Source organism: Hyphomicrobium sp., assembly GCF_019744875.1.
GTDB lineage: Bacteria > Pseudomonadota > Alphaproteobacteria > Rhizobiales > Hyphomicrobiaceae > Hyphomicrobium_C.
Genome location: NZ_JAIETU010000005.1, coordinates 1,020,864 through 1,077,344 on the forward strand (window position 1 = coordinate 1,020,864; position 56,481 = coordinate 1,077,344).

Annotated in this window: 48 protein-coding genes, 1 tRNA gene, 1 pseudogene and 1 riboswitch (1 of these 51 cut by a window edge); of the genes and pseudogenes, 19 read left to right on the plus strand and 31 right to left on the minus strand. The window is 66.0% G+C overall.

Annotated features, from left to right (window positions below; all coding sequences use genetic code 11):
- Positions 1-477, minus strand: the beginning of a protein-coding gene (gene mtgA / locus K2Y42_RS14790; protein ID WP_291153930.1) for a monofunctional biosynthetic peptidoglycan transglycosylase. The gene continues 1,206 nt to the left of window position 1, outside the view; the window shows 477 of its 1,683 coding nt (coding positions 1-477); it begins with the start codon at positions 475-477; the stop codon falls past the left edge of the window.
- A gap of 36 nt (positions 478-513) precedes the next feature.
- Here mtgA and K2Y42_RS14795 point away from each other — a divergent pair, with 36 nt between their 5' ends.
- Positions 514-1,431 carry a polyprenyl synthetase family protein gene (locus K2Y42_RS14795; protein WP_291153931.1) on the plus strand — a complete coding sequence of 306 codons (918 nt, stop codon included), beginning with the start codon at positions 514-516 and terminating at the stop codon, positions 1,429-1,431.
- A gap of 119 nt (positions 1,432-1,550) precedes the next feature.
- Here K2Y42_RS14795 and K2Y42_RS14800 read toward each other — a convergent pair whose 3' ends face one another.
- The 8 genes from K2Y42_RS14800 to K2Y42_RS14835 all read right to left on the minus strand — a co-directional run bounded on the left by K2Y42_RS14800 (position 1,551) and on the right by K2Y42_RS14835 (position 8,938).
- Positions 1,551-2,723: a biotin/lipoyl-containing protein gene (locus tag K2Y42_RS14800; RefSeq protein WP_291153932.1), complete on the minus strand. Its 1,173-nt coding sequence runs from the start codon at positions 2,721-2,723 to the stop codon at positions 1,551-1,553.
- Positions 2,724-3,752: a transketolase C-terminal domain-containing protein gene (locus tag K2Y42_RS14805; RefSeq protein WP_291153933.1), complete on the minus strand. Its 1,029-nt coding sequence runs from the start codon at positions 3,750-3,752 to the stop codon at positions 2,724-2,726. It lies immediately after the preceding gene.
- A gap of 49 nt (positions 3,753-3,801) precedes the next feature.
- On the minus strand, positions 3,802-4,689 hold the full coding sequence (locus tag K2Y42_RS14810) for a thiamine pyrophosphate-dependent dehydrogenase E1 component subunit alpha (RefSeq protein ID WP_291153934.1): 888 nt from the start codon (positions 4,687-4,689) through the stop codon (positions 3,802-3,804).
- 228 nt (positions 4,690-4,917) lie between these two features.
- Positions 4,918-5,190, minus strand: coding sequence for a hypothetical protein (locus K2Y42_RS14815; RefSeq protein ID WP_291153935.1), 273 nt, complete (start codon positions 5,188-5,190; stop codon positions 4,918-4,920).
- 111 nt (positions 5,191-5,301) lie between these two features.
- Entirely contained in the window at positions 5,302-6,570 is a 1,269-nt protein-coding gene (ispG, locus tag K2Y42_RS14820) for a flavodoxin-dependent (E)-4-hydroxy-3-methylbut-2-enyl-diphosphate synthase (protein WP_291153936.1), read from the minus strand.
- Positions 6,571-6,677: 107 nt separating this feature from the next.
- Entirely contained in the window at positions 6,678-7,481 is an 804-nt protein-coding gene (locus K2Y42_RS14825) for a metal ABC transporter permease (RefSeq protein ID WP_291153937.1), read from the minus strand.
- The gene (locus tag K2Y42_RS14830) at positions 7,478-8,419 is read right to left on the minus strand and encodes a metal ABC transporter ATP-binding protein (protein ID WP_291153938.1); all 942 of its coding nucleotides are present in this window, start codon (positions 8,417-8,419) and stop codon (positions 7,478-7,480) included. The genes K2Y42_RS14825 and K2Y42_RS14830 overlap by 4 nt, the downstream gene beginning before the upstream one ends.
- A gap of 12 nt (positions 8,420-8,431) precedes the next feature.
- Positions 8,432-8,938 (minus strand): transcriptional repressor, encoded by a 507-nt coding sequence (locus tag K2Y42_RS14835; RefSeq protein ID WP_291153939.1) that lies wholly within the window; start codon positions 8,936-8,938, stop codon positions 8,432-8,434.
- A gap of 480 nt (positions 8,939-9,418) precedes the next feature.
- Between K2Y42_RS14835 and K2Y42_RS14840 the strand changes: the two genes are divergently transcribed.
- Together K2Y42_RS14840 and K2Y42_RS14845 are read left to right on the plus strand one after the other, a co-directional pair.
- Entirely contained in the window at positions 9,419-12,733 is a 3,315-nt protein-coding gene (locus K2Y42_RS14840; protein WP_291153940.1) for a hypothetical protein, read from the plus strand.
- A gap of 165 nt (positions 12,734-12,898) precedes the next feature.
- Positions 12,899-14,266: a VWA domain-containing protein gene (locus K2Y42_RS14845; protein ID WP_291153941.1), complete on the plus strand. Its 1,368-nt coding sequence runs from the start codon at positions 12,899-12,901 to the stop codon at positions 14,264-14,266.
- 80 nt (positions 14,267-14,346) lie between these two features.
- Here the strand turns inward: K2Y42_RS14845 and infC are convergent, their stop codons facing one another.
- Positions 14,347-14,874: a translation initiation factor IF-3 gene (gene infC / locus K2Y42_RS14850; RefSeq protein ID WP_291153942.1), complete on the minus strand. Its 528-nt coding sequence runs from the start codon at positions 14,872-14,874 to the stop codon at positions 14,347-14,349.
- Between the two features lie 213 nt (positions 14,875-15,087).
- Entirely contained in the window at positions 15,088-16,281 is a 1,194-nt protein-coding gene (locus tag K2Y42_RS14855) for a glycosyltransferase family 4 protein (RefSeq protein ID WP_291153943.1), read from the minus strand.
- 50 nt (positions 16,282-16,331) lie between these two features.
- Here K2Y42_RS14855 and K2Y42_RS14860 point away from each other — a divergent pair, with 50 nt between their 5' ends.
- Entirely contained in the window at positions 16,332-17,141 is an 810-nt protein-coding gene (locus K2Y42_RS14860) for an alpha/beta fold hydrolase (protein ID WP_291153944.1), read from the plus strand.
- Here the strand turns inward: K2Y42_RS14860 and K2Y42_RS14865 are convergent.
- The 7 genes from K2Y42_RS14865 to K2Y42_RS14895 all read right to left on the minus strand — a co-directional run bounded on the left by K2Y42_RS14865 (position 17,138) and on the right by K2Y42_RS14895 (position 26,012).
- Positions 17,138-18,511, minus strand: a complete 1,374-nt coding sequence (locus tag K2Y42_RS14865; protein WP_291153946.1) for a polysaccharide biosynthesis C-terminal domain-containing protein — start codon at positions 18,509-18,511, stop codon at positions 17,138-17,140. The genes K2Y42_RS14860 and K2Y42_RS14865 overlap by 4 nt on opposite strands.
- Positions 18,501-19,781 (minus strand): O-antigen ligase family protein, encoded by a 1,281-nt coding sequence (locus K2Y42_RS14870; RefSeq protein ID WP_291153948.1) that lies wholly within the window; start codon positions 19,779-19,781, stop codon positions 18,501-18,503. Before K2Y42_RS14870 ends, K2Y42_RS14865 begins: the two co-directional genes overlap by 11 nt.
- Before the next feature lie 2 nt (positions 19,782-19,783).
- Complete coding sequence (locus K2Y42_RS14875) at positions 19,784-21,307, minus strand: undecaprenyl-phosphate glucose phosphotransferase (RefSeq protein ID WP_291153950.1); 1,524 nt, start codon at positions 21,305-21,307, stop codon at positions 19,784-19,786.
- 218 nt (positions 21,308-21,525) lie between these two features.
- On the minus strand, positions 21,526-23,088 hold the full coding sequence (locus K2Y42_RS14880) for a hypothetical protein (protein ID WP_291153952.1): 1,563 nt from the start codon (positions 23,086-23,088) through the stop codon (positions 21,526-21,528).
- 135 nt (positions 23,089-23,223) lie between these two features.
- Positions 23,224-24,096, minus strand: a complete 873-nt coding sequence (locus K2Y42_RS14885) for an SDR family oxidoreductase (protein WP_291153953.1) — start codon at positions 24,094-24,096, stop codon at positions 23,224-23,226.
- A gap of 52 nt (positions 24,097-24,148) precedes the next feature.
- Positions 24,149-25,303, minus strand: a complete 1,155-nt coding sequence (queG, locus tag K2Y42_RS14890; RefSeq protein ID WP_291153954.1) for a tRNA epoxyqueuosine(34) reductase QueG — start codon at positions 25,301-25,303, stop codon at positions 24,149-24,151.
- 13 nt (positions 25,304-25,316) lie between these two features.
- Positions 25,317-26,012: a glutathione S-transferase family protein gene (locus tag K2Y42_RS14895; RefSeq protein WP_291153956.1), complete on the minus strand. Its 696-nt coding sequence runs from the start codon at positions 26,010-26,012 to the stop codon at positions 25,317-25,319.
- 233 nt (positions 26,013-26,245) lie between these two features.
- Here K2Y42_RS14895 and K2Y42_RS14900 point away from each other — a divergent pair, with 233 nt between their 5' ends.
- Entirely contained in the window at positions 26,246-27,043 is a 798-nt protein-coding gene (locus tag K2Y42_RS14900) for an undecaprenyl-diphosphate phosphatase (RefSeq protein WP_291153957.1), read from the plus strand.
- 28 nt (positions 27,044-27,071) lie between these two features.
- On the opposite strand, the gene K2Y42_RS14905 is transcribed toward K2Y42_RS14900, so the two are convergent.
- The 5 genes from K2Y42_RS14905 to K2Y42_RS14925 form a co-directional block, all read right to left on the minus strand.
- Complete coding sequence (locus K2Y42_RS14905) at positions 27,072-27,536, minus strand: PTS sugar transporter subunit IIA (RefSeq protein WP_291153959.1); 465 nt, start codon at positions 27,534-27,536, stop codon at positions 27,072-27,074.
- A gap of 495 nt (positions 27,537-28,031) precedes the next feature.
- Complete coding sequence (gene rpoN / locus K2Y42_RS14910; protein WP_291153961.1) at positions 28,032-29,540, minus strand: RNA polymerase factor sigma-54; 1,509 nt, start codon at positions 29,538-29,540, stop codon at positions 28,032-28,034.
- 338 nt (positions 29,541-29,878) lie between these two features.
- Entirely contained in the window at positions 29,879-30,724 is an 846-nt protein-coding gene (lptB, locus tag K2Y42_RS14915; protein ID WP_291153963.1) for an LPS export ABC transporter ATP-binding protein, read from the minus strand.
- Positions 30,725-30,846: 122 nt separating this feature from the next.
- Positions 30,847-32,877: an LPS export ABC transporter periplasmic protein LptC gene (gene lptC, locus K2Y42_RS14920; protein ID WP_291153964.1), complete on the minus strand. Its 2,031-nt coding sequence runs from the start codon at positions 32,875-32,877 to the stop codon at positions 30,847-30,849.
- 325 nt (positions 32,878-33,202) lie between these two features.
- Complete coding sequence (locus K2Y42_RS14925) at positions 33,203-33,823, minus strand: ribonuclease H-like domain-containing protein (protein WP_291153965.1); 621 nt, start codon at positions 33,821-33,823, stop codon at positions 33,203-33,205.
- A gap of 239 nt (positions 33,824-34,062) precedes the next feature.
- Here K2Y42_RS14925 and K2Y42_RS14930 point away from each other — a divergent pair, with 239 nt between their 5' ends.
- On the plus strand, positions 34,063-35,469 hold the full coding sequence (locus K2Y42_RS14930) for a DUF2793 domain-containing protein (RefSeq protein ID WP_291153966.1): 1,407 nt from the start codon (positions 34,063-34,065) through the stop codon (positions 35,467-35,469).
- Positions 35,470-35,548: 79 nt separating this feature from the next.
- Here the strand turns inward: K2Y42_RS14930 and K2Y42_RS14935 are convergent, their stop codons facing one another.
- The 4 genes from K2Y42_RS14935 to K2Y42_RS14950 all read right to left on the minus strand — a co-directional run bounded on the left by K2Y42_RS14935 (position 35,549) and on the right by K2Y42_RS14950 (position 42,068).
- A complete protein-coding gene (locus K2Y42_RS14935; RefSeq protein ID WP_291153967.1) occupies positions 35,549-36,691 on the minus strand; it encodes a ribonucleotide-diphosphate reductase subunit beta in 1,143 nt (380 codons plus the stop codon).
- A 102-nt stretch (positions 36,692-36,793) separates the two neighbouring features.
- The gene (locus tag K2Y42_RS14940) at positions 36,794-39,667 is read right to left on the minus strand and encodes a ribonucleoside-diphosphate reductase subunit alpha (RefSeq protein WP_291153968.1); all 2,874 of its coding nucleotides are present in this window, start codon (positions 39,665-39,667) and stop codon (positions 36,794-36,796) included.
- 112 nt (positions 39,668-39,779) lie between these two features.
- A riboswitch (cobalamin riboswitch) is annotated at positions 39,780-39,996 on the minus strand.
- A 150-nt stretch (positions 39,997-40,146) separates the two neighbouring features.
- Positions 40,147-40,632 (minus strand): ribonuclease E activity regulator RraA, encoded by a 486-nt coding sequence (gene rraA, locus K2Y42_RS14945; RefSeq protein WP_291153969.1) that lies wholly within the window; start codon positions 40,630-40,632, stop codon positions 40,147-40,149.
- Positions 40,633-40,649: 17 nt separating this feature from the next.
- A complete protein-coding gene (locus tag K2Y42_RS14950; protein ID WP_291153970.1) occupies positions 40,650-42,068 on the minus strand; it encodes a short-chain fatty acyl-CoA regulator family protein in 1,419 nt (472 codons plus the stop codon).
- A 131-nt stretch (positions 42,069-42,199) separates the two neighbouring features.
- Between K2Y42_RS14950 and K2Y42_RS14955 the strand changes: the two genes are divergently transcribed.
- The 7 genes from K2Y42_RS14955 (at position 42,200) to K2Y42_RS14985 (ending at position 46,963) form a co-directional block, all read left to right on the plus strand.
- On the plus strand, positions 42,200-43,477 hold the full coding sequence (locus K2Y42_RS14955; protein ID WP_291153972.1) for an isocitrate lyase: 1,278 nt from the start codon (positions 42,200-42,202) through the stop codon (positions 43,475-43,477).
- 43 nt (positions 43,478-43,520) lie between these two features.
- Positions 43,521-43,769, plus strand: coding sequence for a hypothetical protein (locus tag K2Y42_RS14960; RefSeq protein WP_291153974.1), 249 nt, complete (start codon positions 43,521-43,523; stop codon positions 43,767-43,769).
- Positions 43,766-44,155, plus strand: a complete 390-nt coding sequence (locus tag K2Y42_RS14965) for a hotdog domain-containing protein (protein WP_291153976.1) — start codon at positions 43,766-43,768, stop codon at positions 44,153-44,155. Before K2Y42_RS14960 ends, K2Y42_RS14965 begins: the two co-directional genes overlap by 4 nt.
- 26 nt (positions 44,156-44,181) lie before the next feature.
- Positions 44,182-45,240, plus strand: a complete 1,059-nt coding sequence (locus K2Y42_RS14970) for a hypothetical protein (RefSeq protein WP_291153977.1) — start codon at positions 44,182-44,184, stop codon at positions 45,238-45,240.
- A gap of 145 nt (positions 45,241-45,385) precedes the next feature.
- Complete coding sequence (locus K2Y42_RS14975; RefSeq protein ID WP_291153979.1) at positions 45,386-45,739, plus strand: metalloregulator ArsR/SmtB family transcription factor; 354 nt, start codon at positions 45,386-45,388, stop codon at positions 45,737-45,739.
- The gene (locus tag K2Y42_RS14980; protein ID WP_291153981.1) at positions 45,736-46,263 is read left to right on the plus strand and encodes an arsenate reductase ArsC; all 528 of its coding nucleotides are present in this window, start codon (positions 45,736-45,738) and stop codon (positions 46,261-46,263) included. The genes K2Y42_RS14975 and K2Y42_RS14980 overlap by 4 nt, the downstream gene beginning before the upstream one ends.
- Positions 46,256-46,963, plus strand: coding sequence for an MIP/aquaporin family protein (locus tag K2Y42_RS14985; protein ID WP_291153983.1), 708 nt, complete (start codon positions 46,256-46,258; stop codon positions 46,961-46,963). Before K2Y42_RS14980 ends, K2Y42_RS14985 begins: the two co-directional genes overlap by 8 nt.
- A 182-nt stretch (positions 46,964-47,145) precedes the next feature.
- Here the strand turns inward: K2Y42_RS14985 and K2Y42_RS14990 are convergent, their stop codons facing one another.
- Positions 47,146-47,394 (minus strand): DUF3297 family protein, encoded by a 249-nt coding sequence (locus K2Y42_RS14990; protein ID WP_291153984.1) that lies wholly within the window; start codon positions 47,392-47,394, stop codon positions 47,146-47,148.
- A 48-nt stretch (positions 47,395-47,442) separates the two neighbouring features.
- Positions 47,443-47,527, minus strand: a tRNA-Leu gene (locus tag K2Y42_RS14995).
- 258 nt (positions 47,528-47,785) lie between these two features.
- Between K2Y42_RS14995 and K2Y42_RS15000 the strand changes: the two genes are divergently transcribed.
- Together K2Y42_RS15000 and K2Y42_RS15005 are read left to right on the plus strand one after the other, a co-directional pair.
- Positions 47,786-48,769 carry a complex I NDUFA9 subunit family protein gene (locus K2Y42_RS15000; protein ID WP_291153985.1) on the plus strand — a complete coding sequence of 328 codons (984 nt, stop codon included), beginning with the start codon at positions 47,786-47,788 and terminating at the stop codon, positions 48,767-48,769.
- Positions 48,770-48,879: 110 nt separating this feature from the next.
- Positions 48,880-49,662 carry a DUF2939 domain-containing protein gene (locus tag K2Y42_RS15005; RefSeq protein ID WP_291153986.1) on the plus strand — a complete coding sequence of 261 codons (783 nt, stop codon included), beginning with the start codon at positions 48,880-48,882 and terminating at the stop codon, positions 49,660-49,662.
- A 22-nt stretch (positions 49,663-49,684) separates the two neighbouring features.
- Here K2Y42_RS15005 and K2Y42_RS15010 read toward each other — a convergent pair whose 3' ends face one another.
- Positions 49,685-50,305: a tetratricopeptide repeat protein gene (locus K2Y42_RS15010; RefSeq protein ID WP_291153988.1), complete on the minus strand. Its 621-nt coding sequence runs from the start codon at positions 50,303-50,305 to the stop codon at positions 49,685-49,687.
- A 227-nt stretch (positions 50,306-50,532) separates the two neighbouring features.
- Here K2Y42_RS15010 and coaBC point away from each other — a divergent pair, with 227 nt between their 5' ends.
- From coaBC to K2Y42_RS15030, 4 genes and pseudogenes are all read left to right on the plus strand, one after another.
- Positions 50,533-51,795 (plus strand): bifunctional phosphopantothenoylcysteine decarboxylase/phosphopantothenate--cysteine ligase CoaBC, encoded by a 1,263-nt coding sequence (gene coaBC / locus K2Y42_RS15015; RefSeq protein WP_291153990.1) that lies wholly within the window; start codon positions 50,533-50,535, stop codon positions 51,793-51,795.
- 8 nt (positions 51,796-51,803) lie between these two features.
- A pseudogene (dut, locus tag K2Y42_RS15020) lies at positions 51,804-52,283 on the plus strand (dUTP diphosphatase); the annotation flags it as partial.
- Between the two features lie 284 nt (positions 52,284-52,567).
- The gene (gene cysK / locus K2Y42_RS15025) at positions 52,568-53,569 is read left to right on the plus strand and encodes a cysteine synthase A (protein ID WP_291153993.1); all 1,002 of its coding nucleotides are present in this window, start codon (positions 52,568-52,570) and stop codon (positions 53,567-53,569) included.
- 38 nt (positions 53,570-53,607) lie between these two features.
- Positions 53,608-55,002, plus strand: coding sequence for a PDZ domain-containing protein (locus K2Y42_RS15030; protein ID WP_291153995.1), 1,395 nt, complete (start codon positions 53,608-53,610; stop codon positions 55,000-55,002).
- Between the two features lie 138 nt (positions 55,003-55,140).
- Here the strand turns inward: K2Y42_RS15030 and K2Y42_RS15035 are convergent, their stop codons facing one another.
- Entirely contained in the window at positions 55,141-56,343 is a 1,203-nt protein-coding gene (locus K2Y42_RS15035) for an aminotransferase class V-fold PLP-dependent enzyme (RefSeq protein ID WP_291153997.1), read from the minus strand.
- Positions 56,344-56,481 lie beyond the last annotated feature (138 nt).

The following is a 56,481-nucleotide window of genomic DNA, read 5'->3' on the forward strand; positions in this document are numbered from 1 at the left end:
GGTCTCCGGTTCCGGGGGCGGCGCCGGTTCGAAAAGGGCATCGGCAATTGCCGTGCGCCAGGCCCCGTTGGTGTCGCCGTGGTCGTCGGCGGCCGGCGCCGGGAGCGGGTCTGTCGCCGCTTCCGGCATTGCTGCCGGGACTGCCTCGAGCACCGGGCTCGGCTCGAATGCTTGCTCGGTGGGCTCGGGCAGGTCCGGAGCGTCCTGGGGCTCGGGGCTCGCGGCGGCGAAAGTTTCGGTAGGAGTGAGCGCGTCGGCCCGGAGCGTCAGGCTATGCGGGGCGGGCGGCGCTTCGGATGTCTTGGGTATGCTGGATTCGGCCGTGCTGGCTTCGGGCGTCCGGGATGCGGGCGCAGGATCGCGGGTCACAGGTCCGCCCTCGGAGGGGGGAACATCCGCTACCGGGATCGGGTCGCCGTATGCGCCCAGGTCGTCACGGGTGTCCTTGTCGGCCACGAATGCTATATCCCGCGCCACTCGCCGGTTTCCTCGGACAGTCTAGGTACTTCGTCTATGACCTTCGCGCAAAGACTCGATCAGATCGCAGGGCTAACGGCCGGCCGCATCGGCACGCTTGCTGGTGCATCTCCTCAACACTCCGGTGGGGACGGCGCAGTCCCCGGACGCCTTCTTGACGCCGTTCATCACGCGACGCTCGGCGGAGGAAAAAGGTTCCGGCCATTTCTTGTTCTTGAAAGTGCGGCACTTTTCGGGCTCTCCGACGCCCAGGCTTTGGATACCGCGGTCGCGCTCGAATGCGTCCACTGTTACTCGCTCGTCCATGACGATCTGCCGGCCATGGATAACGACCGGGTGCGGCGCGGACAACCGTCCGTCTGGGCCGCCTTCGACGAGTGGACCGCCATTCTGGCCGGCGACGCGCTTCTGACGCTCGCTTTCGAAATCTTGGCGGCTCCCGAGACGCATTCAGACCCGGCCATCCGGCTGGGTCTGATCACGGGTCTCGCGAAAGCGGCGGGTGCGGCCGGCATGGTGGGCGGGCAGGCGCTCGACCTCGAGGCGGAGCGGCTCCCCGCTGGCATCCCGCAGACCGTGGATGCGATCCTGCACATGCAGAGCCTCAAGACGGGGGCGCTGATCCGTTTCGCGGCCGAAGCCGGCGGCATGCTGGGCGGCGCGAGCCCCGAGCAGCGCGCCGCGCTCAGCGCCTATGGGCATCACATCGGCGTTGCATTCCAGATCGCCGACGACCTGCTCGATGCGGAAGGGGATGCAGCAACCGTCGGCAAGGCCGTGAGCAAGGACGCGGATGCGGGCAAGGCCACGCTTGTGTCGTTGCTCGGGATCGAGAAGGCTCGCGCCGAGCTTGCCCGCACCGAGCAGGCGGCGGTCGATGCGCTGGCGCCGTTCGGCGCGCGCGCGGCGACGCTTATCGAGGCGGCGCGCTTCGTGGCCCGGCGCGACCGGTAGCCCGGCCCTCTTCTCGCAAGAACTGCTGCGGAATCACCCCCTCCTACCCTCCCCCACAAAGGGGGGAGGAATACCGTCGCGCACTTCGCGACGGTCTCTTTGAGGACCGGAGGATGGCGTCAGCGTTGGCGGAATTCGTTGGTCGAGCGCGCCTTGACGATGGTGTTCGCCGGGACGGAGCTCGTCAGCGTTGTGCCCGAGGCGATGATGCAGCGGTCGCCGATCGAGAGATACGGCTCGATGCCGACGTGCATGCCGAAGCGGATGAAGCTGCCGATGGTGACGCGGCCGCAGGCGGTGCAGCGCGGTCCGAAGGCGTTGTGGTCGCCGACCGTGCTGTGATGCTCGATCACGTTGTGGCTGGCGAAGAAGTTGTTGTTGCCGATCTCGGCTCCGGCGGCGATGAAGCCGTTCGACATGATGGTGTTGCCGACACCCATCTTGACGTCTGAGCGGATGGAGACCGACGGGTCGATCACGTTCGTCATGCGCACGCCTTCGGCGATAAGCGCGTTGAACAGCTCGGCGCGGTCGTCGATGTCGTCGGTGAACAGGATGATGGCGCCGTCGAAGCGGCCTTCGTTCCAGAGCGCAGGAATGGACGTGCGGTCGCCAAGAACCGGGACGCCGTGCACGATTTGGCCGTGCGTCTTTGGGTTGGTGTCGATGATGCCCGCCGGGCGCTGATGGGATGTGCGCAGGATCGCCTCGACGGCGATGGCACCTGCGCCGCTCGCGCCGCCGATCAGGAGTACGCGCTCGAAATGCTGGCCGATGCCGAGATAGGCCCGTGGGGCGACCGGCGCGGCTGGGGCTGAAACGGACGGTGCGGTCTGGGCCGAGGATGCGGCAGGCGGGGCTTCGCCCGGTGCGCCGGATTGGGCGGCGAGCACGTCCGCTTCCGTGAGCGTCGTGCCGGGCTTCTGCTTGGCCAGCGCGTCGATATCGATGCCGAGACGGCGGGCGACGATGGCGGCTTTCTTGGTCCAGCGCTTGTCGGCTTCGCCTTTGGCCGGTGAGCCGTCGGCGGCAAGCAGAGCGGAGTGGTCGGCGGCGAGATCGGCCTTGATGACTGCGATGGGCGCGCCGACCTGCTGGCTCACTCCCGGGGGCGCGATGGGCACGAGGTAGCCGTCCGCCTCGGCCTCGACCTCGACCGTGCTCTTGGTGGTCTCGACCTCGCAGACGAACTGGCCTTTTTTGACCGCGGCGCCTTCGTCCACCATCCAGCGCACGAGAATGGCGCTGTCTTCGTTGGCATTGATGCCGGGCATACGCATCACGTGGATCATTTATTCGAGTTCCTCGTAGACGGCGGCCTCGATGTCGTCGGTGCCGATCAGGGCTGCGGTTTCGCCGTCCTTGGACGTCGGGATGATCGCGGGCTGCGAGGTCAGGCGGCGCACGGGACGGTCGAGCTTGCCGAACAGCGTCTCATGCAGGCGCGCCGCGACCTCGGCGCCCCAATCGAAGCCTGCCGTGCCTTCCTCGACGACAATCGCGCGCCGGGCGCGGGCGACCTCGCGGGCGATGGGCGCGATATCGAGCGGCGAGATGACGGCGGGCAGCACGACGGAGATGTTGATCTCCTCGTCCGCAAGCCTCTCGGCCACTTCGAGCATCAGGGGCGCGACACCGCCATAACCGATCAGCACGACATCCGGTTCGCCGCTTTCGAAATTGCGTACGATGCGCGTCGCGTAGGGCTCGGCGCTGGGCTCGACGGTCAGCCTGTCGCTGCCCGTGAACAGCGGCAGCGGGTAGAGCGCCTTGTACTCGATGAAGAGTACGGGCTGGGTTTCGCTCGCAATGGCGTGGCCGAGCAGATCGCCGGGCCCGTGCACGTGCGACGGGGAGATGATCTTGAGACCCGCGATGCCGCAGAAGTGCTTCTCGATGCTCTGGCTGTGCGTCGGGCCATAGCCGCGCCGGCCGCCCATGGGCGTGCGGATCACCATCGGCACGGGCACGTCCTGGCCGTACATGGCGCCGAACTTCACGGCGTGATTGAGGATCTGGTCGAACGTCAGCGTCAGGAAGTCGCCGAACATGATCTCGACGACGGGCTTCAAGCCGCGCAATGCCATGCCGCTGGCGAGGCCGGTGATCGCGCCTTCGGAGATCGGCGTCGTGTGGACGCGCTCGGGGAAGCGTGTCGAGAGACCCGCCGAGACCTTGAACGCGCCGCCGTAGGGATCGAGGATGTCCTCGCCCGCGAAATGAACGCGCGTATCCGCTTCCATCGCCGCGTGCAGGCCGCGGTTGAGGCTCTGCAGATAGGTTGCGGACGGGGCGGCTTGGGCTGGCGTGTGGGCTGTCATGCTGATGTCTCGATCTCGGAGTTCGCCTGAGCCTCTAGCGTCTCGAACCTCACGCGAGGGCTTCGATGATATCGCGGACGTGGGCTGCGACCGACTGGTCGACGGCGTCACAGAACTCGGATGGAAGCTTGTTGCGGGCGCGGACCATCGGCTCGTGCGTCCAGGCGTCGGCGATTTCCTGCTTGTCGCGGATGTCGTCGCCCTTCGAGTGGGGCGCGAGGCGATACGTGGTGCAGTAAAGCGCGCCGGGACCTTCGCCCGAGCGGATGCGTTCGATAAGGGCTTCGGCGGCCTCGTACACGGCTTCGGCGTCGTTGCCGTCGGCTTCGGTCACCGGAATGCCGAACGGCTTCGGGCGGTCCGCTAAGCGGCCGGCCTGCTCGAGGGCTTTCGGCGTGCTCTGGGCGTAGCCGTTGTCTTCGACGACCAGCAGGTAGGGCAGCTTCCAAAGGGCGGCGATGTTGAAGCTCTCGTAGAACGCGCCTTCGGCGAGCGCGCCGTCACCGGCGAACTGGACGACGATGGCGCCGGATTTGGCGGTCTTCTCGGCCATGGCCATGCCGACAGAAACGGGCGCCATGCCGCCGAGGATGCCGTTCGAATAGAAGTTGCGGTTGTGCAGGTGCTGGCTGCCGCCAACGCCGCGGCAGACGCCCTGGGGCAGCCCCATGATTTCCGCGATCAGGCCTTTGGCGTCGCCGCAGTAGGCGAGGTAGTGGCCGTGGCCGCGATGGTTGGAGCAGATCACGTCGCGATCGAGATCGAGGGCGGCGATGACGCCGGCGGCGATGGCCTCTTGGCCAATGCCGGTGTGCACGGTGCCGCGCAGCTTGCCCTTGCCGAACAGGTCCAGGAGACTGGTCTCGACCGCACGGATCAGCGCCATCGTCTCGTACATGGCTCTCAGCGAGCCGCGATTTTCGAGGGTTTTGAGCATGCGCGCGCTTTGTTTGAGCGTGCTTCGGACCGGACGGCCGGGACCGCATGGCGTCGCCATGGCGCTCCACACGTTTCCGGAAGCACTGTGGGTCGATGCAACTCAGACGCAAACGGGCGTTCGTGCTCCGGGAGCACGCGACGCTGCACGGATCTAGCGGTAAGCGGCCAAGCTTTCGGGGAGCTTACGGCGCTCGCTTCGCGTGCGATGGGGGCGCGACGCGCCGGATCAGGCGAGGCGGGCTTCGCCGGTTTTGAGGCCGACGTGGGCGACCTCCGACGGCGACAGACGACGAACCGCCGTCATCGGCGCATCTTCGGCGGCGCCGGCCTTCTTGCGAGCCGCCTCGATCGCCATGTCGCTGGCAGCGACGGCGACGTTGTAGAACTGGAAGGTGGGGGCGTCCGTCAGGGCGGGGCCGCGCCATTGATCGCCTTGGACGGCTTTTCCCGGGATCGAAAGTTGGACGACCCATCCGGCAGCTGAATATTTTTCTGTCATGGGCGGACTATGGGCCCAGCGGGGGGTGGGCGCAACGACGATCGGCGTGAGAGCATGCGACATCCTGTGGTGCGCTGCCTCAAGTGCACCGATCGGGGCGGTGGGCGTGCGTTAGACCGCGGTCTCGGTCGTCTCGCGCTTCGCGCCGACGCCGAAGCGGCGCTCGATGTAGTCTTCCACCAGGGTCTTGAAGTCGGCGGCGATGTTGGGCCCGCGCAGGGTCATGGCCTTCTTGCCGTCGATGAAGACGGGCGCGGCGGGGCTTTCTCCGGTGCCGGGCAGCGAGATGCCGATGTCGGCGTGCTTCGATTCCCCCGGGCCGTTCACGATGCAGCCCATGACGGCGAAGGTCAGCGTCTCGACGCCGGGGTAGCGGACTTTCCAGTCCGGCATGCGGTCGCGGATCATGTCCTCGACGTCGCGGGCGAGCTCCTGGAATACGGTGGACGTGGTGCGGCCGCAGCCCGGGCAGGCGGCGACGACGGGCACGAATGTCCGCAGCCCCATGGTCTGGAGGATTTCCTGGCCGACCTTCACTTCGAGCGTGCGGTCGCCGCCGGGCTCCGGCGTCAGCGAAATGCGGATGGTGTCGCCGATGCCGTCCTGCAGCACGACGCCGAGCGCGGCCGTGGAGGCGACGATGCCCTTCGAGCCCATGCCGGCTTCCGTCAGGCCCAGGTGCAGCGCGTAGCGGCAGCGCGCCGCCAGCATGCGATAGACTGCGATCAGGTCCTGCACCGCCGAGACCTTGGCGGAGAGGATGATCTTGTCGGCGCCCATGCCGAGCTTTTCAGCCAGCTCCGCCGAGAGCAGCGCTGACTGCACGATGGCTTCGTGCATGACCTGGCGCGCATCCTTGGGCGCGGCCGAGTTTGCGTTCTCGTCCATCAGGCGGGTGAGCAGCTCCTGGTCGAGCGAGCCCCAGTTGACGCCGATGCGCACCGGCTTGTCGTGCTTCAGCGCGATGTCGATGATGTCGGCGAACTGGCGGTCCTTCTTGTCCTTGAAGCCGACGTTGCCGGGATTGATGCGGTATTTGTCGAGCGCTTCGGCGCAGGCCGGGTTTTCGGCGAGAAGCTTGTGGCCGATGTAGTGGAAGTCGCCGACGAGCGGCACGCGCACGCCGCGCTTCAGAAGGCCGTCGCGGATGTGGGGCACGGCCTTGGCGGCCTCGTCGCGGTCGACGGTGATGCGGACGAGCTCGCTGCCGGTGCGGGCCAATGCGGCGACCTGGGCGATCGTGCCCTGGATGTCGGCCGTGTCCGTGTTGGTCATCGACTGGACGACGACCGGGCTCGCGCCGCCCACCACGACGCCCGCCACGTCGACCGGTACGGACCAGCGGCGCGGGGCGATTTGGGTGTTCGGCGTGTCGGTCATCGGTTCACGATCCAGGGGCGGGGATAGTCCAGCGTCAGGGATAGGCTGCGGGCAACCGCCAGGCTCTCATTTAATCGAGGATTGTGACCTCTGCCAGCGGCCGGACGTCACGTTCGCCTGCCGAGGGCCGCGGAGGCGACGGAAAGGCCCGCAATCAGGGCCATCACGAGCACGATCGCGGGCCCGCCGGGGACGTCGAAATTGACCGACAGGCCAAGGCCGAGCAGCACGCTGGCGACGGCGACCAGCGCGGCGAGGATGGCCATGCGTTCGGGCGTGGACGACAGCGGGCGGGCGGCCACGGCCGGGACGATCAGGAACGCGATCACGAGCAGTGCGCCGACGATCTTGATGGCGATGGCGATGGTCAGCGACAGCAGCACGATGAAGACCGCCTTGATGACGTTGCGGTTGACGCCTTCGGCGGAGGCCAGTTCCTCGTGCACGGCGAGGCGCAGCATGGGCTGCCAGAGCCGCGACAGCACGGCCAGCACCAGGGCGCCGCCGCCGAACACCCAGTAGAGATCGGATGTCGTGACGGCGAACACGTCGCCGAACAGATAGCCCATGAGATCGACGCCGGGGCCGCTCAGCCGCATGGTGGCGATGACGCCGAGCGCGAGCGCACCGTGGTGCATCAGGCCGAGGATGGCATCGAGCGGCACGACCTTCTGGCGCGACAACAGGATGAGCAGTCCCGCCATCGCGAGCGTGACGGCGATGACGGGGGCGGTGATGTCGATGCCGAGGAACAGGCCGAGGGCGATGCCGATCAGGCTCGCCTGCGAGATCGTCTCGCCGAAATAGGCCATCCGGTTCCAGATGACGAGGGAGCCCAAGGGGGCGGCGACGACGGCGAGCGCCAGCGACGCGGCGAGGGCGCGGAGCAGAAACGGCTCGAGTTCGATCACGTCTTGCCTCCGGCAGGGGGGCTGCCTCCGGCGGGAGTGTTCCGGCCGACAGGCGCGGTGTGTCCTGCAGAGGCAGGCGCCGGGTCGCCGGCCAGATCGTGGCGATGATCGTGGTGGTGCTGGTAGACGGCGAAGTTGCGCGCCTGATCGGGGCCGAAGAGGCGCATGTATTCCGGATGCTGCGCGACCGTCTCGGGCACGCCCGAGCAACACACATGGCGGTTGAGGCAGATGACGCGGTCGCTCTGCGCCATGACGACGTGCAGGTCGTGCGAGATCAGGATGACGCCGAGGCCGCGCGCGTCGCGCAGGCGGCCGATCAGCCCGTACAGCTCCGCTTCGCCCACGTAGTCGACGCCGCGCACGGGCTCGTCGAGCACCAGAAGGTCCGGGTCGTTCAACAGCGCGCGGGCGAGCACGACGCGCTGCAGCTCGCCGCCCGAAAGCTCGGCCAACTGCTGGCCCGCGACGCGCTCGGCGCCCACTTCGGCGAGCACGCCGTCGACGCGCGATTTCCGCGACGTGTCGCCCAGGGTCAGGAAGCGCGCGACCGTCATGGGCAGGGTCTTGTCGACATCGAAGCGCTGGGGAACGTAACCGACACGGAGGTTCTTCCGCCGCAGCAGCGTGCCGCCGTCGGGTGGTTCGAGGCCGAGCAGGGTGCGAACGAGCGTGGTCTTGCCGGCGCCGTTGGGGCCGATCAGGGTCAGGATCTCGCGCGAGTGAATGTCGAGGTCGATGTCGGTCAGGATGGTGCGCCCGCCGCGCACGACCTTGAGGCCGCGGGCGCTGATCAGGGCGTTGGGATCGGGCGGCAGGTTCGCGGCCGGGCCGTGGCCGCCGCAGCAGGCGCCCGTGTGTACATGGGAGTGGGCATGGCTCTGCGATGCGGACGCGCCGCCAGCCCTCGCGGTGTCTCCGAGGCGCTGATCAGTCATACTGGATTTAGCCTATTCCTTTCCGCCCCCCGCTGCGCAGCGGGGACAGAGGCCCTGGACCTCCACGAACTTTACACGGGCCTGGAACTTGGCGCCAACGGCTGCTTCGCCGATCAGGTCGAAGATGTGCTGGCCGTCCACCTCGCCGACGGCGCCGCATTTCTCGCACGAGAGAAACAGCGGACGGCGCCCGGTGCGATGATCCATCCGGCGGCAGGCAAAGAACGCGTTCTTGCTTTCGAGGCGGTGGATGACGCCCGCTTCGAGCAGGGCGTCGATGGCGCGGTAGATCGAGATGGGCGCGACGCGCGTGCCCTTGTCGGCCAGCCGCGCGAGAATTTCGTAGGCGCCGATCGAGGCGTAGGTGGCCGCGATTTCCTCGTAGACCATCTGGCGCAACTTGGTGAAGCGCAGGTTCTTGGCGGCGAATTCCTCACCCGCACGCTCGACCGCCTTTGCCAGGCGTTTGCCGTTCGTCTTGTCCGGTGGAGGAAATGCGATGCGTGCGACGTCAGACATCGGGGCCCGTGACGTTTCTGATGACCTTCCGTTACACGATATCATGACGGTCCCGGCTGCCCAGGAAAATCGCACGGGATGTGCTCGCGGGCAGTGACTACCTCGTGAAGAGCCGTGTATCGCGTGGGCGGCGCGCGGATCACGCCTGTATTGCGGCGGTAGAACGTGGCAGCGGGCAAGTCTACGGCGTCGTTTTATTGCAGTCCGCCCGATGTTTGGCGGCGCGTGTGAATGAGCGTTGCCCGCGTGGGAGCCAATACCGGCGGGGCTTCGCGACGGATTCCCGCGCCCGGGCTCGTCTTCCATTAACGACATTAAATCGCCGTCATGTGCTTCAAACGCCGCAATGCCGCCGCGATGAAGCTGGGGAATAGCTGGAACTGTACATAAGTCGATTGCCGTCGCGGCGAACCGGTCGCCCGCGGCAAGAAAATGCGCGGAGGCTGTCGACGGCCCGCGCGCGAGCGAGGATTTCGACACATGGGCTGGGACGTCAAGGCCACTGCCGACGGGGTTGTTCAGTCGCTGCCCTCACTTCCAAGCCTGCCGCAGGACGTCTCGCTGCCGCAGGCCGCCAACTGGATCATGATGGGCCTCGTGGTGCTCGGGGTGGCGAGCGTTCTCGTCAGGCTCATTCCCAAGGTGTGGGCGGCGATCGAGCACGCCCTGTTCACCAACTGGCGCCTCGCCCTGATCGGCAGCTCCGCGCTCATCCTGTCGCTGGCGGGTGCCTGGACGACGTGGGACGGCATGCGGAACTTCACGGGTGAATCCGTGCTGTCGGCGATGTTCACGTTCGGCATTCATGGCGTGATGCTGATCGTGGCCTGGCTGATCGGCGAAAGCTTCGCCACCGGCATGAACCAGGTGCAGGGCCGGCACGGCCGCAGCGTCAGCCCGCCAATGGTGGCGCTGACGGTGCTCGGCGGGGCGCTGCTGGTGATCGCGGCGGCGGTCGCCATCCTGCACGCAGGCTTCTCGAGCGACCAGTTGCTCTACGGATCGGCGGGCGCGGGCGCGCTGCTGCTGGTCACCGCGGGCGTCATGATGTTCTCCAAGAGCGACGTCATCCAGCCCTACGCGCAGGGTTTGCGCATCGTCGCCAAGAATTCGATGCTGTGGGTGATGTTCCTCGCCTGCATGGCGACGAGCGTGTTCTTCTCGTTCGACAGCCGCTTCAACGTCATCTTCCCGAAGGATCAGCGCGAGCGCGCGGCGGAGATCCGCACCAAGAACCAGGTGGCGGGCGTCGTTGCCGATATCGGCGAGACCATTTCCACGCGGCGGATCACGGAAGCCGAAAAGCTGTTCCAGAGCGAAGGCTGGGCGGCCTACGAAGGCCAGCTCGCCAATCTCTCGCGTGCCTCCGAAGGCGCCGAACAGGAGATCGAGGCGCATTTCACGCGCCAGATGGAATCGCACCGCTCGGCTATCGCCGAGCAGCAGGAGCGCGTGGCCACGGCCACCAGCGGCCAGGCAGGGCTTGCGAACAAGAAGACGGTGCTGACGGATGAGCTGTCGCGGCTCAAAGCCGAGCGGCCGGGGCTCGCCGCCGACTATTCGGGCAAGAAGAGCGAACTCGATGGGCGCGCCAAGGAGATCGACGCCAAGCGTGTCGAGGCGATGGCCGAGGACAAGGGCGTCGAAGGATCCCTGAAGGCCGGCAAGGGGCCGATCTACCGCGAGCGCGTCGCCGAGATGAGCCGGCTGCGCGAGTACTACAAAATCGGCGAGGAGCGCGTGCGCGACGCGCAGAAGCGCCTGGAGACCGTCGATACGCGCGTGACGCAGATCGAGCGCGAGCTGGCGGGTGTCGATGGCGAGCTTGCCAAGCTCAAGGGCGAGGCCGTGACGGCCGAGCAGCGGATCGCGGCTGCGGAATCGTCCCAGCTCGGCCAGGAAGGCCAGAAGGTCGATCCGGCCCGTGTGCGGGCCGCCTTCGAGCAGGCGCGCGCCGGGTTCCGCCAGCAGCCGGACGCCGAGCATCTCAGCACGCTGCATCAGTACTGCACGCAACTCTACGACGCGATGATCTCGACCGCGGCGACCAAGGACCGCGTGCGCAACGTCGATTGCGATCCCAAGCGGGCCGTGGAAGCGGCCGCGGCGATCTTCACGCTCAATGCCGGCCTGCAGGCCTTTGCGGCCAACTGCGCGGGCGGCGACAAGGTACCGACGACGGGCGGCGTCGATCCGCTGCTGTCGTTTGGCCGCAAGTGCCTGCGCGATTCCGGCCTGCCGAGCAGTGACGCCAACGTGATGGGTGAGCGGCTGTCGTTCATCGATCTCAATCGCGACGACAAGGCGCACAACTTCGTCGTGTCGCTCAACGCGTTCCAGGACGGCAACCGGCTCGCCTATCTGGCGCTTGCGATTGCAATCGGCATCGACAGCCTGATCTTCATGACCGGCCTGTTCGGCGCCAACGCCGTGCGCTCGCCGCTGTCGGACGTGCCGAGCCGCAAGGCGCGCAATTCGCAAGAGCTGAACGCGATGATCGAGACGGCGCTGCTGCCGGATACGTTCCGCAAGGCGCGTCTCGTCGGGCAGTCCATGCACCCGATCGAAAACGTGGACGGCTATTCAAACGAGGTGCGGCTGCACGAACTCGATCCGGAGACCGCGGTTCAGGTGCGCGATGTGCTCAACGCGGGCGCGATCATCGGCGCCGTGCGGCGCGGCGAATACCCTGGGCACTTCCTCGTGCGCTCGGAGCTGTTGGAGTTCCTCAACAGCGTCATCAAGCGGGAGCTGGAATCCAACCCCGAGAAGGCCGCGCGCGGCATGACGATGGATCAGCTCGAAGACCAGATCGTCGTCGCGCTGTTGCCGAATGTCGGGGAAACCTGCGCAGCGGTGATGAGCGAGCTGGTGCCGATCGATGACATCAAGGCGACGGGGTTCACGTCGGTGCTGTCGCTCGACGACGTTTTGGACGAGTCGCGCCCCGCGATCCTGAACGTGTTGAACACCGGTGCGACGTTCTCGGTGGTGCAGCGCGACACCAAGAGCGACGACACCTACTTCGTGCACAAGGATCTCTATAAGACGCTGGCCCGCATCCGTGCGCGCGAAGTGGGACGGGGGCAGGCCGTGTCGCTCGATCGGCGCCCCGCGATCGCCGCGCGCCAGGGTGCGCGCGCGGGCGGGTCCATCACGCCGGAGAAAGCACCGCGGCCCGCCATCGTCGACCAGACGCAGCGGCGGCCGGAGGCGAATGAGGCCGTCAATCCGGACGACGAGCGGGCGGCGGCGATTGCGGCGCTGCTGACGCCGCTCGGCATCCGGTCGGAAGACGTCCTCGACATCGGCGAGGATGGCTACATGGCGGCGCTGGCCGCCGCGAAGGTGTTCCAGTCGCTGCGCGGCAACCATCGTGCGCTCGACCGCGCTTTGGCGGAGAAGGAAGAGCATGCGCGCGGCGTCTTCGAGCATGCCCTTGCCAAGGAAGAGGATGCCTTGCAGGGGAACGCGGGATGGAAGCTGCAGACGCTACGCGCCGCTATCGATGAAATCGACCAGTGCTGGCCGGTGGTGATGCTGCTGCCGCACGGGCCTTACGAGGACGCGATCCAATCCGTCGTCGATACGCTCGAGCCGGATGCCGCGTCGGGTACGCTGCGCCGAGAGGATCAGGTGCTGTTCGCGATGGCGCAGGCGCTGGCCAACGATCTCGCGATCAATCCGCGCCGCAGCGCAAACGACTGGATGCTGCTCGAAGTGCTCTTTCACAAGCTGCCGCGCGCGCCCGCCCAGCAGGTCGCAGGCGGCGATGCCAAGCGCACGCTGAACTGAGCCGCAGACGGCACTCTAGGTAAAAGCCCGCGTGGCGCGTTTGCCTCACGCGGGCTTTTCTTATTTTTGCCATCGGCGCTGCGCCGTTCCGACACAGCAACCGCACCATTCCGCCGGTCCCATCAAATATTCTGAGTACTCATTTATTTGATGAGGAGATTTCCAATGTCACCTGTGCGGACGCTTTCTTCTCTCTTTGCCCTGGCCGCCCTCTTTGGCGGCGCATCCTCCGACAACGCGCATGCCGCCGATATCCAGGTCGGCGCAGAACTCAGCCGGTCCACCATCGAGCGCAAGAGCCGTGACCGCGTCTACTTGCGCCTGTCGCTCAAATCTCTTGCGGCAGCGGAGAAGCGGAAACGTCCGCCGATCAACGTCGCGCTCGTGATCGACCGGTCCGGCTCCATGAGCGGCGACCGCCTGGCGGCTGCGAAGAAGGGCGCGCATGTCGCGCTCGAACGACTCGCCAGCGACGATATCGCCGCGCTCGTGTCCTACAATCACGAGGTGTCCGTTGACCGAAAGGCCGACAAGATCGGCTCCAAGCGCGACGCGATCGAGCGGGCCATCGACGAACTCAGTGCCAGCGGAACGACCGCGCTCTATGCCGGCGTCAAGGAGGGCGGCGAGCAGGTGAAGGCTTACCGCTCCGATATGCAGGTCAACCGCGTCGTGCTGCTGTCGGACGGACTGGCTAACGTGGGTCCGAGCACGCCTGGGGATCTGGCTGAACTCGGGCGCGCGCTTGCCGGAAAGGGCATCAGCGTTTCGACCATCGGCCTCGGGCTTGAGTACAACGAAGACCTGATGCAGCGCCTCGCGGCGGCCAGCGACGGCAACCATGTGTTCGTCGAGCGCCCGAGCGATCTTGCCGAGGTGTTCGACCGCGAGTTCGGCGATGCGCTTTCGATTGCGGCGCGCGATATCGTCATCACCATCGAGTGCAAGGCCGGGTTCACGCCGAAGCGCGTGCTGGGCCGGGACGGCGAGATCTCGGGCAACCGCATCACGCTCAAGCTCAACCAGCTTCAGGCCGACAACGAGCGCTACGTCGTAGTCGAACTCGATCCGCCGTCGCGCGGGGTTGACGGCTCGGAAGCGGATATCGCGAGCGTCGAACTCGACTACATGAACATGGACAGCGGTTCGCGCGGCTCGAAGCAGGCCAGCGTCAAGGCGCGCTTCACCGATGACGCGAAGGACGCGGACGGAAGCGTCAACAAGAGCGTCATGAGCCAGGTGACGGAGCAGGTGGCGACGGAGAACACGGAACGAGCCGTGGAGCTGCGGGACCAGGGCGATGTGGCGGGCGCGCGCAAGCTGCTTGAGGAAAACGCGAGCTACCTCTCGACGCAGAAGGGCTCGCTCGGGATGGGTAGCGCGGCCGCGCCTAAGGCTTCGATCTCCAAGCTCGATGCGCTGGAAGCCAAGAGCCGGGAGGCCGCGGAAAACCTCGATGGCGAAAAATGGGACCGGACGCGCAAGGTGATGCGCCAGGACCAGCACAAGTCGAAGGTGCAGCAGGCTTACTGATCGGCCCCCACGAAAAAGGAAAAGGGCGGTCCGCGTGTGCGGCCGCCCTTTTTTCAAATCCGGCGTGCCGGAAATGCCTGCTACTTCGGAGCCAGCACCATCACCATCTGGCGGCCCTCGAAGCGCGGCTCGGACTCGACCTTGGCGATTGGTTCGGTGTCGGTCTTGACGCGGACGAGCACGGCCATGCCGAGCTGCTGATGCGCCATCTCACGGCCGCGGAACCGCAGCGTGACCTTGACCTTGTCGCCTTCCTCGAAGAACCGTTTGATCGCGCGCATCTTCACGTCGTAGTCGTGATCATCGATGCCGGGTCGCATCTTGATCTCTTTGATCTCGACGATCTTCTGATGCTTGCGTGCTTCGGCAGCTTTTTTCTGTTCTTGATATTTGTACTTGCCGAAGTCGAGAATTTTACAAACTGGCGGTTCGGCGTCAGGTGACACCTCGACCAGATCGAGCCCAGCAGCTTCCGCGCGGGCCATCGCATCAACCTTGGATACAACACCGACATTCTGGCCGGTTTCATCAATGAGCCGCACTTCGCGTGCCCGGATCGCATCGTTGATCTTCGGGCCGGTCGGCTCGCGCTCGACGGCGCCTCGCATAGGTTTGCGGATGATCAGTCTCCTTAAATCGTTTCGTCAGTCGGGCCATAGCTAAGTCAGCTTCCGTCGGAATACAACGGATTCATGGCACGGAGGGCCTAGATTGCTGGGAATTCCGGCAGCGGACGGGTGTCTGAAAGTCGGAAAGATGCGGCTGCAAGTCAAGGCGGAGCCGCCTCTTGGATCGCAGAGGCAACAAATCGGCCAAGCAAATCAGCGGTAGCCGGCTTTGAGATTTGTTCCGAGGAGGCGGTCATACACGTCGAGCGTTTCGAGGCGCATGTTGTCCAGGCCGAAGTGGCCGAGGGCGCGAGCGCGGGACCGGCCGCGCAGGGCGGCGCGGGCTTCGGTGCTCATGCCGAGGGCTTGCGACATCGCATCGGCAAGCGCGCGGGCGTCGCCCGGCGGCACCAGCCAGCCGGTGGCCTCGGCGGGGCCGAACCGCGGCGGGGCGGCGACCGTTTCGGGGGGCGCGCCGATGTCTGTCGCAATCACCGGGCAGCCCATGGCCTGGGCCTCGGTCGCGACCCGGCCAAAGGCTTCCGGCTCGATGGAGGCGACGACGGCTAGGTCGGAGAGGGCGAGGGCCGCGGGCACGTCATCGACATGGCCGGGAAGGATGATGTGGTTGTCGAGGCCGGCGGCGCGGATTTCGTCCGCCAGCCGCTGGCGATAGCTGTCGCGACCCTGCGCGTCGCCCGCGAGCACGATCAGCACGTTGCCGAGGCGGCCGTCCGCCTTGAGCAGGCGCGCGGCCTCGATGACGGTGCTCTGCCCCTTCCACGACGTGAGACGCGCCGGCTGCAGCACGATCGATGCGCCCGGGGCTGCGCGCCATTGGGCCAGCAGCGCCGCCTTGCGCTTGTCGGACACGGCGGCGGGGTCGAATTTTTCGCCATCGACGCCGCGGTAGATCACGCGAATGCGCTCGGATGGCGTGCCGTAGCGGTCTTCGATCAGGCGTTTGGTGTACTGCGAGTTGGCGATGACGACGTCGCCCTTGGCCATGATGGCGTTGTAAGCGCGCTTGAGGCGCGTGCGCTCATTGTAGGCGCCGTGATAGGTGGTGACGAAGGGCACGTTGGCGCGTCGGGCGCCCAGCATGGCGCTCCAGGCGGGCGCGCGGCTGCGGGCGTGCACGAGGTCCACGCCCTCTTCGGCGATCATGCGGCGGATCAGGCGCGCGTTCCACAGCAGGCGAGCCGGGTTCTTGGTCGCCGCGGCGAACGGGATGAATTCTCCGCCGGCGGCCGAAATGCGCGGAGCCAGGCGTCCGCCTTCGGACAATACCAGTGCGCGGCCCCCGGCGCGGACGATGGCGCCGGCGATTTCGACGGCCGAAAGCTCGGCGCCGCCCGTGTCGAGCTCGGGAATGATCTGAAGTATGGTGGGGCGCTTATCGGCCAAATCCGGGCTCCGGTCTCAAGGCATATGTTCGACAGCAAAGGTGTCATAGGATGACCGGACGCGAACCGCAATTCATCACGGTGGGCAACGGTGGCAGTGCTCGCCGGATCGCCACCCTGGCCGCGCCCGCGGGCGAGCCGGGAGCGCCGGGCCTGATGTGGCTGATCGGGCTCAAGTCGGACATGGTGTCGACGAAGGCCGAGGCGCTGGCGGACTGGACGGCTAAGCGCGGGCTCGGCTACACGCGCTTCGACTACTCCGGGCATGGCCGGTCGGGCGGGGATTTCGAGGCGGCCACGATCTCCGACTGGCTCGAAGAGAGCGAGGCGGTGTTCCGGCAGTCGACGCGCGGCCCGCAGGTGCTGGTCGGGTCGAGCACGGGCGCACACCTGGCGCTGCTGCTGCTGCGCCGCCTGATGGCGGCCCATCCCGAGGAGGCGCAGCGTGTGCTGGGCCTCGTGCTGGTGGCGCCGGCGTGGGACCTCACGGATCTGATGTGGGACCAACTGCCGGAGGACGCGCGCCGAGCCATTCTGACAGACGGCAAGTGGATGCGCCCCTCTCCGTATGATCCCATCGGCTATCCCATCACCAGGCGCTTCATCGAGGACGGGAAGGCGCACGTGTTCAAGGGCGCGCATTTCGATCCCGGCCGGCCGGTGCTGGTGCTGCAAGGCGCGGAAGATCGCGACGTGCCGATCGCGCATGCGCGCGCTTTGGCGGACGTTCTGGCGGGCGATCATGTTCGCATGACCGAAGTCGCGGACGGTGAGCATCGCCTGTCGCGGCCGCAGGATCTCGACAAGCTCTATGCGCTCATCGAGGACGTGCTCGCTGCGTCTAGGCTCGGCCCGGTTTAGGGTTGGTTGGGCGTCTTGAGGTTGGCCAGGATGAAGAGGTTCAACCCTTCGAGCCTGCGCACGGCATACCAGTTCATGACGGCCATGGCGGCGTAGGACGTCGACGTCGCGATGGCCGCGCCTGTCACGCCCCACAGCGGAATGAGGATCACGTTGAGCGTGACCGCGAGAAGCGCGGACGCGCCGAGCGAGAGCGCGGTCGCGCGCTGGTGGCCCATCATGTTGAGGATGGTGTCTGACGGTCCCATGGCGGCTTTCGTCATGATGCCGGCGGCGAGGATGAACATCAGCGGATAGGCATCCGTGAAGGTTGCGCCGAACTGGGCGAGGACGAAGTAGCCGATGACGAGGATGCCTGCCGTCATGATGGCGGCCGGGATGAAAGTCCAGCGCACGGCCATGCCGACGTACGACTGGACCTCGGCCGTTTTGCCCAGGGTGTGTGCCGCGGCGATGCGGCCGGCATAGGCGGTGGCCACGGCGTACAGCACGAAGAGCGCGAGGCCGGTCGTCTTGGCGGCGGCGAAGTAGTGCCCGATTTCTTCCGACGGACGGAAGAAGTTCAAGACCAGCACGTCCGCATTGAGGATGATGATCTCGCAAATGCCGCCCGCGAGCAGCGGCAGCGAGATCGTGAACCACTTGGCGTAGTTCGAGGCGGCGCTGGCCTGCGGGATCTCACGTTCGACGCGTTTCTCGATCAGGACGGTCTGCAGGAGAGCGGCCAGCACGGTCGCCACGAGCGCGATGGTCATTGCCGTGACCGCGTCGGCCGATAGGCCGACAATGATCACCACGCCGACGAACAGCAGCATCGCGAGCGGGCGAATGATGTAGGCGGGCACGATGGCGTCGAGCGTCCAGCCCTGGCCGCGCCCGAACCCGTCCTGCACGTCCGTCACCGCGTAGGCGGGAAGGGAGATGAGGCCGATCAAAAGCGGCACGGCGAGCGCGGCGCTCTGTTCGAAATGGAAGAACGTGATGACGGCGACGCCGACCGCGGCCATCAGCACCGACGTGATCAGCGCGACCTGGCGTCCGGCCTTCAGCAAGCCGCGAAACGCGGCGTAATCCCGATTGGCGGCGTACTGCGGCGCGAGGCGCATCATGGCGACGTTGAAGCCGAGATGGGCGAGGCCGCCGAGCACCACGACGCACGTCCAGGCTGTGACGTAGAGGCCGTATTCGGATGCGCCCATCCATCGCGCGAACGCGATCTGGGTGAGGAAGAGCAACGCGGCACTTGCGGCGCGCACGCAAAAGACGCCGATCGCGTTCCAGCTATCGGCATGGCTCGTGCGGCTCGCGCGAAGGGCATCGAGCGCGGACCGCAGCACGGAGCGAGGTTCGGAGCGGGTCTCAATCATCATGGCGAAACTCCGAGACGGGCGGCGTCAGGGTCGCGTCAACGAGACCCCAGGTCAGGCCCATCAGAATGAAGAAATGCCGCCAGTGGTCGGTGTCGATAATCGCGCCCTCGAGGACGACGCCCATGAAGGCGGCCGTCGTGACGATGATCGGCCCCTGGAGGGCGGTGCGTTTGCGAATGGCGAAGACGCCGGCGGCGAGCGTGCCGAACACGGAGATCGAGTAGAGCAGGCCGCCGAGCCATCCCGCATTCATGAACTGGCTGAGATAGACGTTGTGCGCCTCTTCCGGGTGATACGTGTCGCGGAAGGTGTACGTGCCGATGCCCAGGGGATGATCGAGGATCAGGCCGACGGCCTTTCTCTGGCCGCCGAACCGTCCGTCCGGGCCTTGGTCGTAGGATTGATCGAGGCTCGCGCGCTCCTCGAAAAGTCCGCCGACGGCTTCGAGGCGCAGGGCAGCGCCGATCGCCAGCACGAGCGTGATGGCGCCGATGACGGCAACGACCGTCAAGCGCTGGATGTCGGCGACGCGCCGCGTGGTGACCAGGCCGAGCCAGGCGACCATGACGAGGGAAAAGGCCGTGCTGGCCCAGGCGCCGCGCGAGAACGACAGCAGCAGCGCGAGGCACAGCGGAACGCAGACGACGGCCGCGACCATCGCGTGCCGGATGGGATGACGCAGCGTGACCCAGGCTGTGTAGACGATAGCCGGCGCAAGCGCTGCGCCGAGCACGTTCGGATCCTTGAAGGTGCCGCGGGCGCGGCCGAAATTCGTGAACAGGTCGTAAGCCGACGGGATCAACTGGAAGTAGCCGGCAAATGCGGCCGCGGTCGCAATGAGGCAACCGACGACGTAGCAGTTCATGACGAGGCGGAAGCGCGGCTCCGGATCGGCCGACACGTAGCCGGCCAGAACGAGCGCGCCGAGCGCCAGAAACAGCGTGACGACCTGATGCGTGATAGCAGTGTCGATGTTGGTCGAGACGGAGCAGGCCGCGAGACCGAGCGCCACGAACGCCAGCCATGCCGCGAAGTTCAACAGCGTCAGGGTGCCGAAGCGCGTGACGCCGAGCAGCGGCAGCCCAACGATTACCGCGGCCATCAGAATGTCGGCGACGGCGGGCTCTGAAAACACGATCGAGCTGGTGGCCATGGCGCCCGCAACGGCGATGGCTGCGAGCGTGCTCGCGGACACGATCCACCCGTTGCCGCGCTCCTGTCTTGAGAGCGCGCCAGCGGCGTGTCGCGATGTCAGCGAGAGAGCGGTCACGATCAGTACGCGTTCTTGCCGGTGAGAAGTGCGAAGGGTGTCGCGGCGATGATGTAGAGATCGAACAGCAGCGACCAGTTGTCGATGTAGTAGAGGTCCGCATCGACGCGGCGCTGGATCTTCTCGTGCGTGTCGGTCTCGCCGCGCCAGCCGTTGATCTGCGCCCAGCCGGTGACGCCGGGCTTCATGCGGTGGCGGGCGAAGTATTCGCCGACGACGGTCTGATAGAGATCGGAGCTGGCCTTGGCCTCGGTCGCGTGCGGACGCGGACCGACGAGCGACATCTCACCCTTGATGACGTTGATGAGCTGGGGCAGCTCGTCGAGGCTTGTTTTGCGGATGAAGCGGCCGATGGGCGTGACGCGCGGATCGCCTTTGGTGACGAGCTTGGAGGCGGTGGCATCCGACATGTCGGTGTACATGGAGCGGAACTTCAAGACCTCGATCAGCTCGTTGTTGAAGCCGAAGCGGCGCTGCTTGAAGATGATCGGTCCCTTGCTGTCGAGGCGGATGGCGAGGGCAACGAGCGCCATGACGGGGGATGCCAGCAGCAACAGCAGGGCGCCGATGACGCGATCCTCGATGTTCTTGATGACGCGATCCCAATCGGTTAGCGGGCGGTCCATCAGCGCGAGCATCGGCACGCGGCCGATATAGGAATAGGCGCCCGAGCTCAGGCGCAGCTTGGAGCTGAGCGCGGAAATGCGGATGTCGACCGGCAGCGTCAACAGCACCTTGAGGATCTGCATCAGGCGCGTCTCGGCCGCCATCGGCACGGTGACGACCATCAGGTCGACGCTCGAGGCGCGGCAGAATGCGGGAAGCTGGTCGAAGTTGCCGAGCTTCGGATAGCCCTGGATGCTGTCGGCGGAGCGTTCGTCCAAGCGGTCGTCGAAGACGCCGAGGATCGCAAGCTCCTTGAGGTTGTCGGCTTCGAGGGTGGCGATCAGCAGCTCGGCATCGGGGCCGCCGCCGACGATCACTGTACGACGAACGAGACGTCCGGCGTCGGTCAGCTCGTCGAGCACGCGCGCAAGGGCGAAACGTGCGGCGGTCATCGCCGCGATGGAGGCCGAAATCCAGATCATGCCGACGGCCGGCGAGAAGGGTTCGATGCCGATCAGGTAGCCCGCGCCGGCTGCGATGCAGAACACCGGGAGGAGGCTGCGCGCGATCTTGCCGAGCTGTTCGCTGGGGCGGCGCAGGGCGCGGATCGAGTAGGACCAGTTGCGGCGCAGCTCGAGCGTTGCAGCGAGCGCGATGAGCACGGCCCAGATCGCCAATCCAAATCCAATCGATGCAGAACCATCAGCCGCGAGCGACGCAAGGAACCCGGTGACGACGACGATGGCGATGTCGGTCATGCTGGTTGCGAACAGCACCTTCGGGCGGGAGATGATGCGGCGGCTGTCGCTGAAGGCGCGGTCGATGGTCTGGCCGAGGCCGGCCAGCAGGCGGGCCGGGGCGGAGACGCGCCGGGCATACGGGGCGGACCCGCTCTCGGGGTCATGAGAAAGAATGGCCATGGCTCGAACGCTCGCAACTCTGGATGCTGAGGGCATCCTTGAGCAAAGTTCGTCTCGAACCCGTAAAATTCGCGGGATCGGCGGCGCATAAGACCGTGCGGCCGGGGCAAGTCGGCGGAGATGGTTAGCAATGCGTTACCGCCGCGCGGGCGCGTGCGGGGCGTTTTGGGCGCGTACGAAGCCCGCCGAAATCTCGTGCGTGTGCGGTGCGCAGCCGGTCAGGGGATCGCGGTCAGGGCCGCGGTCGGCCGGCCGAGGCCGCTCGCCAATGCGGCTTCGAGTGCGGCTGTGCCTGCCTCGTCGGCCAACTGCTCCGGCACGACCCAGGCGCGCCAGGTACGGGACGCGTAGGTTTTTCCGCACGTCAGCGCGCCGGCTGCGATGCGGCAGGTTGGATCAGCTTCGAGCTTCAAGGGCTCGCGGCGATCGTGGCGCATGATGCGCAGGTCGATCGGCTGCACGGCGGCGGCCATGGCTTTGACGTCCAGGTCGCGGAAGGCGCAGGCGAGATGCTGATTGCACGCGGCGGCGCGCTTGCCGAGCGTGTTGCCCGGGCCGAGCGCACGGCCGCGCGGCACGGCGTTGGCGTCGCGATCCGAACCGGTGCTGATCCAGCAGGTGGGACCAGAGCAGATCACGGGGTCGGCGGTTTTGCGGCCGTAGCGGCGAATGCCGTTGGTGCCCGGCTCCATGACGAGGAGGACGGTGACGCGCGACACGGGGCGCGTGTCGCTTGCGACGGAGGGTGCCGCGGGCGCGATGACGTGAGGCGCGGGCGGGGTGACACCGAGGCCCATGCGGTCGCGTTCGTTGAGCGGGGGCTGCGCGGCGTTGTTAGGACGCTGCTCCGCAGCGATGCGCTCGCGCTCTTGGCGCTGATGCTCCTTGGCCTCGAGGCGCTCGGTCAGGCGGCGATGCTCGGCTTCCCGTTCGGCGGCCATTGCGGCCTGCTTCTCGTCGGCGGCGCGTTTTTCGTCGGCAGCACGTTTGGCCTCCGCGACGCGGTTCGCCTCCGCAATGCGGTGCTCCTCGGCCTTCTTTTCCTCCGCCAGCTTTTCGGCGGCGAGACGCTGTTGCTCCGCAATGCGTTTCTGCTCCGCAATGCGCTGCTCTTCTTCGGCGATGCGCTTCTCGTCGGCCGCGCGCTTTTCGTCCGCAAGACGCTGCTGCAGCTCCTGCTCGGCAACACGGCGGCGTTCGTCCTCGGCCTTCTTCTGCTCGGCCAGACGCTGCTCCTGTTCGGCGCGCAGCTTCTGTTCTTCCGCGAGGCGCTTTTCCTCTGCGATGCGCTTGTCTTCGGCAGCCTTCTCTTGCTCTGCGGCAACGCGTTGTTCGGCCTCGACGGCCATGCGTTCGGCCTCGGCGGCGCGGTCGGCAATGAACTTGTCGCGCGCGATGCGTTGTTCCTCGGCGAGGCGTCGCGCCTTTTCGGCGTGCTCACGCTCGGCCTGCTCGGCGGCCAGGCGGCGGTCTTGCTCTTCCTTGGCGTCACGCGCTTCGGCTTCGGCGCGCGCTTTGTCGGCCGCGGCCTTGCGCTCGTTGGCTTCGTCGCGCGCGCGCTTCAGCATTTCGGCTTCTTCGACCTTGCGACGTTCCGAGTCTTCCTTCTTTCGGCGCTCCGCAATCTCCTTTTTGCGCTGCTGGTCCTCGCGCTCTGCGCCGCCCGCGAACTTTTCAGCCAGCGCGTGGCCCGCGTCCTGGCCGATGGCCGTGCCTGCTGCAACCACCAGACATGCGCCCGCGATCGCCGCGAGCAACGGGGCGCTTCTGAGCGACGTCATGGAGGGTCTCCGCATGGTGCGAATGAATGTCGAATGCCGAATGATGTCCGCTTGGCAGGTCGAGCTGCCAGGACGGGGGGATCATCTGCGCGGATTTCGGCAACATAGTGGATGAAGCGCGGCAGCTTCGCGCCTTCAGGCGACGCGAGCAGCAAGAATGGCCGCCAAGCCTTCGCGATAGGACGGGTAGGCGAGGCGGACGCCGAGGTCGTCCAGAATGCGGCGGTTCCGCACGCGCCTGTTCTCGGAATAGAAGCTGCGCCCCATGGGCGAGAGGGCGGCCGTTTCGAACGGCGTCTCGGCGGGCGGCGGTTGCCCGATCAGGCTCGCGGCAAACGCGACGACGTCCTGCGGCGGGGCGGGCTCGCTGTCGGTGACATTGTAGACCGCGTGCGCGCCGCCGCCTGCCGCCGCCGTTTCCAGGACGGCGGCGATGTCGTCGACATGGATGCGGTTGAAGACCTGGCCGGGCTTGACGATGCGGCGCGCCGTGCCTTCGTAGAGGTCGTCGATGGCACTGCGGCCGGGTCCGTAGATGCCGGCGAGGCGGAAGATTTTCACGGGCCGGTTGTGGGCGGAGCCGAAGTCGAGCCAGGATTTTTCCGCCGTCACGCGGCGAACCGTGCGCTCCGAACCCGGCTTTGGCGTCGTGTCCTCGTCCACCCATGCGCCGCCGAAATCGCCGTAGACGCCGACCGTCGACAGGTAGCCGATCCAGCGGATGTCGTGGGCCTTGGCGATCTCGCGGCTATGGTGGTGCAGCACAGGATCGCCATCCGCATCGGGGCCCGCCGAGATCAGGACGTGCGTGACGCCTGCAAGAGCTGCGGCGAGCGCGGGGGCGGCGTCGATCCCGTCGAACAGCACGCCGTGGTAGCCGAGGGACTGGATGCGCGCGACGCCCTCGGGCGTGCGCGCCGTTCCGGCGATGCGCCAGCCGAGCGGTGCCAAGCGGCGCGCGAGCGCTTCGGCGCTGTAGCCAAGTCCGAAGCAGAAGAGGCTGTTCATCCTCGTGTCCTTTTAATTCCGAAGTTCGCAGGTGCCGCCAGCGACGGGGATATCACACGAGCTCGCTTTCCCATTCGCGGCGCACGTCGGCGTCGGGTTCGGCGGGGCCGCGCGCCGCCTCGGCCGCGCGCCGCTCGCCGTCCGTCGCCAGCCGGCGGAACGCCCACACGGCCATGGCGCGTACGATGGGCGACGGATCGTCCAAAAGCGGCGTCACGGACGGCAACAGCGCCGCGTCCTTGGCGTTGCCCGCAGCGATCAGGCAGTTGCGAACAACGCGGTCGCGCCCGGTGCGTTTCACGGGCGTGCCGCGAAAGCGGGTGCGGAAGGCGGCATCGTCGAGCGCCAGCAGGTCGGCCAGGGGCGGGTTGTCGAGCTCGGCGCGGATTTCGAGGCGCGTTTCGTGGCTCGCCTGGGCGAACTTGTTCCAGGGGCAAACGGCGAGGCAATCGTCGCAGCCGAAGATGCGGTTGCCGATCGGCGCGCGGAACTCGTCCGGGATATGGCCTTTGTGCTCGATCGTGAGGTAGGCGATGCAGCGGCGCGCGTCGAGCTGGTAGGGCGCGGGAAACGCCTTGGTCGGGCAGGCGTCGAGGCAGCGCGAGCAGTTGCCGCAGTGGTCGCGCTCGGGGGCGTCGGGGTCGAGGTCGGCGGCGGACAGGATCGCGCCGAGGAACAGCCACGAGCCGTGCTGGCGCGAGACGAGGTTGGTGTGCTTGCCCTGCCAGCCGATGCCGGCGGCGGCGGCCAGCGGCTTTTCCATCAGGGGCGCGGTGTCGACGAAGACCTTGACCGGCAGACCCGTGTCGCGCTCGAGGCGGCCGGCGATCTCCTTGAGCTTGCCCTTCATGACGTCATGATAGTCGCTGCGCTTGGCGTAGGTCGAAACGACGCCGTTGGCCGTGTCGGCGAGCGCGTCCATCGGATCGTTCTCAGGGGCGTAGCTCATGCCGAGCATGACGATGGAGCGCACGTCGGGCCACAGGTGGCGCGGATCGCGGCGGCGGTCGGCGTGGGTTTCCAGCCAGTCCATCGTGCCGTGGCGCCCGTCGGCGAGAAAGGCCAGCAGGCGGTCGCCGGCACCGCCAATGGCATCCGGCTGCGTCACGCGCACGGTGTCGAACCCCAGCTCGCGCGCATGCGCCTGCAACGCCGATTTCGCGGCCGCGGAGGGCGGAGCCTCCAAGCTCTTGGCGTCGTGTGACATCGGCAGGCCAGTTTCAAAAATCGAGGTCGGCATAGACGGCGGCCGGGGCGATGCCCGCCATGCGATCGGCGAGCAGCGGGCGGAACGACGGGCGCGACTTCATGCGGGCGTACCAGGATTTCGCGGAGGCGTAGTCGTCCCAGGCGATCTCGCCCAGGTAGTCTATGGCGGAGATGTGCCCCGCGGCGGCGGAGTCGGCGAAGCTCATCTCATTGCCGGCGAGCCAGCGCCGCTCATGGGCGAGATGGTTCACGTAGCTCATGTGATAGCGGATGTTGGCCCGGATCGCGCGCAGGGCATCGGGATCGGGCGAATGGGACCGGTCCGGCACGAGATGGCCGTAGATGCGCTCGAACAGCAGCTCGCGCGTGACCTCGCGGTCGAGCTTGCCGTGGAACCAGTCGACGAGGCGGCGCTGCTCGGCGCGTTCCTCGATGGTGCCCGGAAAGAGCGGCGCGGTGCGCCCACCCTTCTCGTGGTTCTGGAGAAGCTCGGCGAAGTATTCGGAGATGGCATAGACGCCGCGCAGCGCCAGGCCGCTTTCGAGCGTGAGAACGGGCAGCTCGCCTGCCGGATTGAGGGCGAGGAACGATGGGCGCCATTCCCACGGGCGCTCCTCGGCCAGCGTCGCCTCGACGCCGATCTCGGCCAGCGCCAGGCGGACTGAGCGCGACTTGGGACAGAGCTTGAATTGGGTCAGCGTCGGCATCGCATGCACGGGGCTTGGATCAGCTCGGATGGGTGTGGCGGAAATGCTTCTGGCAGGTGCGGCGCGTCATAGGGGCACTGCCTGCGGAACGTATCCTCGTTTTTGCAATCATGCTACCGAGTGCCGCGCTGAGGGACTGCCTTTCGTCGCGGCCATTCCGCCGCCTCTCTTTTGCGCCAGTTCGTCTTTGTGCCATTCCGCCGCGTCTCACCGCTTTCCGGAGAAATCCCCCAATGCCGATCTGGCAAGCCGTTCTGCTCGGGTTCATCGAGGGGCTGACGGAATTCCTACCCGTGTCTTCGACCGGACATATCCTGCTCGCCGGACATTTCATGGGGTTCGACTCGCCCGGCAAGACGTTCGAGGTTTTGATCCAGCTCGGCGCCATTCTGGCGATCGTCTACGTCTATTTCTGGCGGCTGATCGAAATGGTGCGGTCATTGCCGCACGATCCCCAGATGCGCCGGTTCGCGGTCGCGCTGCTGATCGCGTTTCTGCCGGCCGCCCTCCTTGGCGCGCTGCTGCACAAGTACATCAAAGAGGTGTTGTTCGAGACCCCGGCGCTCATCTGCGCGATGCTCATTCTCGGCGGCATCGTGCTGTTGGTGGTCGATCGGATCAAGCTTCCGGTGCGGTTTACGGACGTCACCGACATTGCCCCGCCGCGCGCGTTCGGCATCGGCCTTTTTCAATGCCTGGCCTTGGTGCCCGGCGTGTCGCGCTCCGGCTCGACCATCGTGGGCGGCCTGCTGCTCGGCGCCGACAAGCGTACGGCGGCCGAATTCTCGTTCTTCCTGGCGATGCCGACCATGGCGGGCGCGTTCGCGCTCGATCTCTTCAAGAACTGGGGGCGGCTGCACGCGGCCGATGCGTTGCCGATCGGGGTCGGCTTCCTGGTCGCATTCGTGACGGCCGTGATCGTGGTGCGGATGGCACTCGAATTCATCGGCCGGCACGGGTTTGCGCCGTTCGGCTGGTGGCGGATCGTGATTGGAACGTTGGGGCTCGCGGCGCTCGCCGTGTACGGGTGATCGCCGCGTAAAGCCGTAGTTCTTTGCCTTAGGCCGCGTGCGAGGTGGCGGGCAGCGTCAGCGCTCGCTTCAGGGACGCGAGGTCGGGAGCAGACCGCAGGCGCTCCAGGGCGCTCGGCTCGCGCACGAGGCGCGAAATGCGGGCGAGTGCCTTCAGGTGATCGCCGCCGGCGTGATCGGGCGCGAGCAGCAGGAAGATCAGGTCGACCGGTTCGCCATCGGGGCTCTCGAAATCGATCGGCTTGGTCAGCCGCGCGAACAGGCAGACGATGCCGGAGATGCCCGAGATCTTGACGTGGGGCACCGCGATGCCGCGGCCGAGCCCGGTCGAGCCGAGGCGCTCACGCTGCAGAAGCGTATCGTAGATGGTGCGGGCGTCGAGCCGCGTCGCCTCGGCTGCGTGTGCCGCCAGGTCCTGAAGCGCCTGCTTCTTGCTGGTGGCTTCGAATGCGGGAAAAATCCCACGAGGTGCCAGGAGATCGCCTAAATCCATGTGTCCGGTCCCATCGGGTCTACGATCGGCAGCGAGGCCGATCTTTCAGCATTTTCAAAGGGCCCACCAACGTGGCCATCGAACGGCTGTTGAACTCCCAGGGGGCTTGCCTTTGCCTTGTCGGCGGGGGCTCACCCCATTTCACTCACGTTCATTTTCAGACGAGAAGCGCTTCCTAGACGTCAATTTGGGCGATTCGGCAGCCATGACGAAATTGCTCGTTTCAGGCTACTTGATACGCCCACGGCGTTTTTTCCAGCAGCAACCCAGACGTATGGTTAGCGGGTCCCAAGCGATGCCCCGCCGCTAGGCAAACTGCCCTGCAACGAGGCACAAGATAGCACAAGCAACTCAGCGCTTTCTTTAATTATTACAATTCTTTGGTTCAACCGCTCCGGCGTCGAACCAGCTCAAGAAACGCTAGAGCGGCGGGTGGGTGAAGTCAATCCCGGTGCGGCACGCGGTCCCCTAGGAAAGGCGTGCGGGCGGAGGATCTCAGCGGGCTGTCCGCTCGAGCAGGCGCTTTTCGCGGCGGCGCTGGACGGACGAGGGAATGCGCATGGCCTCGCGGTATTTGGCGACCGTGCGCCGGGCGATGTCGATGCCTTCCTTGTTCAGCTTTTCAACGAGCTTGTCGTCCGACAGGACGGAGCGGGCGCTCTCGGCTTCGATGAGCTGTTTGATGCGATGACGGACGGCTTCCGACGAGTGGGCTTCGCCGTCGCCCGCCGACTGGATGGCGGACGTGAAGAAGTACTTCAGCTCGAAGATGCCGCGCGGGCTCGACATGTACTTGTTCGAGGTGACGCGCGAGACGGTCGATTCATGCATCGAGATCGCATCGGCCACGGTGCGCAGGTTCAGCGGCCGCAGATGCTGGACGCCATACGTGAAAAAGGCGTCCTGCTGGCGGACGATTTCTTCGGCCACCTTGAGAATGGTGCGGGCGCGCTGATCGAGGCTTTTGACGAGCCAGTTGGCCGTCTGCAGGCATTCGAGCAGGTAGCCCTTGTCCTTCTCCGTGCGCGTCGTGGTGTTGACCTCGGCGTAGTAGCTGCGGTTGACGAGCACGCGGGGCAGGGTGTCGCTGTTCAGCTCGATGAGCCAGGTGCCGTCGGCGGCCTGCCGTACGAGCACATCGGGAACCACGGGCTGGAGCTGGACCGATCCGAACTTCAGGCCCGGCTTGGGATTGAGCCGCTTGATCTCATCGATCATTTCGGTGATCTCGGCCATGTCCGCGTCGACGGCCTTGCGCAGGGCGGCCATGTTGTGGGCCGCCAGCAGGTGCAGGTTGTCGAGCAGGGCCGCGATTTGCGGGTCGTAGCGGTTCTGCTCCTTGAGCTGAAGCGCGAGGCATTCGCCGAGCGAGCGCGCGAACACGCCGGCCGGATCGAACGTCTGCAGCGTGGCCAGAACCTTCTCGACCATGTCGAGGGGAGCGCCGAGTTTGGCGGCGAGCTGGTCTAGGTCGGCGTGCAGGTAGCCGGCCTCGTCGACCATGTCGATCAGGTGCTGGCCGATGAGGCGTTCGGCCTGGCCATGGATCGAGAGTGGAAGCTGCTCGCTCAAGTGATCGCGCAGCGACGGCTCGCTCGAGACGAAGGCTTCGGGGTTGATCTCCTCGCCGTTGTGCGAGCTCATGCTCTGGCGCACGTTGGCCCAGCCCGAGTCCGCATCCATGCTGCCGGGCGTTGGCGCGCTGTCGCTGTAGGATCCGTCGTCGCCGTCCACGCCGCCGTCTGCCTCAGCGACGGGCTTGCGGAGATCCAGCCATTCCTCTTCGCCGGACGGTTCATCGCGCTCGACGGGGGCCTCGTGCTCTTTCGGCGAGACGTCGGGCGTTTCGTCCATTTCGAGGAGCGGATTGCGCTCAAGCTCGGTCTCGACGAACTGGCAAAGCTCGATGTTGGAAAGCTGAAGCAAGCGGATGGCCTGCTGCAACTGGGGTGTCATCACCAGTTGCTGGCCTTGCCGCAGCTCAAGCTTTGCCGTCAGCACCATGACTAACTTTCAGTTCCCGATCCTGGAATTTCGGACGTTTGCGGTTTCCGGCTGGGCCACCTGACCGGCACACCCGGGCTAAATGCCCCAAGTCGCCGGTTTAGCCCAGACATATTCTGGCATCAATTTTGCCCGCGTGGGAGCGAACATGCCTCAAGGATATGAAAACCGCGTTGACTGGCATCCCATCCGTTTCCCCGCCGCCTCCGCGCGTGCGTGCGGGGAAAGTCCGGCCGCGAGGTGCTCATGCATCTTTCGAGGGTTTTTCAGGCAGGCGCCGATTTCGGCCAGGGGCCGCGTCCAGGCTGCAAAAGAGAGGAGCCAATCGGCGGCTTTTCTCAGCGCGTGTTGACGAACATGTCGCCCAGGTAGACGCGGCGCACATCCTCATTGGCAATGATTTCGGCCGGCTTGCCCTGGGTGAGCACCTGTCCGTCATAGATGATGTAGGCGCGGTCGATCAGGCTCAGCGTCTCGCGCACGTTGTGATCCGTGATCAGGACGCCGATGCCACGGTCCGTCAAATGGCGGACGAGCTGTTGAATGTCGCCCACGGCGATCGGGTCAATGCCCGCGAACGGCTCGTCGAGCAGGATGAACGAGGGCCGGGAGGCGAGCGCGCGGGCAATTTCGCAGCGCCGCCGCTCGCCGCCGGACAAAGCCATGGACGGCGATTTCCGCAGCCGCGCGATGTGGAATTCCTCGAGTAGGCTGTCGAGCTGCTCTTTGCGGGCCTTGCGGTTCGGCTCCACCAGCTCCAGCACGGCCATGATGTTCTGTTCGACCGTCAGGCCGCGAAAAATCGAGGCTTCCTGAGGCAAATAGCCGATGCCGAGGCGGGCGCGGCGGTACATGGGCAGGGCGGTGACGTCCTTGCCGTCGATCGAGATCTGGCCTGCGTCGGCGGGCACGAGGCCGGTGATCATGTAGAAGACGGTCGTCTTGCCGGCGCCGTTCGGGCCCAGGAGGCCTACGGATTCGCCGCGGCCCACCGCGAGGCTGACGCCGCGCACGACCATGCGCTTCTTGTAGCTCTTCTGTACGTTCTCAGCGACGAGCCAGCCCTGGTGAGAGGCGAGGCGGTGGTCTTCATCCGTTGCGGCATAGCCGTGCGGCGCGCCGCCGTACCCTTCAGGATCGGCGGACTGCGTGTTGCGGGCTGACCGGAGGGGCCACAGTTTCATTCGGACGGACTGCCGTGCTTGCGATGGGGGACGGGGGCGGCGGTGTTTGTGCGTGCCTTACGAGAAGGCGTTTGGCGGCGCGAGTCAAATCCAAGGGGCGTCGGCGGCATGGATGGCCGGGCTCAATTCGGCGATTGGGTGGCGGACCAGCCGTCTACGGCCGGGGTGCCCGAGGGAGACTGGGGAGCAGGCCTGTCCTTGGCTTTGTCCTTTTCCTCTTGTTCCTTCATGTCCTGCGGGAAGAAGACGGCGCTGGCGCGGCCTTTGGCTTCGGCGGCGGGCTCGGCCGGCTGCTTCGTGACCCAACCGCCGCCCGACGGCGCGGCGACGGTGTTCTGCGGGGCGGTGTCGATCTTGCTCTCTCCGGTCGTCATGTCGATCAGGAGGCGGGTGCCGCGCACCATGTTCTTGCCGCGCGACAGCACCACGTTGCCGCCCATCGTGACCTTGTTCGACTTGGCGTCGAAGTCGGCCCAGTCGCCGGTTGCGGCCTGGCCATCCTTGGAGGTGACGCGAACCTCCTTGCGCGCTTCGAGGCGGACGAGCTCCGAGCCCGGCTTCTTCTTGCCATCCGCCGGTTCGGTGTCGAGGCTTGCGGCGTCGACCAGTCCGGCTTCGCCTTTGTAGTGGGCCGTCAGCTCCGCGCAGCGGATCTTGAAACCGTCCTGCGTGGCATCGACGTCGCCGCGGAACACGGCGCGCTTGTTCTGGTCGTCGACATCGAGCGCATCGGCATTGAGTTCGATGGGCGCGTTCGGATTGGTCTTGAACGACGGCATGGCTGAGCCATCGGAGGCTGGCTCCTGCGCCGTTTCCGCCGCGGGCTCTTTCGTCTCGGAATCGCGCACGAGTCGCGCCTTGATGCGGCCGGGGCCGAACGAGCCTTCGGGCGGCGTCGTCAACAGCGCCGTTCCGCGCTTGCGATCGATGGCGAGGCGGCCGCCTTCCAATTCGTTGCCACCCTGGCGGACGGCGACATCGCCGATGAGCACGATGGCGCCAGTGGCCTCGTTGAGTTCCACCTGCTCGCTCGACGCGCGGCGATCGACGCCCGATGTCATGACGACCTCGCCGGAGAGGACGGCGGTTTGCGAGAGCGCATCGAAATCGGCCATGTCGCTCGTGACGACGTCGCCGTTGGCGCGCTTCATCACGACCGGCTTTTTGGCGACGATGCGGCGGATCTTGCCCGAGGGAGATGCGCCCGGCGCAGCGGCGGGAGTGGGCGCGGAGCCGGTCGGGCCCATGAGGCCTTCGCCTTCGTAGGTGACTTCCAGCTCGGGGGTCGTCATGTTCGCGTCGCCCTGGCGGGCGCGCACGTTGCCCACGAAGACAGCGGTCTTGCTGCCGTCGTTGAGATCGAGGCGGTAGGACTGGATGATGATCGGGCCGTTCGACGGCGTGAACATCGTGGACGTTGGATCGCTCTTCTCTTCGGGAGCGGGCGCGTCCTTTTTCGTCTCATCCGGCGGTGGCGTGAGCTCGGCGACGACCGAGCCCGCGAAGGTTGCTTCGCGCGCCTTCTGGCGCAGCGTCAGGCGCAGGGACTTCACGGAGCCGTTCGGAAATTCGACGACGACCGGCTGGGATGACGTGATGAGGTCTGTCTTGGTGCGCAGGGTGGCCTCGGTCAGGCGGGCCTTCAGGCCCGTCTGGGAGTCGATGTTGATCTCGTCATAGAGCTGGAGAACGCTGCTGTCGTTCGAGTACACGCCGCGCGCGGCGGTGATGTCGGTGCGGGTCTTGTCGGCCTGATAGAGTTCGCCGACGATGCCGTTCAGCGCGATGAGGTTCGGCTGGAGAATGTCCTGCTTGGCGGTCTTGGCCGTGAAGACATAGCTGCCGCCGTCGTCGCTGAACCCTTCATAGCGCGGGTTCTTCATCACGAGATCGGTCGGCAGGACTTTTCGGATCGACAGCTCCGATATGGCATCGGGGCTGACGACGCCGGACTTCTGCGCGATGGTGAGGCCGTAGACGCCGATCAATCCGACCGCGGCGGCGGGAAACGCAACGCGCAGGATGCGCACGATCCGGGTGCGCAGACGCGCCTTGCGGAATTCGCGTGCGCGATCGACGCCGGCAAGTTGCAGGCCGTCGCCCGTGCGGCGACCGATCGATGGGGCGATCTGGTGATCAGTAGCTACGACCATGCGTGGTCCGAGATCTCCGGCGTCATCGCCTTGGCCTGGTCAGGACAATGCTCCTGGCCGGGCTTCGTCTTTTCGTCCGGCTCTCACGAACCGGGTGCGTTGGTGTTTCCGGGCTGTCCGAGTTCGCGTGCTGCGGACGCCGCCTGCCCGTGTGATGTCCAAACCCCGCAACGCGCGCCGAGGTCCGCTTACGCACTCTCGCATGCGGGAAAGCCAACCGACAATCGCTTCCAATTGGGGTGAGATTGGGACCCGGATCCGAGCTTGTCTCCAGAAAATATTGGATTTTTTCCGCTGCGGTGGCCGCACACGAGGTTTGTTTGGCTCAATGGCTGAAAATGTCGTCTTCGCCGTATCCGGCCAGGTCCAGCCTGGCGCGGGTGGGCAGGAATTCGAAGGCGGCCTTGGCGTACGCACCGCGGCCTTCCCGCTCCAGCATCGCGTCGAGCTTGGCCTTCAGCGCGTGCAGGTGAAGCACGTCGGCTGCGGCGTAGGCGAGTTGCTGTTCGCTGAGGGTCGCGGCGGCCCAGTCCGAGCTCTGCTGCTGCTTCGATAGCTCGATGCCCAGGAGCTCGGCGGTGATGTCTTTGAGGCCGTGGCGGTCGGTGTACGTGCGCACCAGCTTCGAGACGATTTTGGTGCAGTAGACCGGGTTGACCTGCACGCCGAGGTACTTTTCCAGCACCGCGAGATCGAAGCGGGCGAAGTGGAAAATCTTGACGACGGACGGGTCGGCGAGCAGCGCCTTGAGGCGCGGGGCGTCGTAGGTCGACGGGTCGGGCTGGACGAGATGAGCGGTGCCGTCGCCGGCCGAAAGCTGGACGAGGCAAAGGCGATCGCGGTTCGGGTTCAGGCCGAGCGTCTCGGTGTCGATGGCGACGCTGCCCTTGAAGGTGACGCCGGCGGGAAGGTCGCCCTTATGAAGCGTGATCGACGGGGTAGACATGATTGAGACACCCTCGCGCACTGCGCACGATCTGCGCAAATGATACAACGTATTGAAAATGCTATTTTATTGTCACGTTCCGTTGGCGGGTTTAGCGGGTCCGCCGGGGGAATGCAAGGGCGTGGGGCTGTTCGTCCGCTGAAAACTGCCGGGGCAGCAGTTTATCTCGCCGCGCATTTATCCTCGTAAGGCGGCGTGCGGCGATAGTGGCGGGAGCTTCCGCAACGAGCCCGTGCCCCATGGATGAAACCACACATCTCAAGCTTCCCTACATTCTCGCGGCGCAGTCACAGAAGCACGTGACCCACAACGAGGCGCTGCGCGCGCTCGATGCGCTCGTGCAGCTCTCCGTGCTCGACAAGGATCTGGCCGCGCCGCCGGGATCTCCGGCGGCAGGGGCGCGCTACATCGTCGGCGCGGCGCCGACGGGCGCGTGGTCCGGACATGCCGCGCACATCGCGGCCTACCAGGACAGCGCGTGGGCCTTCTACGTTCCGCTCGAAGGCTGGCTGGCGTGGGTGGGCGACGAGAACGTGCTCTATGCGTTCGACGGCGCCGCCTGGGCCCCTGCGCATGGCGTCAATCCGGTGGCGATGGTCGGTGTGAACGCGACCGCGGACGCGACCAACCGGTTGTCCGTCGCGAGCGCGGCCTCTCTGTTCAATCACGACGGCGCGGGCCATCAGCTCAAACTCAACAAGGCCTCTGCCGGTCAGACCGGCAGCGTGCTCTTTCAGACGGGGTTCTCGGGCCGGGCAGAGTTCGGGCTGGCGGGCGACGACGACTTCCAGGTGAAGGTCAGCGCCGACGGCAGCACGTGGAAGCAGGCGATCGTGACGGACCGCACGACGGGCATCGTGACGTTTCCGTTCACGCCGCGGCGCGAGGTGCTCAGCGCGAACCGCAGCTACTATGTCCGTACCGACGGCAACGATGCGAACACGGGGCTCGCCAACACGAGCGGCGCGGCGTTTCTGACCCTTCAGAAAGCGCTCGACGTCGCGGCCGCGCTCGATTCCTCGATCTACAACATCACGATCAACGTCGCAGCGGGCACCTACGCGACAGCGCAGACGATGAAGCCTTGCGCGGGCGGCGGCTTGATCGCCGTTTCCGGCGCGGGCGCCACGACGATCATCGATCCGCCCGCAGGCGTGAACCACTGCTTTCAGGCCATCGCGGGCGGCCGGTTTTCGTTGGCGAACATGAAACTCCAGAAGACGTCGGCGACGACGGGCCACGGCATTCTGGCGCAGAACGGCTCGTACGTGCAGTTCAGTGCCATCGAGTTCGGAGCATTGCCGGGGAATGGCCGCCATCTCTATGCGAGCCAAAGCGCCACCATTGCCTGCAATGGCAACTACACAATCAGCGGCAACGCGCTCCAGCATTTTGCTGCGGCGACCGGCGGCTTTGTCTTCATGAACCTGACGGCGACGCTGAGCGGGACGCCGGTCTTCACGCGATTTGCGGATGCTGCGATGTGCGGCGTCATTCAGGTGAACGGCGCAACGTTCACGGGCTCGGCTACCGGCGTGCGGTACCTGGCGGATGCGGGTGGCGTCATCTACACGGCGGGCGGCGGGGCGTCGTTTGTCCCGGGCAGCAGCGCCGGCAGCGTCTCGAACGGCGGCCAGTACGTGTGAGACCCGCGCCTGCTCTCAACGGGTACGGATGCGGTCCGGAGGGACGCCGGCGGTTTCGACGGCGTCCCTCCGGTGCCGTTTACTCCCAGCTCAGAGCGCCGCCGTTCTGATATTCGATGACGCGCGTCTCGAAGAAGTTCTTCTCCTTCTTGAGGTCCATGACCTCGCTCATCCAGGGGAACGGATTGTCCGTCTCGGCGAACACCGGCATCAGGCCGAGCTGGCCGCAACGGCGATTGGCGATGAAGCGCATGTACTGCTCGCAGAGCTTCGCGTTGAGGCCGAGCAGGCCTGCGGGCATCGTATCGCGGCTGTAGGCGCTTTCGAGCTCGGCCGCGTCGTGCAGCATCTGGCGGACCTCGTCCTGGAACGCCTTCGTCCAGAGGTGCGGGTTTTCGACCTTGATCTGGTTGATGACGTCGATGCCGAAATTCATGTGAATGCTCTCGTCGCGCAGGATGTACTGATACTGCTCCGCGATGCCGACCATCTTGTTGCGCCGTCCGAGCGACAGGATCTGGGCGAACCCCGTGTAGAACCACATGCCTTCGAACACGACATAGAACGCGACGAGATCGCGCAGGAACGCCTGGTCCGTCTCGGGCTTGCCGGTTTTGAACTCGGGATCGTCGAGGTGCTTGGTGTAGGCGAGCGCCCAGGCGGCTTTGTCGGTGATCGACGGCACCTCGCGGTACATGTTGAACAGCTCGCCCTCGTCGAGGCCCAGGCTTTCGACGATGTACTGGAACGTGTGCGTGTGGACGGCTTCTTCAAACGCCTGCCGGAGCAGGTACTGGCGGCACTCGGGGTTCGTGAGATGGCGATAGATGGCGAGCACGATGTTGTTCGCCACCAGGCTTTCGGAGGCTGCGAAAAAGCCGAGGTTGCGCTTCACCATGCGCCGCTCGTCTTCGGTGAGGCCGTCGCGCGATTTCCAGAGCGCGATGTCGGCCTGCATCGAGACTTCCGTCGGCATCCAGTGATTGTTGCAGCCGGACAGGTATTTGTCCCACGCCCAACCGTACTTCAGCGGCAGGAGCTGGTTCACGTCGGCGCGGGCGTTGATCATCCGCTTGTCGTCGACGCGGACGCGCCCGCCGGACCGATCGATATGACCGAGACCCGTGCCGCTGTCGGCGGGGATCGACGGCGTGGGGATCGATGGCGTGGGCAGACGAGGTTCAGGCGCGCGCGTTGCGGCTGGCTCTGACCAGTCGAGCATGGGTGTTCTCCTTGATGTGGGACATGAGGAGAATGCCGACGCAGTACAAACAAGCATTCGAAAGGGTGCGGGTGCCGGGCCGACTGGCCCGGCGAGATGGTCTTACTGGCAGGCTTCGCAGGTCGGATCCTCGAGGGAGCAGGCCTTGGGGGCCGCCTCGAATGCAGCGGGAGCCGAGATCATGCCGCCGCCGGAGACGGCATTGAGCTTGCCGTCGGTGCCCTTGAGCGTCGATTTCTCGACATGCGTCGCCGACTGCGAGCGCAGGTAGTACGTGGTCTTGAGGCCACGCTCCCAGGCAAGCCGATAGAGGGCGTCCAGCTTCCGGCCGTTCGGCGCGGAGATGTAGAGATTGAGAGACTGGGCCTGGTCTATCCACTTCTGGCGTCGCGATGCGGCATCGACGAGCCAGTGCGCATCGACTTCGAAGGCGGTGGCGTAGAGCGCCTTCAAGTCGTCCGGCACGCGGTCGATGGCGCCGAGGGAGCCGTCGAAGTACTTCAGATCCGACACCATGACCTCATCCCACAGCCCGCGCGCCTTGAGATCGCGCACGAGATGCGTGTTCACGACCGTGAAGTCGCCCGACATGTTCGACTTGACGTAGAGGTTGCGGAAGACCGGCTCGATCGACTGCGCGACGCCGCAGATGTTCGAGATGGTGGCGGTCGGCGCGATGGCCATGACGTTCGAGTTCCGCATGCCGGTCGTGCGGACGCGGTCCCGCAGGCCGCTCCAGTCGAGCGTGGCCGAGGTGTCGACACGAAGATCGTTGCCGCGGGCGTCGCTGAGCAGCGCGAGGGAATCGATCGGCAGGATGCCGCGGCTCCAGAGCGAGCCATCGAACGACGGGTAGCGGCCGCGCTCTTCGGCGAGATCGGACGACGCAGAGATCGCGTGGTAGCTGATCGCCTCCATGCTGGTATCGGCAAACGCGACGGCGGCCTCCGACGCGTAGGCGATCTTGAGCGTGTGCAGCGCATCCTGGAAGCCCATGAGGCCGAGACCGACGGGGCGATGACGCAGGTTCGAGCGGCGCGCCTCGGGGATCGTGTAGAAGTTGATGTCGATCACGTTGTCGAGCATGCGCATGGCGGTCTTGACCGTGCGTGCGAGCCGATCCTGATCCAGTCCCTCGGCCGTGACGTGGTTGGCGAGGTTCACGGACCCGAGATTGCAGACCGCGACCTCGTCGTTCGAGGTGTTGAGCGTGATCTCGGTGCAGAGATTGGACGAATGCACGACGCCGGCATGCTGCTGCGGCGAGCGCAGGTTGCACGGGTCCTTGAATGTGATCCAGGGGTGCCCGGTCTCGAACACCATGGTGAGCATGCGCCGCCAGAGATCGACCGCGCGAACGCGACGGGCAATCTTCATCTCCATTCTTTCGGCCTTGGCCTCGTACTCCCGGTACTTCTCGGCGAAGGCGAGTCCGTAGAGGTCGTGCAGCTCAGGCACTTCGTCGGGAGAAAAGAGCGTCCAGTGGCTGTCTTCCGCGACGCGCTGCATGAACAGATCCGGGATCCAATGGGCCGTGTTCATGTCGTGCGTGCGCCGGCGGTCGTCACCGGTGTTCTTGCGGAGGTCCAGGAACTCCTCGATGTCGATGTGCCACGTCTCGAGGTAGGCGCAGACGGCGCCCTTGCGCTTGCCACCCTGGTTGACGGCGATGGCGGTGTCGTTCGCCACTTTCAGGAACGGGACGACGCCCTGGCTTTCGCCGTTGGTGCCCTTGATGTGTGCGCCGAGGCCGCGCACGCGCGTCCAGTCGTTGCCGAGCCCGCCCGAATACTTGGCGAGCAGCGCGTTGTCCTTAACGGCCTTGAAGATGCCGTCGAGGTCGTCGGCGACGGTCGTGAGGAAGCACGAGGAGAGCTGCGAACGCGGCGTGCCGGCGTTGAACAGCGTTGGCGTCGAGCACATGAAGTCGAACAACGAGATCAGGCCATAGAACTCGATGGCTTTTGCTTCGCGGTCGATCTCACGCAGGCTGAGGCCCATGGCGACGCGCATGAAGAAGGCTTGCGGCAGCTCGAAGCGGACGCCTCTCGTTTGCAGGAAGTAGCGGTCGTAGAGGGTCTGCAGTCCGAGGAACTGGAAGTTCCTATCGCGCTCGGGCTTCAGCGCCTGGCCGATCCGGTCGAGATCAAAGCGGCCCAGCTCCGGATCGAGAAGATCGGCGGCAATGCCCTTGGCAATGTAGCTGCGGAAGTAGTCCGGGTAGCGCTCGGCCATCTCCGCCTGGCTCGCCCGGTCGGGGCGGCCGGAGACGAATGTGAGAGCTTCCTCGCGTAGCTGATCCATCAGGAGGCGCGCGCTGACTTCGCTGTAGGCGGGCTCCGTTTCGATCAGGGTGCGGGCGGCAAGGATCGGCGCAAGTGTGAGCTCGTGCGCGGCGATGCCGTCATAGAGATTGCGGTAGGTCTCCGAAAGAACGGCCTCGACCGACACGTCCGGCAGTCCGTCGCATGCTTCCCCGACGATGAGGGCGAGCCGCTGATGGTCGAGCGGCGCCAGGGTTCCGTCGCGGCCTTTGACGCTGAGGGCCGGAAGGTCTGCGCGCACGGCTTGAGATTGTGCGCTTGCCGCTCTCTCCTGGGCGCGGGCTTCGCGGTAGAGCACGTAGGCACGCGCGACCTTGTGATGCTCGCCGCGCATGAGCGCGAGCTCGACCTGGTCTTGCACCTCTTCGATGTGGAACGTGCGGCCGGCTTCACCCCGGCGCGTGAGCGCGGACACGATCTGCGCCGTCAAGTCTTCGACGATCTCGTGCACGCGACGCGAGGCGGCGGCGCGGCCGCCTTCGACGGCGAGGAACGCCTTCGTCAGCGCGACGGAAATCTTGGTGGGATCGAATGGCGTGACGCCGCCGCTGCGGCGGATCACCTGGAAAGCCGGCACGGCAGCCGTCTTGGACACGTATCCGCCTGATGCGGACTCGCCTCCGGCACTTCTTGCTTCAAATGCGATGGACATCGGCAAACCCCTGAATTGTAGGGGGCTTGGGCCGAATGGGGACGCGCAACCGATCATTCACGCATGCGCGCGCATGATCGAGCACCACCCACCGGGACACCCCGCCCGAGGACGTTCAAAATTCGTCCTGGGCAGGTCTCCTGGCTCGCAGGTCGTTGCTACCTGTCTGGTCTTCCCGGTTTGCACCAGTGACCGTCGTCGACAGATAACTCGCTGCTTACAGTTGCGGGGGCAGCCCCGGGATGGTCGTTGCCTTGTGGGCGCGACGCACCGGGTTCCCTCTTAGCGCCGAGCGGCTACGCGCGGCGACCCATGACGCGGTCATAACGCCTGATTCGGACAAGGCCGCCTAGCGAGCCAGCGCAACATGTAGCGTTTTAAAATTTTTCAGAGGCAGATCTTGTGTGTAACGGGGATGACGTCAGAACAGCGTTGACGCCATCCGTTCCGATGCGGCCTCGCGAAGGCCGGGGCGACGCTTACACTTCGCTGGCGCCTGCGGCCAAGACGATGACGCCATCCTCGTCGGCGCAGATCAGGTCGTTCTCGCTCACCTGCGTGCCGGCCAGATCGATCGAAATGTGTGCCGAGCCTTCGCCGCGACGCGTCGAGCGCTTGGGAATTGCGGCGAGCGCCTTGATACCGATGTCGAGCGTCGCAAGGATGGCCGTGTCGCGCACGCATCCGTAGACGATGACGCCGTTCCATCCGTTCGCTACCGCGTCCTTGGCGATCATATCGCCGAGCAGCGCGCAGCGCAGGCTGCCGCCGCCGTCGACCACGAGCACCTTGCCATGTCCGGGCGTCGCCAAAAGCTCCTTCACCCGCGAGTTGTCCTCGAAGCACTTCACGGTCACGGCGTGGCCGGTAAACCTTTTGCGGCCGCCGAAATCGCGGAAGACGGGTGCGAGTACGCCGGCCGCGTCGCCGTGCTTGTCCGAGAGATCACACGTGGTGGCGCTCATTGGGTTTTCCATCTCGATCAGGCGGCCGGATAAGGCGTGAAGCGGCGCTCGTTCTCGTCGATTGCAAAGCGGCGGCCGATGGCGGGAAACGCACGCTGCGGGCAGCTCGGGCGTTCGCAGATCTTGCAGCCGGCTCCGATGGGCACTGCCGCGGACTGATCCTTGAGATCGAGCCCCTTCGCGTAGACCGTTCGATGCGCGTGCGAGAGGTCGCAGCCGAGGCCGATGGCGAACGTTTTCGAGGGCGCGCCGAAGCCGCCCTGTCCGCGCGACACCGTGCGCGCGATCCAGAGATAGGTGCGGCCGTCCGGCATGCTGGCGAGCTGTGTGAGGATGCGGCCCGGCGTCGAAAAGGCTTCGTAGACGTTCCAGAGCGGACAGGATCCGCCGACGCGGGAGAAGTGGAAGTCGGTCGCCGACTGCCGCTTCGAGATGTTGCCGGCGCGGTCGACGCGCACGAAGAAAAAAGGCACGCCGCGCGCTTCCGGGCGCTGCAGCGTGCTCAGCCGATGGCATATCGTTTCGAAGCCCACGCCAAAGCGCTGGCGCAGCAGCTCGATGTCGTAACGCAAGCGTTCGGCGGCTTCGAAAAACAAGCCGTACGGCATGATCAACGCGCCGGCGAAGTGCGTGGCGAGGCCGATGCGCGCTAAGCGGTAGGTCTCCTCGCTGCCGGACGCGGCGTCGCGGGCGAGTGTCTCGATCACGTCTCCCTTTTCGATGTAGGCGAGCTGCGTTGCCATCTCGAATGCGATCTGGCCCGGCATGAGAGTCGACGAGAGGCGGAGGATGCGGTTTGACGCGTCGAAGCTGCGCTGGAGGGGGCTGGCTGTGGTCGGCGGCTCGACGATCACCTGGATGCCGAGCCGGCTCGCGAGATAGCGCTTCAGTCCCGTTACGCAGTCTCCCACGGACAGGCGCGCTTCCGCGAACGTGGCTTCCGCCGCCTCGTCCAGATCCGCGAAATAGTTGTGGTTGGCGTAGAAGTAGTCGCGCACGCGCTCAAAGGGCATGAGCTGGACGGGTGCCCGCTCTTCCGTGCCGACACCCAGCCGCGCGGCCAGCGCGTCCGCGCGCTCTGACGCCTGGCGCATGCGCTGATGCTGCTTGACGAGCGCGCGACCGACCGCCGGCATGTTGGCCACGATCTCGCGGATTTCGGTTTGCGCGATCTGCTCGTCGAGTCCCGGATCGGCGAACACGTCGCGGAGGTCGGCGATGAGGCGGGCCTCCTCGTCCTCGCTGAAGAGCTGCACGTCGACGCCGAACACGGCGTTGATCTTGAGCAGGATCGGGACCGTCAGGGGGCGCTGGTTCTTTTCGAGCTGGTTCAGGTAGCTCGCCGAGAGATCGAGCGCGCGGGCGAGTGCGACCTGGGTGAGCCCGCGCTCTTCCCGCAGCCGCTTGAGGCGCACGCCCATAAAGGCTTTCCGCATCGTCCACCCTCCTTCGCAAAATTCGCAAATTTGCAAGGTTGGCTTCGCAAAACTCCGCATTTTCAGGAGTTTATTGCGATCCTTCGTTGCGGATAATGCGAACAACGGAGTTTGGCAAGCTGGATTGCGGGATGACGAAGAAGATCACATTCGAGCATCTCGTCCCGAATGCGATGCCGGGCCGGTTCGACGGTATTCATCGTCCCTACACCGTCGCCGACGTGCTGAGGCTGCGCGGGGCCGTGCCGGTCCGCCACTCGATTGCCGAGCACGGCGCCAATCGTCTTTGGAAGCTTCTCGGGACGTGGCCCTCGGTTCACGCGCTCGGCGCATCCACCAGCGGCCAGGCCGTGCGGATGGTAGGGGCGGGGCTCAAGGCGCTCTATCTCTCGGGACAGGATCTCTCGGAAGCTGATGCGGCGGATGATGCCGTGCCCGTGACCTCCGGTCCGGAGCGTGTGCGCCGGTTCAACACTGCGCTGCGGCGCGCCGATCAAATCGAGCACGCGGATTGTGCGCATGGGGGCGGCACAGCTCGCGTTGAGAGCTGGTTTGCGCCAATCGTTGCCGAGGCCGGTTGTGGGGGATCGCTCGAGTCCTTCGAAATCATGACGACCTACATCGATGCGGGCGCCGCAGGCGTTCACTTCGACGACCGCCTGCCTCGTGATGCGACGCACGGCCATCGCAACGAGGCGGTGCTGATCCCGACCGGCGATCACATTCGCAATCTCGTGGCGGCGCGTCTCGCGGCCGATATCATGGGTGTTCCAACCGTCATCATCGCGCGGACGGATGCGGCATCGGCGCCGCTCGTCACATCCGGCGCCGACGCGCGCGACCGCGCGTTCATCGTGCCCGGTGTACGCACGCCCGAAGGCTTCTATGCCTTTCAATGCGGGGTCGATGCGTGCATCGCGCGGGGCCTCGCGTATGCGCCCTATGCCGACATCCTCTGGTGGGAGACGCCGACACCGAACCTCAAGGATGCCGCCCGGTTCGCCGAAGCGATCCACCGTAAGTTCCCCGGCAAAATCCTCGCTTACAACTGCTCGCCCTCGCTGCATTGGACGTCGCGGTTCGATGCGAACTCCATCGCGCGCTTCCAAAGAGAGATCGACGCGATGGGCTACAAGTTTCAGTTCGTCACGGCTGCGGGCCTGCGTCATCTCACTGGCGGATTGCGCGAGCTTGCAGGCGGGTTCCGCGACCGCGGTATGGCCGCCTACCTCGAGCTGCAGCAGGCGGACGCGGCGGGCGAGATCCGTTGTGACACGGCCGCGCCGCTCAGCCGGGATTTTTCTCGCGGATACTTCGAAGCCGTTTCGGCCGCGATCGGCGGCGCGACTTCGTTTGCCTTCACGTCGGAAGCCACGGAAGCCGCGCAGTTTCAGACTGCCGCGGAATAGCGTCGTTTTTTGAACACGTCCTTTTTTAACCGGAGATGAAGAGATGCGAACCGCAGAAGTTGTTGCAATTTCGGATCCGTTCAGCGGTCCCAAGACGGCCGATGCCGAGGTATTGATCCGCCGCGTTGCGGAGACGTTGCACCGTCTCAACCAGCAGATCACGACGGCGGTCGACGCGGGCGTGACGATCGAGCTCATTCGCGGCTCGCGCTTTCACAACGGCCTCGGGCAGTGGGGCGATCAGATGATCCCCATCGTCAAGGTGCCGGAAGACCATCAGGAGCGGTCATGACCGCGCCCGATCCGTCCGAGACCCGCCTCGTTGAGATCGTGTTTCCCGAGCAGGCCAATCACTACGGCACGTTGTTTGGGGGCACGGCGCTGAACCTGATGAGCAAGGCGGCGGCCATCGCGGCGGCGCGCCGGGCGGGTTGCAGTGTCGTGATGGCCTCGTCTGACAAGGTCGATTTTCATTCGCCGGTCATGGTCGGGCAGGTCGTGGAGCTGTGCGCGCGTGTGGTTCGCGTGGGTCGCAGCTCCATGACCGTCAAGGTGGATGTGCTGGCCGAAACGCTCGGCAAGTCGGAGCGCAAGCTCACCATGCGGGGCAGCTTCGAAATGGTGGCTGTCGATGCGGATGGCCGGCCGACGCCGATCGCGAGCGCGGCGGCCGACTGAACGAGAGCTTGGCCGGAGGCGACGGCATGGTCCAGACCGCGAATTTCGGCCTGCCGCGCCTTGGCGTCGCGCGTGCGCTCGAGGCGGCCGCCGAGGCCTATCGAAACGGCGAGATCGACGCGGCCGCGTTGCGCCAGGCCGGGGCGGAGCTTCGCGCGCGTCATTGGCGGCTGCAGAAGGACGCAGGGATCGACATCGTCCCCTCGAACGATTTCTCGTTCTGTGATCGCGTGCTCGCCATGTCGATCATGGCCGGATTGGTTGGCTTCGATGCATCCGCGAAGACCGAGAGGCCGTGGTTCGACACGGCGGAACGCTACATCGTTCCGGAGTTTCATGCCGATCAGGAATTTCGTCTCGCATCGCGCAAGGCAATCGACGAGTTTAGCGAAGCGGCTGCCCTCGGCATTCCCACGCGGCCAGTGCTGATCGGTCCCGTCACGTATCTCTCGCTCGGGAGGGTGATCGACGGCGCGTTCGATCCCATTGCGTTGCTGGACAGGCTTCTGCCGGTCTATGTGCAGGTTCTGGCGCAGCTCGATGATGCGGGCGCCGACTGGGTTCAAATCGACGAGCCGGTCCTAAGCGGCGCTTTGACAGCGGCGCAGAGGACAGCCTTCAGGCGCGCCTATGGCCTGCTTTCGACCATCGGGATCAAAATCCTCGTGGCCACGTATTTCGGCGGGCTTGGCGCCAACCTGGATGTGGTCGCCGAGCTGCCAATTGATGGACTGCATGTCGATCTCGTCAGCGCGCCGCGCGAGATTGATGACGTCCTGTCGCTCTGGCCGGTGGATCGCGTGCTGTCGCTCGGCGTGGTCGATGGGCGCAATGCGGGGCGCGCGGACCTCGAGGGTGCGCTAGCCGCGATCGATATCGCCGCGAACGCGCGAGGCCGCGACAGGCTCCAGATCGCGCCGTCCTGCCCGCTGATCTACGCTCCGGCCGATTTCGATCTTGAGGCCGCGTGCGATCCCGAGTTTGCGCCGTGGCTTGCCTACGCCAAGCAAAAGCTCGCCGAAGTGGTCGCGCTCAAAGACGCCGCCACGCGCAGCACGTGTCCTGTCGCGCGCGCATATTGCTGATTTCGGGCGGGCGTGGCCGCGAGCCGGTCGCGCGAACGGGCGGCGAACCAACGGCCCAGCTCCCCTCATGCGGATCAGGCGTAGACACGGGGTAACGCGTCGGGTATTGACCATTTTAATTCAATGATCCTTGAATGATTGGAATATGAATAAGAAGCAAGCCGTGACCTCGCTGTCCGCTCTCGCGCATGAGCAGCGACTGGGCATCTTTCGATTGCTGGTGAGGAGGGGCGCCACGGGGCTGCCGGCGGGAGAGATTGCGGCCGCTGTCCGCGCGAGCCCTACGGCTGCTTCTTTTCACCTCAAGGAACTGGAACGAGCGGGACTGATCAGGTCAACCCGCCAGGGACGCAGCATCGTTTACGCTCTTCATGTCGACGCCGTTCGGAGGCTGCTCACGTACCTCACGGAGGATTGCTGCCAGGGCAATCCGGAGATGTGTGCCGCGCCCATCAACACCTCCAAGACCCTCTGTTGCGTAGAAGGAGACGTGAAATGACGGCCGCACATGCACCGTTGAACGTGTTGTTCCTGTGCACTCACAATTCGGCCCGGTCGATCATCGCGGAAGCGGTGCTGAACCGGCTTGGGCAAGGGGCGTTTCGCGCGTTCAGCGCCGGAAGCGCGCCGTCAGGGCGTGTGCATCCTTTCGCGCTCGATCTGCTGCGGCAGCTCAACTATCCAACGGACGCGGTGAGGTCGAAATCGTGGGAGGAGTTCGCGGCGCCCGATGCGCCGAAGATGGATTTCGTGTTCACCGTTTGCGACGACGCAGCCAACGAGACGTGTCCGGTCTGGCCAGGGCACCCGATGAGTGCCCATTGGGGGCTGCCAGACCCCTCGGCCGCAGAAGGCAACGAAAGCGAGCGTCGCCTCGCGTTTGCCGACACGCACAGGATGCTCAATCGGCGCATCAGCGTGTTCACGAGCCTTCCGCTCGCAACTCTTTCGAAGCAATCCCTTCAACGCCGTCTCGATGACATCGGCAGCGCGCAGGGAGCTGCTGAGGCGGCTCATGACTAGGCGAGACGTTGCGCGCGCCCTGGTCGCGGAAGGATTGGGGACCGGTCTTCTGGTGGCCTGCGTCGTCGGGTCCGGGGTCATGGCTTCGGATCTGTCGGCAGAAAACGCCGGATTGGCTCTGTTGGCCAACTCGCTTGCGACGGCGGCGATCCTCGTCGTGCTCGTGGCCTCTTTGGAGGCCGTGTCGGGAGCGCATTTCAATCCCGCCGTCACGCTGACGCGTGCGCTGAGCGGGAAAATGGGGGCTGGCCTGGCGGTGTCGTACATGGCCTCTCAGGCCCTTGGCGGCTTGCTCGGCACCGCGTTGGCGCATGGCATGTTCGAGCAGGTGCTGTGGCAGCAGGCGGCACAGCAGCGGAACGGGGCAGGTCAGCTTGCGGGTGAGTTCGTTGCGGCGTTCGGCTTGATGCTTGCCATCATTCTCACCGCGCGCAATCGGCCGGCCGCGTTGCCGGCTGTTGTCGGCCTCTTCATCGGAAGCGCCTACTGGTTCACGTCTTCCACCTCGTTCGCGAACCCCGCCGTCACCCTGGCCAGAGCGTTTTCCGACACGTTCGCAGGGATACGACTGACCGACGTTCCGGCGTTTGTCGTTGTGCAGTTTGCGGGTGCTTGGTGTGGGAGCCTGTGCGGTGGATGGCTCGCGGGTGAGCCTGGCCGGCCAGCCTCCGATCCTGTCGCGTCGTCCGCCTCGCCTTGATGCGCGAGGGCTCGATGCGCGAAGATCAGGACGCGGTACCAAATGCCGCGCCTCGCCGTTCTTCTTTCGAGCGAAGCGGGACGTGTCGATGTTGGCGGTGCTGACTGCGGTCAGCCCGCCGGAATTCAGACGAAGGAGTGGGGAGGCGGTTTAGGGTGCTACGCCGCTGATCGGCGTCATCGTCAGGCTGCGCCGTCCTCGAGCAGGAATGGCTCGACCTTGCCCTTAAGGGTCAGCATCAGAGGGCGGCCGTGGCGGTCAACCGACTTTCCAGCCGCGACGCGGACCCAGCTCTCGCTGACGCAATACTCCTCGACGTTGGTTTTCTCGGCCCCATTGAAGCGGATTCCGACGCCGCGCGCCAGAAGGTCAGCATCGTGGAACGGGCTTTGCGGGTCCACCGAGAGCCGGTCGGGGAGATTTTGGGTCATCGGACTGCCGAGATCAGAGTGTCGCCGCTCAGTCGCACCCGGCGAAAATGGTGCCCAGAAGAGGACTCGAACCTCCACGCCTTGCGGCGCTGCTACCTGAAAGCAGTGCGTCTACCAATTCCGCCATCTGGGCAAGCCGTGGCCTGCGGCGCATGAGTTACGGGCAGTGGGCCACATTGTCAATTGAGAGCGCACGCTTTCCGCGGGGCATGGGCATTTTGTTCGGGGCGGGATATCACTCTCGTCACGATTCAGTGCGTCCTTGACGTCCCGGCTTCAGGCGCGGGTGCTGGGACGCGAGATCCAGGATACGCGATCCGGGATCAAGATTTGGGTTCAAGATCAGGCTCCGGGCGCAGCGGCCCGGGTACGAGCGGCGAGGGAGGGCAGCGTGGCACCAAACGGCGGCATCAAGGGGCTGGTCACGATTTTCGGCGGGCCGGGTTTCGTCGGCCGGCATGCGGTTCGGGCGCTTGCCAAGGACAAATTCCGTATCCGCGCCGGCTCGCGCCGTCCGGACCTCGCGGGCTATCTGCAACCCATGGGCAACGTGGGTCAGATCCAGCCGGTGCAGGCCAACCTGCGCTATCCCGATTCGGTTCGGCGGGCGGTGGACGGCGCGCAGGTCGTCATCAATTCCGTCGGCGTGCTGGCGCCATCGGGGGCGCAGAGCTTCGAGGCGGTGCATGCGGAGGGCGCACGAGCCGTCGCACGGGCCGCGCGGGAAGCCGGCGCGCACAAGCTGATCCACATTTCGGCCATCGGCGCGTCCGCTTCGTCGAAAGCCCACTACGCCAAGAGCAAGGCCGAGGGTGAAGCCGCGGTGCTCGAGGAATTTCCGGGCGCGATCATTCTCCGCCCCTCGATCGTGTTCGGGCCCGAGGATCAGTTTTTCAATCGCTTCGCGGCGATGGCGCGCGTTTCGCCGCTGCTGCCGCTGATCGGAGGCGGCGCGACGCGCTTCCAGCCGGTGTTCGTCGGCGACGTGGCGGAGGCGATCGCGGCAGTGGCGCAGGGTGCGGGCACGCCCGGCCAGATCTACGAACTCGGCGGGCCGGAGGTGCTGTCGTTCCGCGAGCTGCTGGAGCGCACCAACGAATATGCCGGACGCAAGCGGGGCTTCATTTCGCTGCCGTTCTGGCTCGCCAAGCTGCAGGCCGCGCTGACGTGGCCGCTGCCGAATTCGTTGCGGCCGCTGACGGTCGATCAGGTGCGGCTGCTGCAGTCGGACAATGTCGTCAGCAGCGGCGCGCTCGAGGAGGGGCGGACGCTGGCGGGTCTCGGTGTTTCGCCGCCGCGCTCCATCGGCGCCGTGGTGCCGAGCTACCTCGAACGCTTCAAGGCCAAGGGGCAGTACGCGCATTACCGCGGGTAGGTCTCGCCCGAGGGCCTGACGATTGCAGGCAGGGGCTGGGTTGAGCCCCGGGGGAAAGTCCGGCGGCGCGCATGTCGATGCGGCGCATGCCGGTTCAGGAGGGGAACATCATGGCCCGATCGCGATCCGGTACGTCCGTCGCCAGCCTGCTCAAAATGCGGTCGCTGGGGTCACTTGGCTTTGCGGCCGTGGTGGCCTTCTACGTCGCGTGGCCGCTCTATGCGGGCTACGACATCAAGTCCTCGCTCGACGGCCACAACGTGGAAGCACTCAATGCGCGCGTGGATTTTGCGAGTGTGCGCACGTCGCTCAAGCCCTCGGTGACGGCGAAGGTGGACAAGGTCGTGAGCGACGCGCTGCGCAAGACGGGCACGGTGGGCGGCGCGATCGCAGACCGCTTCAAGGCGCAGGTGATGCCGCGCATCGTCGACGGAGTGCTGGCCACGCTCGTCACGCCGGAAATGATGATCCGCATTCATGCCAGCGGGCGCTCGCTCAAGGAGGCGCTGGACGGACTGGTGTTCGAGCGCGCGTCGCAGACGCAGGGCATCGGCGGCGGATTGATGATTGTATCCGGAGACGAAACGCAGGCCGGGCGGAGCCGCATCGAGGAGATCGCGGGGGCGCTCGGGATCGATTCCAAAAAGGCGCTGGGCGGGGCGGGCGCGCAAGATGCCGCGGGCGGGGCGGCGGGGACTGCCGTGTTGCCGGCCAAGAGCGGACCGCTGCCCAAGTACGGTCTCGGCAACATCAAGCACTTCTCGCTCAATGGTCCGCTGGGCCTCTCGATCGGCGTGTCGCGGGATGCGGCCGGGCGCAAGCCGGAGGTGACGGCGGATCTCAGCTTCGTCGACGGATCGTGGAAGCTGACGGGGCTCACCCCCGAGGACTGAAACGTCGCGTCGCGGAGCCCGTTTACGACGTCGCCGCGCGGCATTCCTCGTCGGCGGGGAGCGGGTCGCACGTGGCGCGCGTCACGCAGACCTCGAAGGCGCGGCGCACGTCGCTCGTGTAGAAGCCGTCGATGGGGCCCTTGTAGATGCCCTGGGCTTCGAGGCCGCACTGATAGAGCTTGATCAGGTGCTCGCCGCCGAAGCGCACGGCCTGCTCGTAGTCGCGCAGGGCTGCGGCGTGCTTGCCGAGCGCCTGGTGGATGTGGGCGCGCGTGTCGTGGGCGTGCGCGCTCGCGGGCGTAAGCTTCAGGGAGCGCTCGACATCGGCCATGCCTTCGTCCAGGCGGCCGAGCTTGTAGTGCACCCAGCCGCGATTATTGAGCGCCATCGAGGATTGGGGATCGAGCTTGATGGCCATGTCGTAGTCCGGGAGCGCGAGCTCGAGCGCGCCGTCCAGGGAGAGGGCGAGCGCCCGCATGGCATAGGCAAGGCTCTTGGTGCCGGAGTCCAAATGTGGGCTGTCGATCAGCTCCGAGCACCCGGCGATGCGGCGGGCGTTGTTCTCGCTGAAGCAGTCCGAAATGGTGTTCGAGGCGGCCATCGATCCGCCCGCGCCGGCTGCGATGACAGCGGTCAGGGCCAAAAGCGCTGCTCGGACGCGGGCATGCACGGGGCGCAACCTCGATTTCTGGTAACCATCGGGCCCTGGTCTCGCCGGAGGGCGGGGGCCGGATATGATAACATGAACGCTCAGATACCCGGTTGGCTTCATTTGATATCGGCTGGCTTCGAGGGTATGGCTCGGGTCTGTGGCGAGAACATGCTCCGGCCTCGCCCGAATTTACTGACGGACCGGACAGTCGAGAGCCCATGAAACGCGTGCTCATGATCATCGGCGGTGGAATAGCCGCCTACAAGTGCCTGGATCTCGTGCGGAGGCTGCGCGAGCGCGGCTACCCCGTGCGTTGCGTGATGACCAAGGCGGCGCAGGAGTTCGTGACGCCGCTCGCGGTGGGCGCGATCAGCAACGAGCGCGTGGCGACGGACCTGTTCGACCTCGAGGGCGAGCGCGAGATCGGCCACATCCGGATGGCGCGCGATGCGGACATCGTGGTCGTGGCTCCGGCGACGGCCGACTTGATGGCGCGCATGGCGCAGGGGCACGCCAACGATCTTGCGACGGCGGTGCTGCTCGCGACGCGCGCGCCCATCCTGATTGCGCCCGCGATGAACCCGGCCATGTGGAGCCACGCGGCGACGCAACGCAACGTGCGCCAGCTCGAACGCGATGGCGCGGCCTTCATCGGCCCCAACGCCGGCGAGATGGCGGAGCAGGGTGAAGCGGGGGTCGGTCGCATGGCCGAGGTGCCGGAGATCGTCGCGCGCATCGAGGAGATGCTCGGGGCGAACGACAAAGGCGGTTTCGGGTTCATTTCGGTCGGCGCGACGCGCGGGCCGCGGCCGTTGCTGGCGGGACGGCATGTGCTCGTCACCAGCGGGCCGACGCATGAGCCGATCGATCCGGTGCGCTACATCGCCAACCGCTCGTCCGGCAAGCAGGGCCATGCCATTGCGGCGGCGGCCCAGCGGCTCGGCGCGCGCGTGACGCTGATCACGGGGCCGGTGCAGATTGCGGACCCCGAGGGGGTAACGGTCGAGCGCGTCGGGACTGCGGAAGAGATGCTGGCGGCCGTAACCGCGGCGCTGCCGGCGGACGTTGCGGTGTTCGCCGCGGCGGTGGCCGACTGGCGCGTGGCAACGCCCGGGCGCGGCAAGATCAAGAAGACCGCAGGCAACGCTCCGCCGTCGTTGAACCTGGTCGAGAACCCGGACATCCTGCGCGCGATTGCCACGCGTGGTGCGGGCCGGCCGGCGCTCGTCGTGGGGTTCGCCGCCGAAACGCAGACGGTCGTCGGCAACGCGCAAGCCAAGCTCAAGACGAAGGGCGCCGACTGGATCGTTGCCAACGACGTATCCGAGAGCACCGGCGTGTTCGGGGGCGAACGCAACCAGGTCCACTTCGTGTCCGCGGCCGGCGTGGAGCCGTGGCCGGCGATGACCAAGGCGGACGTGGCGGATGCGTTGATGCAGCGGGCGGCCGCATGGCTGGCCGACGTGCGGGAACAGGTGTAACGGGGCTCATGCGCAAACCACGAACTCAAGCGTCGAAAGCGAGCGGCGGCGTGCGCGTGCGCATTGCCGTGCTGGAGCATGGCGAGGGGCTGCCGCTGCCGGCCTATCAGTCGGAGGAGGCCGCAGGGCTCGATCTCGTGGCGGCGATCGGCGAAGGCGACAGCATCGTCATCGCGCCGCGCAAGCGCGCTCTCATTCCGACGGGGCTGTCTCTGGAGCTGCCAAAGGGGTTCGAGGGGCAGGTGCGGCCGCGCTCCGGGCTTGCGCTCAAGCACGGCGTGACGGTGCTGAACAGCCCGGGGACGATCGACTCGGACTATCGCGGCGAGGTGAAGATCATCCTGATCAACCTCGGCGAGGCGCCGTTTCGCGTGCACCGGGGGGAGCGAATTGCGCAGCTCGTGATCGCGCCCGTGACGCAGGTCCGGCTGGCGCGGGCCAAGGTTCTCGATGCCACCAAGAGGGGCAAAGGCGGGTTCGGATCGACCCGGGTTGGGACCGAAACGCCGGCGCGGCCAAAGGTTAAAGCGGCGGCAAAGGCGAAGGCCTCTAGCAAAAAGTCCGTAAAAACAACGGCATAATTATTTTCCCTCGGGGCACGCCCTAACGGTCGTGCGTTTGCCCGCGCAATTCGCTGTGCGACCAGTCGTGCGACCGGTCGTGCGACTCTGGCAGCGCGTTTGTAGCGCTTTGGCCACGCGGCAAAATATGCGAGAATCAGAGACGTAAATCCCGACAAGCCATTCCCGACCAGTCATAGAGCAGACCGACGATGACCGACGCGAGCGAGATCAAGACCTTGAAGGCCACCTCGACCTGGGGGCGCGGCAAAGTCTATGCGGACATTACCGAAACCATCGGCCACACGCCTCTGGTGCGCGTGGGCCGCATGGCGAAGCAGGCCGGCGCCAAGGCCGACGTGCTTGTGAAGCTCGAATTCTTCAATCCGCTGTCGAGCGTCAAGGACCGCATCGGCGTCGCCATGATCGACGTGCTCGAAGCGGAGGGCAAGATCGAGCCCGGCAAGACCGTGCTGGTGGAGCCGACATCGGGCAACACGGGCATCGGCCTCGCCTTCGTGGCAGCGGCGCGCGGCTACAAGCTGATGCTGGTGATGCCGGAGTCGATGTCGATGGAGCGGCGCAAGATTCTCGCCCACCTCGGCGCGGAGCTGGTGCTGACGCCGGCCGCCGGCGGCATGCCGGGCGCCATCGACAAGGCCAACCAGCTCCTGGCCGCGACGCCGGGCGCCATCCAGCCGAGCCAGTTCGAAAATCCGGCCAATCCCCTCGTGCATGAGAAGACCACGGCCGAGGAGATCTGGAACGATACGGAGGGCAAGGTCGACGTGCTCGTCGTCGGTGTCGGCACCGGCGGTACGCTGACGGGCTGCGGGCGCGTGCTCAAGGCGCGCAAGCCGTCGCTCAAGATCATCGCGGTCGAGCCCGAGGGCAGCCCGATCCTTTCGGGCGGCGCGCGCGGTCCCCACAAGATCCAGGGCATCGGCGCGGGCTTCGTGCCCAAGGTTCTCGACACGACCTTCATCGACGAGGTCGTGCGCGTTTCCAACGATCAGGCCTTCGAAACGGCACGATCGCTTGCGAAAGTCGAAGGAATTCCGGGTGGCATTTCGACGGGCGCCAACGTGGCGGCCGCGCTCGAAGTCGCCGCGCGTGAGGGCATGAGCGGCAAGACGGTCGTGACGTTCGCGCCGTCCTCGGCGGAGCGCTATTACACGAGCGAGCTGTTCGTCGATCCGCCGCAGAAAGTGTGATTGTCATACGCGTTTTTGAACCAGGGGAGCCCTTGCGGGTGAGGCCTTTTCTTTTTGCGGCGCTGATTGTGCTTGCGCCGGCGATCGCCGCAGAGCCGGTTTCGGCTCAGCGGTGGACGCCGTTGACGGGCGTGCTTTCGCCGGATGGCGAGAGCGGCAGCAAAAAAGCGACCGAAGATACTGCGCCCAAAGAGACCGAGAAGGGCGCCAAAGCGCAGTCCGACATCGCGTCGCAAGTGCGGACGCTCAAGGTCAAGCTCGGCAGGGCTACGACCGACGGGCAACAGCACGGCAGCCTCGGCGTGCGGATGATGACGGTCGACGCGGATCTCGCGAGCGGCCTCGGCCTCGGTGCGCGGCGCGGCGTCATGGTGACGGAAGCGGCGATCGGCGGCGGTACCAATGCCGACGGACTGCTGGCCGGCGACGTGATCGAGAAGGTCGAAGGCGCCCGTATCGAAGCGGCTGATGAGCTCACAACCAAGATGCGCAATCTCAGCCCGGATGCTGAAGTCAGCGTCGAGGTCTGGCGGGCGGGCTCCGGGACGGCCGACCTCAAGAAGATGCTGATCGATCGGGCGAACGGCGGCAACGTCGGCGCGGCAGCGAGCCTTGGGCGCCTGCTCTCGCTTGGGCTCGTTTTCGGAGCGAAGAACAACGTTGAGGCCGCGCGCTACTATCTGATGGCTGCCGAGCAGGGCCACCTCGGCTCCATGACGCGCTATGCGCTGTTCGCGAAGGACGGCATCGGCATCGAGAAGAACGAAGCGCTGGCGGTCAAGTGGTTCCGCCGCGCGGCCGACGGCGGCCAGGAAGCGGCCATGACCAACCTCGGCGGTCTTTACGAGGCAGGCCGCGGCGTGAAGCAGGATTATGCCGAGGCGGCGCGCTGGTACCGGCGCGCGGTGGACAAGGATCACGTCTTCGCCATGCATCGGCTGGCGCTTCTCTATGAGACCGGCCGGGGCGTGACGAAGGACGACGAGGAGGCGGTGCGCCTTCTGACGCGGGCGTCCGAGGGCGGCCTGAGCGAGGCGACCTCGTGGCTCGCCGACAAGTACGAGCAGGGACGCGGCGTCGCGAAGGACGAGCATCAGGCCTATCAGCTCAATGCGCGGGCGGCCGATCAGGTGCGCAAGGCGGCGGACCAGGGGAACGCCGTTGCGACCTTCAACCTCGGCATTCTCTATCGCATCGGCAAAGGCGTGAGCAAAAGCGATACGGAAGCCGCCTACTGGGTCGTGAAGTCGCTCAGGCTCGGTGACAAGTATCTGGTGTCGGAGCTGATCCGGAACCCCAACGTGCTGTCGGTTGCGGATCGCAAGTGGCTGCAGGAAGTGCTGCGCGACGAGGGCACCTACAAGGGCCCGATCAACGGCACGTTCTCGCCGGAAGTCCGCACGGCCATGGAAGCGCTCGCCAACCCGGCGTGATGCCGAGACAGAGCGAGTTTCAGCAAACAGAAAAGCCCCGATCCGGATGCCGGATCGGGGCTTTGTCTTTGAATGCCAGGCTTACGCGTCAAGCCGCCTTCGCGGCTCTACCCGCTACGCCGCCTTCGCGGCACTGTCCTAGGCCGCCTTCGCGGCTTGGGGCTTGGCGCAGTCGGCGATGTAGTTCATCGCCGCCAGAACGCCGCCCTTCTTGTGCGGCACGCCCGCGAGCTCGAGGCCGATTTCGACGCCGGTCAGCGCGCCGAGCACGGTCAGCTCGTTCGTGTCGCCAAGGTGGGCGATGCGGAACGCCTTGCCGGCGAGCTTGTTCAGGCCGGTGCCGAGCGACATGTTGAGGTTCTCGAGCACGATCTTGCGGAACGCGTCGGCGTTGTGCCCTTCCGGCATGAGCACGGTGGTGACGGCCGGGCTGTCGTACTTGGCGTCGCGGCAGTTGACTTCGAGACCCCAGGCGCGGACGGCGAGACGCGTGGCCTCGGCGAGGCGCTCGTGGCGCGCGAAGAGGTTTTCGAGGCCTTCCTCATGGATCAGGCGGATCGCCTCGTCCAAGCCGTAGAGCAGGCTGGTGGCGGGCGTGTACGGGAAGAAGCCGTCGTCGTTGAACGCCAGCATGTCGTCCCACGAGAAGTAGGAGCGTGCGAGCGTCGCGGACTTCGAGGCTTCGATCGCCTTCTCGGAAACGGCCGTGAAGGAGAGGCCCGGCGGCATCATCAGGCCCTTCTGCGAGCCGGCCACGGTGACGTCGATGCCCCATTCGTCATGGCGCAGGTCGGCGGCGGCGAGACCCGAGATCGAGTCCGTCATCAGAAGTGCCGGATGCTTGGCGGAGTCGATGGCGCGGCGCACGTCGTCGAGGCGCGTGCGGCAGCCGGTCGAGGTCTCGTTGTGGACGACGCAGACGGCCTTGATGGCCTTCGCCTTGTCCTTGCGGAGGTGGTCTTCGATCTCCTGGGCGTCGGCGCCGATGCGCCAGTCCGTCTGGATGACCTCGGCGCGCAGGCCGAGGCGGTCCACCATCTGCTTCCACAGCACGGCGAACTGGCCGGTCTCGACCATCAGCACGCGGTCGCCGGGCGAGAGCGTGTTGGTGAGGGCGGCTTCCCATGCGCCGGTGCCGGACGACGGATAGATCATCACGTGACCCTGCGTCTTGAACAGGGTTTTCACGCCGGCGAGCACGCGCTTGCCGAGGCGCTGGAAGTCGGGTCCGCGGTGGTCGAGAACCTGGCGGGACATGGCCGCGAGTACGCGCTCCGGCACGGGAGTCGGTCCAGGAATTTGCAGAAAGTGCCGGCCAGGGCGGCGTGGCTCGTTCGACATTGATGGTCCCCTTTACCGCTCGTCGCGTAGCCGACGCGTGTCCTCGGAGGTGAAATCTCCCAGGGTTGGCCGGCCAAATTTTTGAACGTACTTCTGCGCGAGCAGCGGCAGCTATAGGAGCCAAATCGGAAAGCCGTC

Excerpts from the sequence above, each read along its gene's own strand:
- K2Y42_RS14795 (WP_291153931.1), top strand. The coding sequence starts at position 514 with ATGACCTTCGCGCAAAGACTCGATCAGATCGCAGGGCTAACGGCCGGC.
- K2Y42_RS14800 (WP_291153932.1), bottom strand. The coding sequence starts at position 2,723 with ATGATCCACGTGATGCGTATGCCCGGCATCAATGCCAACGAAGACAGC.
- K2Y42_RS14805 (WP_291153933.1), bottom strand. The coding sequence starts at position 3,752 with ATGACAGCCCACACGCCAGCCCAAGCCGCCCCGTCCGCAACCTATCTG.
- K2Y42_RS14810 (WP_291153934.1), bottom strand. The coding sequence starts at position 4,689 with ATGCTCAAAACCCTCGAAAATCGCGGCTCGCTGAGAGCCATGTACGAG.
- K2Y42_RS14815 (WP_291153935.1), bottom strand. The coding sequence starts at position 5,190 with ATGACAGAAAAATATTCAGCTGCCGGATGGGTCGTCCAACTTTCGATC.
- ispG (WP_291153936.1), bottom strand. The coding sequence starts at position 6,570 with ATGACCGACACGCCGAACACCCAAATCGCCCCGCGCCGCTGGTCCGTA.
- K2Y42_RS14830 (WP_291153938.1), bottom strand. The coding sequence starts at position 8,419 with ATGACTGATCAGCGCCTCGGAGACACCGCGAGGGCTGGCGGCGCGTCC.
- K2Y42_RS14835 (WP_291153939.1), bottom strand. The coding sequence starts at position 8,938 with ATGTCTGACGTCGCACGCATCGCATTTCCTCCACCGGACAAGACGAAC.
- K2Y42_RS14840 (WP_291153940.1), top strand. The coding sequence starts at position 9,419 with ATGGGCTGGGACGTCAAGGCCACTGCCGACGGGGTTGTTCAGTCGCTG.
- K2Y42_RS14845 (WP_291153941.1), top strand. The coding sequence starts at position 12,899 with ATGTCACCTGTGCGGACGCTTTCTTCTCTCTTTGCCCTGGCCGCCCTC.
- infC (WP_291153942.1), bottom strand. The coding sequence starts at position 14,874 with ATGCGAGGCGCCGTCGAGCGCGAGCCGACCGGCCCGAAGATCAACGAT.
- K2Y42_RS14860 (WP_291153944.1), top strand. The coding sequence starts at position 16,332 with ATGACCGGACGCGAACCGCAATTCATCACGGTGGGCAACGGTGGCAGT.
- K2Y42_RS14865 (WP_291153946.1), bottom strand. The coding sequence starts at position 18,511 with ATGATGATTGAGACCCGCTCCGAACCTCGCTCCGTGCTGCGGTCCGCG.
- K2Y42_RS14875 (WP_291153950.1), bottom strand. The coding sequence starts at position 21,307 with ATGGCCATTCTTTCTCATGACCCCGAGAGCGGGTCCGCCCCGTATGCC.
- K2Y42_RS14880 (WP_291153952.1), bottom strand. The coding sequence starts at position 23,088 with ATGACGTCGCTCAGAAGCGCCCCGTTGCTCGCGGCGATCGCGGGCGCA.
- K2Y42_RS14885 (WP_291153953.1), bottom strand. The coding sequence starts at position 24,096 with ATGAACAGCCTCTTCTGCTTCGGACTTGGCTACAGCGCCGAAGCGCTC.
- queG (WP_291153954.1), bottom strand. The coding sequence starts at position 25,303 with ATGTCACACGACGCCAAGAGCTTGGAGGCTCCGCCCTCCGCGGCCGCG.
- K2Y42_RS14895 (WP_291153956.1), bottom strand. The coding sequence starts at position 26,012 with ATGCCGACGCTGACCCAATTCAAGCTCTGTCCCAAGTCGCGCTCAGTC.
- K2Y42_RS14900 (WP_291153957.1), top strand. The coding sequence starts at position 26,246 with ATGCCGATCTGGCAAGCCGTTCTGCTCGGGTTCATCGAGGGGCTGACG.
- K2Y42_RS14905 (WP_291153959.1), bottom strand. The coding sequence starts at position 27,536 with ATGGATTTAGGCGATCTCCTGGCACCTCGTGGGATTTTTCCCGCATTC.
- rpoN (WP_291153961.1), bottom strand. The coding sequence starts at position 29,540 with ATGGTGCTGACGGCAAAGCTTGAGCTGCGGCAAGGCCAGCAACTGGTG.
- lptB (WP_291153963.1), bottom strand. The coding sequence starts at position 30,724 with ATGAAACTGTGGCCCCTCCGGTCAGCCCGCAACACGCAGTCCGCCGAT.
- lptC (WP_291153964.1), bottom strand. The coding sequence starts at position 32,877 with ATGGTCGTAGCTACTGATCACCAGATCGCCCCATCGATCGGTCGCCGC.
- K2Y42_RS14925 (WP_291153965.1), bottom strand. The coding sequence starts at position 33,823 with ATGTCTACCCCGTCGATCACGCTTCATAAGGGCGACCTTCCCGCCGGC.
- K2Y42_RS14930 (WP_291153966.1), top strand. The coding sequence starts at position 34,063 with ATGGATGAAACCACACATCTCAAGCTTCCCTACATTCTCGCGGCGCAG.
- K2Y42_RS14935 (WP_291153967.1), bottom strand. The coding sequence starts at position 36,691 with ATGCTCGACTGGTCAGAGCCAGCCGCAACGCGCGCGCCTGAACCTCGT.
- K2Y42_RS14940 (WP_291153968.1), bottom strand. The coding sequence starts at position 39,667 with ATGTCCATCGCATTTGAAGCAAGAAGTGCCGGAGGCGAGTCCGCATCA.
- rraA (WP_291153969.1), bottom strand. The coding sequence starts at position 40,632 with ATGAGCGCCACCACGTGTGATCTCTCGGACAAGCACGGCGACGCGGCC.
- K2Y42_RS14950 (WP_291153970.1), bottom strand. The coding sequence starts at position 42,068 with ATGCGGAAAGCCTTTATGGGCGTGCGCCTCAAGCGGCTGCGGGAAGAG.
- K2Y42_RS14955 (WP_291153972.1), top strand. The coding sequence starts at position 42,200 with ATGACGAAGAAGATCACATTCGAGCATCTCGTCCCGAATGCGATGCCG.
- K2Y42_RS14960 (WP_291153974.1), top strand. The coding sequence starts at position 43,521 with ATGCGAACCGCAGAAGTTGTTGCAATTTCGGATCCGTTCAGCGGTCCC.
- K2Y42_RS14965 (WP_291153976.1), top strand. The coding sequence starts at position 43,766 with ATGACCGCGCCCGATCCGTCCGAGACCCGCCTCGTTGAGATCGTGTTT.
- K2Y42_RS14970 (WP_291153977.1), top strand. The coding sequence starts at position 44,182 with ATGGTCCAGACCGCGAATTTCGGCCTGCCGCGCCTTGGCGTCGCGCGT.
- K2Y42_RS14975 (WP_291153979.1), top strand. The coding sequence starts at position 45,386 with ATGAATAAGAAGCAAGCCGTGACCTCGCTGTCCGCTCTCGCGCATGAG.
- K2Y42_RS14980 (WP_291153981.1), top strand. The coding sequence starts at position 45,736 with ATGACGGCCGCACATGCACCGTTGAACGTGTTGTTCCTGTGCACTCAC.
- K2Y42_RS14985 (WP_291153983.1), top strand. The coding sequence starts at position 46,256 with ATGACTAGGCGAGACGTTGCGCGCGCCCTGGTCGCGGAAGGATTGGGG.
- K2Y42_RS14990 (WP_291153984.1), bottom strand. The coding sequence starts at position 47,394 with ATGACCCAAAATCTCCCCGACCGGCTCTCGGTGGACCCGCAAAGCCCG.
- K2Y42_RS15005 (WP_291153986.1), top strand. The coding sequence starts at position 48,880 with ATGGCCCGATCGCGATCCGGTACGTCCGTCGCCAGCCTGCTCAAAATG.
- coaBC (WP_291153990.1), top strand. The coding sequence starts at position 50,533 with ATGAAACGCGTGCTCATGATCATCGGCGGTGGAATAGCCGCCTACAAG.
- cysK (WP_291153993.1), top strand. The coding sequence starts at position 52,568 with ATGACCGACGCGAGCGAGATCAAGACCTTGAAGGCCACCTCGACCTGG.
- K2Y42_RS15035 (WP_291153997.1), bottom strand. The coding sequence starts at position 56,343 with ATGTCGAACGAGCCACGCCGCCCTGGCCGGCACTTTCTGCAAATTCCT.